A 57,671-nucleotide genomic window follows, 5' to 3' on the forward strand; every position below is an offset into this window, starting at 1 on the left:
CAGGGCTCCCTAGTAATAATCACCCAGAAAGAAGAATCTTTGAACGATATTCGTCGTCCGCTGCGGCGGCCACTATGCGCTGTTTGATTCGCCTTTTACTGTCATCATTCGTTTTGAGTAAATTCAGACAAAAACGTTTGATGATGGCCATGGATTCTGCGGCTGAATGATTCCTGTAGCGATCTTCATTGAGTGTTACATCTAATTGCCAGTGTAGGTTGTTCTCAATTTGCCAATGCCCTCGAATGGCACGGGCAGCTTTTTCCGCATTAAGCCCCAAAGACGATAGATACCATGAGCACTCTGTTGTTTCTTGATGATTAATAATTCGAGTACGTTCCACACGAATGAATGAGCGAGCATTATCCCAGCTATGACTTGATTCTACCCAGTGATTTAATAATACTTGCTGAATATTTCTTTTTTCAATTCTGCCATGGCCTTTGTCGATTTGTTCAAATGATGCCACCTCTCCTTCAGGAAACCCATCCCGCTGAAGCTTGTGAAAATAAGCTTGTATTTCAGTGTTTAACGACTTCTGATTATTTTTAATCTGAAGAATATAATCACCTTTTCGTGCCGCTACGGCTTTCGCTATTTCATGTTGACAACCCATTGCATCAAGGGTAACTGTGGCACCTTTAAGCTCTAGAAGATCGAGTATTTTAGGGATGGTGTTTATCTCATTCTTTTTTCCTTGTGACTTTAATGCCGCCAAGGTAATGCCATTGGATTGAGACCACGCACTGAGAATGTGTAGAGCATCGAAGTTCGAATTTCGGGTTCCCCGCATAGTTTTCCCGTCAATAGAAATAACATCTTCCGTAACTTCGCTAACGAAAGCTTCAAACCCTTTTATAAGTTCATTTGGCGATATCGACGCTAGGAAATGGCGCAATGTCTCAGTGCAGGGAATTCGTTGAAGGTCGGTATATTGTTGTAGCCAATTGAGTTTGCACTGGGCAAACTCAAGAATGTCATCAACACTATCGTAGCCACTGACAGCGGCAGAAAAAGTGATCAAAAGAAGGCTCGATAGGGAGTACTTTTGATTCTTTGTATCTCTGGGGTCGGTCACATGGAGGGTAATTTTGGATAAATTCACAGCTAATCACATTTTAGGGTATCAAGATGCTGAAAATTTAGTGCATTTGGTTATTTATTACTAGGGAGCCCTGTCGCTGCCCTGCCTTTTGACTACTTACATAGAGGTTACAGTCATCGGCATAGCGACAAAATGCATGACCACGCTTTTCCAATTCTTTATCAAACTCATCCAAGACCAGATTCGATAACAATGGCGAAAGAGGACCTCCCTGTGGGGTGCCTTTCTCTCGCGATTGAACCACTCCGTCTTGCAATAAGCCCACTTGCAGATAACGACGAATCAGTTTTAATACGCGTTTGTCTTTAATGTCTAACGACAAGCGATGCATCAAACGATCATGATTCACGGTATCAAAGTATTTCTCCAGATCCAGATCAACCACCCATGACTTGCCTTCTGCAACATACTGGCTCGATTGTTTCATCGCATCATGCGCACTTGCGTTTGTGCCTGAAGCCAAAACTACTGTCCGAGAATTGCGGATCATAAATCTTTGTCAGTATTTGCAACATCGCCTGTTGTATCCAGCGATCAAGAACTGTGGGAATGCCTAGCTGCCTTTCGCCTCCGCTACTCTTCGGGATTCTAACTCCGCGTATCAACGCGGGCCGGTAATCACCCTCTAACAGCTGGTTGCGAATCTGCTCGGCGTGTTGACCTTCGCGTAAATACGCTTCGGTTTCTTGGATGCTGAGTTTATCAACACCCGCTGAACCCTTATTACGTTTTACGTGTCTGAAGGCTTGGTTTAAATTTGACGGATCACAAATGTGCTCCATCAGATCGTGAATGCCAATCAAGACTCGTGCGTTATCAACGCCACTTATTTCTGCGTCTCTTCGTGTCATCTAGCTTAGGTTCCGCCTAAACCAAAGTGAACGGAGTGATGACTTTTTTTCATTCTTTGCCTGCCGCTTCGAAATAATTGAGTTATTAATCACTGCTTCTTGATTTAACCGGTTCAGGCCTTCTTTTGTTCTTCGCGAAAAAAAACAAAGTACTATGCCCTCGGCTGACTTCTTATTTGTCGTCGATATGTATCGCTACAAATCTAGTTTCTTTGAAACAACAAATAAGATCTCCCAGAGTAAGACACGATTCTTTCACACGGCGACGTTAGATCTACTGTTGTGCACTTCCGGTCGAGGATTTGGGGTATTTGTTTAATGCCAAGTTGTCCAAGTCACAACAGCCTAACTATCCAGTTTCTGTGCGTCATCGCCTTGCTTTGCCATTTGCTTCCTTCAGATTCCACCTCACGATGGACACCCTTGCATAGGCTAGCGGTTCGTTCTCGACTACGCCCGCAGAGGACTTTCACCTCCTAGAATCGCGCCATGTCCGGCGCACATATAAAAAAACCAGCACCCAAAAGGTACTGGCTTTTAATTTTAGACCACTAAAGCTTCGCTCACTTAAAAAGTAAAAGTGGTCCTAAAACTTCAAACTATCTGATCGATTAGAACGAGTATTGAGCTTGTAAGTAGAAAGTACGACCATAGGCATCATTGTAACGAGGATCCCAACCTACTTGGTGTCCAGCACCGCCATTACGTAAACTTAGAGGTGGCTCTTCATCAGCTAGGTTATTGATTCCGAATGTTAAATCCAACCCTAAATCAGCAAAGCTATACGAGGTTTGATAATCAAGCAGAGTGTAAGACGGAACTTCAAGCTGTGCATCTCCGCCACTACCAGAAGAGCCATCTGGTCTGATCAATGTAAGACTTGCAAGCGCATCGGTATAACCAGACTGGTAGGACATACCAACAACATGAGTGAAGTTTCCATGCTCAGCAGTAAAGCTCAAGCGCGCTTTATTACGGAAAACAACGTCATTATCATCTCCAAATCGACCCAAGCTGCTGCCGGTAAGAGAACTCTCAGACTCGATAAAATAAGTACCATTCAACCTAGATGTTAACTGTAACTCGCCAAAATCTTGCACATATTCAAACTGATAATCTACACCGCTCGCCTCTCGCTCACCAACGTTCACAGCTTGTTGGATGATCGCAAGCTCCTCTTCACCAGTTGCCAAATTTGTCCGGGATGTAAATAAGTGACGATATACATCAGGGTTGTTGAAGATTTGGGCCTGCGTTAAGTATTCCACCGTGTCTTCAAGTTCAAGTTTCCAATAATCTACAGTCATACTGAAATCAGCATTAGGCGTGTAAACAAAGCCCGCTGAAAACTGTTGTGATCTTTCTGGATCCAGATCCTCATTACCCTCTCTGAATACACCATATTGGGTTCTACCTGTAAGACAGTACTGAGCTAACTCATCTCCCGCCTCGAATGGGCACTCCCAACTTGCACTAGTTACACCAAAAGGTGTTCTTGGCGGCTCCCCAATTTGTAGCATTGAAGGAGCTTTAAACCCAGTACCAACAGAGGCGCGAAGAGAAAGGGTATCAGTAGCATCCCAGCGAGTGGTGACTTTGTAAGTATAATCACCCTCTGTATCATTAACCGTTCTACCATTATTTTCGTCTTTTACCGCGCCTAATACGTCATAACGTAACGACGCAGTTACTTCAACGTTATCCAAAACCGGCACAACAACCTCTGTAAATACACCATATTGCTCACGATTCAACTCATAAGGGGTATCTCTGTCTAAAAACAATAGTTCTTCATTTGCATTAGCTGAAGCTACTTCTCTCAGATAATTAGTAGATCGATAGTCCATTCCTACAGCAGCAAAAACTTCCCCGCCTGAGATCTCAAACATAGGCTTAGAGGCACGAGCATCAAAACCAATTTGGCTGACCTCAGTATTATCCCAATTACCACGATAAACTACATCAGAAAGAGCGGCTCTATCCTCATCGGAAAAATCTTCCTGACCGGCAAAAATATTCACGCCACCAGAGGAAACCAAGTCAACGAAAGATTCACGATACAACCAACCTGTAGGGTAGTTTTGTTCTTGATTACTTTCAGAGTAATTTAATGCAGCTTCATAATTCACATCATCAAAAGTACCTCTAACACCAGAAACCAATGACAAAGATTCTGTAATGTATTCAGTGGTACGATTCTCTGCAGGAAGGGCACGCCAGCGGCCATGTACTTGAGTTAAACCTGCCCTTTCTTCTTCTGTTAAATGAGGTAAAATTTCACTTACAACAACATCAGAATCAACAGGTAAAGGAACATACCCTGTTGGGTATGGTGCGATACGGGCAATCATTTCGTTTTTACCGTACGAAGCCGTTGCAAAAGCTGTCATCTCATCAGTTATTCGTAACTTCCCGCTTGCGAAGAAATTATCTCGCTCAGTTTCAGGAATAATTTCAATAGTACTGGTAAAATCGAATGCGCACTGAGTACCGAGCGGGAAAGTCTGCTCAGGACAAGAGCCATTTTCTGTGGCATATGGGTTAAAAATACGCTCTTGCTGCTCACCGTTAGCATCGTTATATCTAACACGAGCGTTACCTGGAATACTGTTTACCGAACCGCGAAAGAAATACAAATCCCCTTCTTCGTTGCTGCCCATAGGTACAATACCCGTACGAGCAAAATCACGATCGGTAGCGGCTAGCTGCTCTTGACTTTCATGACTGTAAGAAAATACGGCTGAGAAACCATCGGAATCAAAGTTGCCAAACCCCGTTGTAATACTCAAATTTTGTTTTTCACCACCCGACTCTTCTGGAGAATCCATACGAGCAACAATGGTTGTTTCATCAACTTCATCTTTCAAAATGAAGTTAAGGACACCTGCGATTGCATCAGAGCCGTAAAGAGCACTTGCTCCATCAGTTAGCACTTCAACTCGCTCAACAGCACTCAGTGGAATATTACTAATGTCGATACTACTACCCGAACCATAAGATGCTATTCGACGACCATTCATTAATGAAAGAGTATATTGACTACCAATACTTCTTAAATCAGCAGTTCGAACACCACCACCAGTACCACCAACAGAGTCGGAAGCGGTGACCATATTTTGCATTGCAGGCATATCTGCAACTAAATCGGCAGCATTAGTTACACCGGATTGCTTAATCTGCAATTCAGAAAATGTTTGTACTGGTAGCGCACCATCCAAGTCTTTACGCGGAATAGCAGAACCAGTTACGACTATCTCTTCAACCAATTGCTCTTTTTGCGCAAAAACAGTTGAACTCATCCCCAAAGATGCAGTCCCAAGAGTAGCGGCAACCGCTACCGCAATATGAGATTTTTTAAACATAATGACTCCTAATATGTGACTTCGCTCCACCAGTATGCTGGCGTGCAGATACCCCTAGAGGCATTTAAAAGCATTTTCTTGTCGCCTCTCTGCCTTTTTTAACGAAGCGATTCAATAAAACCTCAATAAGATTGTGAAAACTTTTTTTTAATTTCCAAAACCGCTCACAATAAAGACAAAAAGATCAAAGAAAGACCACCCAAATCGAAACTAACGTACAAATATCTTTGAAATCATTAGGCCAATCAAAGGGAGGAGGAGAGGAGTAACTTTAGGAAGGAATCAACAAAAAAGAGAAGGAATGGAATTAATCACCAACGGTAATCATCCAAGACACACCAAAACGATCCGTCACCAATCCAAATTTTTCTGCCCAAAATGTTTCGACAAAAGGCATTTGCACTTGGCCACCATCACTTAATCCATTAAATATACGTTCTGCTCGTAAATCGTCTTTTAGAGTGAGGGAAATTGAAATACCGGTAAAATGAAGGTCGCCATCACAAGCGCCATCAGACATCATTATGGTATTACCATCAACGCTGACCATGGCATGCATGATCTTGTTCTCTGCGCCAGGAGGATAAGCACTTTTGTCTGGGTTATCTCGAAAACGAACCAACAAGGAAACTCTAGCTCCCAACGTTTTACGATAGAAGTTGATCGCTTCTTCACAGTGCCCATTAAAAAACAGATATGATTCAATTCGCATTTGCATTACAACCCACTACTTCTTCCACATAGCCAACCACCAGAATTGGCGCCTTTTGATTATCACCCATAGGCTCGCTAGTGAATGAATACCATAAACTTTAAGGTTCGTTGCGTATAAAACCTATTCTTAACGTTAAAACATAGCAGCAACCTTCAAATTCGGCACATTGATCGCAGGTTAATGGCGTCAAAAGTCACATACAGAGTGATAAATCTAGCTCATCAATGATTTGATGTAGTAAGTGTGGAGACGCTTTTGTCTATTAGAGTTAGCGATGCTTATCCCTTAAGATAAGGGTGGAGGACGAAATTAAAGCTCATCGTCTTTGTATCGAATTGCACAAAAAGTCATAAACGTGATATGGGCCTATCGAATGTAATGGCCTCATAGTCCCAAGGCACACATCCTCTATATAGCCCGCTCATGCCTAGAGCTGTTATCCATATGAATGAAAAGAAAAAAATTTACGTCGCTTACACTGGTGGCACGATTGGAATGAAGCAGTCCAACCAGGGGTATCGCCCGATGGAAGGCTTTTTAACCGAAGCGATTAAGGAAAAGGCTGACCTCTTCCACCCAGAGATGCCGACGTTTGACATTTGTGAATACTCACCTCTACTGGACTCATCCAACATGGCACCCAGCGACTGGCGACGTATTGCACAGGATGTCCAAAGTCGCTACGAAGATTATGATGGTTTTGTCATTCTTCATGGCACAGACACCATGGCGTATACCGCTTCGGCACTATCGTTTTTATTCGAGAATTTATCAAAGCCCGTTATTGTCACAGGCTCTCAAATCCCCCTGTCAGCATTGAGGTCTGATGGACATACGAACTTGTTGAATGCTCTTTATATCGCCGCCCACCATCCTATCCCGGAGGTTGGACTCTTCTTTGACAATGTTCTGTACCGAGGAAATCGCAGCACCAAAGCCCACTCCGATGGGTTTTCGGCATTTCGATCTCCGAATTTTGATCCGCTCTTGGAAGCCGGGATTACCATCAAGAATTATTCAACTACTGATCACTCCTTAAAAGGGAGCCCTCCTCTATCCCTAAAAGTTGCCAATGTCACACCACAGAATGTAGCAGTGTTTACACTTTACCCCGGCATCAACCATGAAATCATCGAGCATACCCTGGCACAGCCGGTGAGAGCGCTGATTTTAAGAACCTATGGCGTGGGAAATGCACCAGAAACCCCAAGTTTATTGAAGACACTCCAGAAGGCTGATGAACAAGGCATTTTGATTGTGAATCTCAGCCAATGTTTTAAAGGCAGAGTCAATATGGATGGGTATGCAACTGGAAAGGCCTTAGCCGACATTGGGGTCGTGAGTGGCCAAGATATGACACTGGAAGCGACCTTGACCAAACTTCACTACTTATTGAGCCAGCCTCTCTCCCATGAAAAAAGAAAAATTCAAGTGTTAACCAATCTGAGAGGCGAGCTTAGCCCTTAAATTGGACACCTAAGATAGATTTGCATCGCCCAACATGGAAAACCCGCGAATACCCAGTGGGCAAACTAGAATGCTTTTTCATATCATTAACAAGATGATTAGCGCCCTATCTACTCACAATAAAGAAATACTGATATAACGCTAACTGAACCTTATTTAGGAGTAACATCCACCATGACGTTTAAATTATCCATAGTGCTCCCTATCGTCATGAGCGCGATCGTTGCCGGCTGCTCTGACTCCGAGCAACAACACCCCAAAGCCGAGTTTACCCAAAACCCCTATCCCAGCACTTACACTCCTCTCCCACGCCAAACCATACTCATAAAAAACGCCACAATCCTCACCGGCGTGGGAGATCGATTGGATAATACGGATTTGGTGATTGAGAATGGGAAGATCATACAAGTTGGCGCCAACTTAAATAAAGATAACGCTCAGGTCATTGATGCGACTGGCAAGTGGGTAACGCCAGGTATTATTGATGTTCACTCCCACTTAGGCGCCTATCCCAACCCTGCAGTAGAATCCCATGAAGATGGCAATGAAATGACCAGCCCAAACACCGCTGCTGTCTGGGTTGAACATTCTGTTTGGCCACAGGACCCAGGGTTTAACACAGCCCGCGCAGGCGGTATTACGACACTCCAGATTTTACCCGGCTCTGCCAATTTGTTTGGCGGGCGCAGTGTTACGCTGAAGAACATTCCGTCCACCACAGTACAGGGGATGAAACACCCCGAAGCCCCCTATGGATTAAAAATGGCTTGTGGCGAAAACCCCAAACGAGTCTACGGAGAACGCAAACAAGCACCTTCCACTCGCATGGGTAATATGGCCGGGTTCCGCGCCGCCTGGATCGATGCAGTCGAGTACAAATACAAATGGGATGTCTATGAAAGTGATTATAAGGCCGGCAAAAACCCCACCCCACCAGAACGAGACTTACAACTGGAGACTCTGAAGGGGGTATTAGACGGTGATATTCTGATTCACAACCACTGCTACAAAGCCGAAGAAATGGCCATGATGATCGATCTCGGTAAAGAATTTGGTTACCACGCGGGCACCTTTCATCATGGAATAGAAGCCTACAAAGTCGCTCAGTTACTGGCTGAAAACGGCAATTGCGCAGCCCTCTGGCCAGATTGGTGGGGCTTTAAAATGGAAGCCTACGATATGGTGCAAGAAAACGTCGCCATTGTGGACGCTCATGAAAACTCTTGCGCCATCGTGCACTCCGATTCGGAAGTGACTATTCAACGCTTGAATCAAGAAGCCGGCAAAGTCATGTATCGCGCCAACGAAAATGGCTTTGATATCAAACCCGAGCATGCCATACGCTGGATTACCACCAACGCCGCGAAATCACTGGGTATCGATCATCTCACAGGGTCACTCCAAACCGGCAAACAAGCCGATATCGTCATTTGGAACCAAAACCCATTCAGCGTCTATGCCCATGCAGAACAAGTCTTTATCGATGGCGCCAAAGTCTACGACCGCTTCGATGAAGCTTACCAAGCCATCAGTGACTTTATGTTAGGCCAGCAATAGGAGCCCCCATGACGATGAAACGATTCTTCTCTACTTGTCGTATTAAACGCATCGCCTCTTACTTCGCACTTGCCACTATTGGTACCGTTTGGGCAACCCACACACCGGCTGAAAGTATCGCGATCACCAACGCCACACTTTACACGGCCAACAATGAAGGCACCCTCGAAAATGCCACCCTCGTTTTTGAAGACGGCGTCATCACGTCGATTAACCCTGATACTGTCGTGGCCGATAGAACCATTGATGGCACAGGCAAGATCATTACCCCTGGGTTGATTGGCTCTCTCAACCAATTAGGTTTAGTGGAGGTTAGCGCCGTCGCCAGCAGTCGAGATGCCGGTGAAGAAAAATCCGATATTACGTTCAATCCGGGCCTTGCCTATAACCCCAGCTCTTCGGCAATACCTTATAATCGCAAAGGAGGTGTCACCCGTAGTGTTATTACCCCTTACCCAAGTGAAAGTAATCCTTTTGCCGGTTTGGCCACAACAGTCGACCTGACTGGTGAACTGGACGCCAAAGTAGACGAGCGTGCTGCGGTTATTGCCCATCTTGGCGCCCAAGATAAGGGCTCTCGTGCTGCCAAACTTCAACAAATACGCAATGCCCTGAAAGAACAACAACAGAAACTTGCAAAGGCTGCTGAAAAGAAGAAAAAGAACAAAGACAAAGGAGAGCCATCTGATAAAGAACAACTTCTAACCGCTCTACTGCAGAACAACAAACCGCTAGTCATAGAAGCTTATCGAGCCAGCGACTTGTTAGCATTAATCAAGCTGAAAAATGATTTCGGTTTAAATCTGATTATTGCCGGGGCAAATGACGCTGTTGTAGTAAAAGATGCTCTGGCTGCAGCACAAGTGCCGATTATCATGAGTGCAATGGATAACCTTCCAACGAATTTTGATGCCTTACATGCTTCATTGAGCAATGCGGCCGAATTAGAAAAAGCAGGAGTGACCGTGATACTCACTGTGGGAGGATACGACAGCGCTCACAATCTGTATCAACTCCGATTCGACGCTGGCAATGCGGTTGCCAATGGCATGAGCCGAGAGGGAGCCCTTAGGGCCATTACGGCGAATGTTGCAACCATATTCAATATCAATGCAGGAGAATTGGCCGTCGGAAAGCAAGCAGATTTGGTCATGTGGAGTGGCGACCCGTTTGAGCTTAGTTCACGAGTAGAGGCACTGTGGATCGACGGGTCCCCCTACGACACGGAGTCACGACACGATAAGTTACGCAACCGCTACACCACTTCTTCGAACATGCCTGAGGCTTACATCAAGTAATAGTCTTTAACTTCTCTTTAGTCTCCAGCCGAATTCGTCAAAAAATACCTCATTGTGCTGGAGACACATCTTATACTTTGACATCTAAATCATTTATGTATCTCCCCCTTTTTCTCATATTGAGAAATCTCATGGAACAACTTTCGAATTCATTGGTCTCTAGTTGAGGTATGACTAACATGATTCCTCAGAACCGCTGTTAAGAACAAAAAGTAAAAATAAAGAGGGGAGCGAGAGTAATAAGCACGGTTTATTTACTGTAATGGCACTTACAAATCGCCGTTTTAATAAACATGAAGAAAGAAAAGACGCAGTACCAGAAATTAAGTGCCACAGTTTACAGTAACCCTTGCAAACTAAGACTATAGTTTTAGATTAGGTGAGTCATTACACAAATAAATCAACTTGCAGAATAAGAATGGATTTTTAATAACGGTTTTAGTAACACTTTGCTTAGTGACAACGTTAAAGAAACCAGTTAAAGAAACCATAAAAATAGAATCCCTATCTTGACTCACTCATCGCCACTATTGACTGCAACAAAGAAACTACAAAGATTACTGTACAAAAAGTATAAACTTACAAAGAGTATCAATTTTCATTCGAACTCTTTAACAGAATGATGTCATTAAACACAAAAGTAAGTGAACACAACCTTAATAAAACATTGAGCATCATTAGCAATGCGACACATCGTTTCATTAAACGCTAATACCAACGTTTTATTTTTAAACATTGCGCATTTAAGTTTAGAGACTGTATTTCGGACAAAAAAATCAGACCGCAATGTTATAAAAAACGAAAAACAGACAACAAATAAAATACAAACACCATTAGTGAGCTTAACGTCAATAACGGTGAAAGACTCACTCACCACCGAGCTACCCATTAGGTTGTTACTATGTCACACATTGCCCCCAAAATATTGATCATTGACGATGATTCATCTTTCGCCACAACTCTTAAGAGCCAGCTACATGGAAGCGGTTGGGACTCCCAATGGATACAATATGAAGACGATGCTTTATCTCAATTGAAATCGATTGATGCTGATTTGGTTATTATTGGCACACATCAATCACAACGCGGCAACGCCGAAATTTGTCGCTCAATTCGAAAGGTATCGAGTGTCGGGATCATTATGATTACCAGAGTGACGGAAGAAATCGACTGGTTACTGAGTTTAGAAATTGGTGCTAACGACTTTCTTTGCGCCCCCTATACTCAATCTGATTTAAACGATCGTATGCAGCGTGTATTAAAGGAAATTTATACGCCACGAGCCGCAAAATCCGAACCTTATACGATTGACGAAAAAAGTGGCACCATTACGCTCTTTCGAAAAACCATCCCTACCACCTGGTCAGAGTTTCTCGTGCTGGCAACACTCTTAAAAAGCCCCGGTCATATTTTTTCAAAATCGCAGCTTGCAAGACAGTTGAGTAAAGATACCTCTACAAAGAGCGCTGAATCTACTATTGATAAACACATTGACAATTTACAAAAGTTAATAAAATCATTATTTAACGGACAAGACATCATTCAATCTATTTATGGAGTAGGCTATAAAGTGGTGGTCTAACTCACCGCTTTTCATTTTTTATTGACCTCATAATAAGCCTCCCTCTCCGCTACTCTGATCACGCCAACGTATTTTCACAAATACGAGTGTGGCATTCTTTTGGATACCCTCGATCTTTTTCGTTGTAAACTTTACCGTTAATATAAATACTACTTATGGGGTAAAATTCGAATTCAAAGCTCTCTTAACTCAACATTCTCTTAATAATGTATTAATAGTGTAAAATAATCACCCGACCTCCTCTTGGGCTTTTCTATTTATGATTGACGTCTCTTATCTGGCCGTATTGACCAGCTTTTTCCTCGCCTCAACACTGCTTGCACTCGCCCCCGGCCCAGACAATATTTTTGTTCTTACACAATCCATTTCTCAGGGACAAAGAGCCGGAATTCTCGTCACATTAGGGTTATGCTCAGGGTTAATTTTCCACACTGTATTAGTGGCAGTTGGGGTTGCTGCTATTTTTCAACAATCTGTGTTGGCCTTTTCTTTGTTAAGCCTAGCAGGCGCCGGATACCTTTTATTTTTGGCTTGGGGCAGCTGGAATAGCCAACCCTCTCCCATCTCTGTTAATAAGACCGAACAAAATCACCATACCCACTCCATTGCCGCCAATGACTTATCACCTTTCAAACTGTATCGGCGTGGCATTGTGATGAACATCACCAACCCCAAAGTAACTTTGTTTTTTTTGGCATTTTTGCCACAATTTGTGATTGCAGATAGAGGGCCTGTCGGGGTACAAGTTGTGGTGCTGGGCGGAGTTTTTATGTTGGCAACCTTGGGGGTATTTTCAATGATTGCTGTAATGGCAGGTGCCGTTGGGGAAAAACTTCAACAATCCACTCAAATACAAACAAACATTCAACGCACCGCATCTGTTGTCTTTATTTTGTTAGCAATTAAATTAGTATTCAGTGTGGTTGAGCGGGCCTTTTAACCTAAGGGCCTTTTAACCTAAAGCCCTATTGCATTTAGCCTAGTTTAAAGCACTCCCAAAACAGGATTACTTACAGCCATTCCCCTCTGCATTATTCACCAAAATGCGCAAAGAGGTCTTTAATTTGCCCCAAAATACCCGATTCACCGCCGATGGATTTGTAATAAGTCACCTCGTAAGTGGCCGGATCAATATAGCAATACACTTGCACATCACGCAGTTGATTTTTTCCTGCTCTCAACTTCGCATCCAAAAAAATTAAAAAAATCCCTCTTTTAGATTCAAAGCGTGTCGATAATTCATCCACCACGGGCTGTACTAAGGGTTGGCCTTCTCGCTCATGAGCAAAGTTTATACACGAATACTCTGCATCCAATTGATCAAAAGGAAGACGATCAAAATCCCGCTGAGTTAATGCTCCACTTTGTCGAGGACTTCCTGACGACGAAGATAACAGTAGGTAAGCAGTGACACCGCAACTGACCACGACTAACAACAGCATTAACATGATAATTATAGGATCAGAGAGTACTTTTGTATTTTTCACAAAAATCCTTCGAGTAGTAAAATAAGGATACGCGTCCACAGTAACGCCACAATACGAAGGCTCTATGACGTTTCTGAAACGACTCTATTATGATGGATGCATTTTAAAAACCGTCATAAAAAAAGCGCCTAGACGGCGCTTTTTTTATGACATAAAGAGTTAAAAGTTTTAAACTCTGTCATGGATACACATCCAGTATTTCAAGATGCTCCGTTGGCCCGTGATTGACGACGCGGGCGACCACGCCCAGAGCGCTCTCCACGTTCACCACCACCATTTCCACCGGAACGAGGGGGACGAGGTCGACTGGCTGGCATGGCATCTGGTGCAATTTTACGCAACTTTAAAGGGCGACCTCGAACAAAGACTTTTTGTAACGCCTGACTCAGCTCCTTCGGCATACCCGATGGCAGCTGAACGAAGCTACGGCTGTCTTCAATAACAATATTACCAATGTAATTACTAGGAAGATCCGCTTCATTAGCAATAGCCCCCACCAAATCACCAGGACGCGCGCCATGGCTACGCCCGACCTCTACTTGGTAACAATCCATTGGCACATTAGCACGCTCTGCTTCACGTTGTTTACGCGTTTTGCGCTCAATGCTCGGATCACGCTTCTTACCATCGCGCTTTTCACGACGATTAGCCTTGATAGGCTCATCTAATAGTTGATCTTTCTCAACAAACAATGGCTTATCAGACTGGGCCAAGTACGCCACCGCAGCCGCTACAGCTTCAGGAGACTCTCCCGTTTGCTCTAACACATCACCAATTAACTCTTTGAAAATCGACAAATCTTCATTGCTCAGCGCTTTAGTCACACTTTCACGGAACTGAGAGATACGACGAGTTGTTAACTCTTCAGAGGTGGGCAAACGAGTTTCGGTAATGGGTTGCCCTGTACTGCGTTCGATCGAGCGAAGCAAATGACGCTCACGAGGCGTTACCAACAAAATGGCTTTACCAGAACGTCCCGCACGACCGGTACGGCCAATACGATGCACATAAGCTTCGTTGTCGTAAGGAATATCGAAGTTAACTACGTGTGTCACTCGCGGCACATCAATACCACGGGCCGCCACATCGGTTGCAACAACAATATCAATTTTGCCGCTTTTCAATTGCTCAATCGTAATTTCGCGTTGCTTCTGATTAATGTCACCATTTAGAGCGGCACTGGCATAGCCTCTAGCTTCTAAGCGTTGCGCTAAATCTACGGTTGCGGTTTTGGTGCGCACAAACATAATCACACCATCGAAGTCTTCTACTTCGAGAATACGAGTTAATGCATCAATTTTACGGTTTGGCGAAACCAATACGTATTGCTGTTCAATACGCTCTACCGTTTTGGTTTTGGCCTCAATTTGAATACGCTCGGGGTTATCCAGATAGTTGGCGGTAATTTTTTTGATCGCTTGTGGCATGGTGGCACTGAATAGTGCAACCTGACGCTGCTTAGGCGTATGCTCTAAAATCCATTCCACATCATCGATGAAGCCCATTCGCAACATTTCATCCGCTTCATCCAGAACAACCGTATTCAAATTGTCCAGATTCAAGCTATTACGACGTAAGTGATCCATAACACGACCGGGCGTCCCTACTACCACATGCACACCACGCTTCAATTGGCGTAGCTGCGCTCGCATGTCTTGTCCACCGTAAATCGGTGCGATATGGAAACCTTTCACGCCTTTCGCGTAGGTCTGAAACGCTTCTGCCACTTGAATCGCCAACTCACGAGTAGGCGCCAAAATCAGTGCCTGTGGGGAATTCACACTTAAATCAATATTGGCAAGAATAGGAAGGGCAAAGGCCGCTGTTTTACCCGTACCGGTTTGCGCTAAACCTAGAAGGTCACGCTTCTGCAATAAAACCGGGATACTTTGTTGCTGGATAGGGGAAGGTTGCTCGTAACCAATGTCTTTGAGGGATTCACACAAAAACGTAGGCAAGCCAAGGGCTTCAAAGCCGCTAGCGGATTCGTTGGACATATATAGGTGCCTGTATAGATGAAGGGCCCTGACCAACGACAAATTCGTACGACGTCCTCTGTGAAACAATGCTTTCGCATTATTTCTCTGCATCTGTGCAGCGATTGGCTGGGGCCTGTTTAAAAGGGCCGCGATTATAGTCGAAGGCGGCGGTAAGCGAAACGACTTTTTTGTAATGGTTCTTTTTTCTAAACCATTTCTCCCTAAAAATGCCTTCCTAAAACAGCTTTTGAACCATTTCGAAAAAGGCTTAATAAATTGGTCATTGTCACAATAGTGGCGACATAGTGCCATTACACTGTTTCTGATTGAATGAGTTTTAACAATAGTCTCGAAACAAATTCACCCCCAACAGTAACTTCAATGATTATGGCAGAGACATCGCGATGGCGGCGCATTTAGAATCTCCTATTACCTGTATCGCCCATCGAGGTGGCCCCCGTACAGGCATTCTTCAAGAAAACTCATTGGAAGCCATCAAAGCCAGCTTAGCCATTGGTGTCGACGCCATTGAAATTGACGTTTGGCAAGTTCACGGTCAAGTACTCGTAACCCATGATCGGCGCCTTGGGCGTCTGTTACCGGGCTCAGGGCGGCTACTGGAACACTCTCCCGTTGAGTTGAAACACAAAGCGCAAGAGGCTGGCTTTCATATGCCAACCTTGGAGGAAGTATTAGACTTGGTTCAAGACCGAGCCTTGTTGAACATCGAACTAAAAGGCCCTCACAGTGCAGAGGCCGTCTCTCACTTACTGGCCAAAACCGCGAAAGAAAGACACTGGGGGCTGGATCATTACCTGGTTTCAAGCTTCGACCATCAACAATTGTTGACCATGAAGCAACATCTTCCACGGGTGAAGAGAGGCGTCTTAATCGAAGGTATTCCTTTAGATTATGCTGCCTGCTGCACCCCCTTAGAGGCATTTTGCCTAATTCCAAACATCAATTTTATCTCTCAATCCCTGATTGATGATGCCCACATGCGTGGATGCGAATGCTGGGTGTATACCGTCAACGAAATTGACGACATGTTGCACTTGGGTGCCATGGGAGTAGATGGAATATTTACCGATTTTCCGGAACGTTTACTGGCCCTCAATACCGAAACCCGCACGCTTACCGCCTAAAATTAAGCCAAGGTCGAAACAAGAGATTTTGATTCGGAAGCTTCATCTGCCTGCATTTCTAACGCTATTTCAACGGCCGTTGTCAGTTCATCTAACGCTTGATAATACGTTTTTTGTGATGCACCAATTGTCATCAAGGCGCTATTATTTTCTAAGCTTTGAATGGAAGGCGGGCTATCGACAGTCGCCTCTTCGACCGCAAACGTCATAATGCGCCTACCGAAGTGCTCTACCAAAGCCCTCTGCCATGCCATCGCTGAGTCACCGCGCAGAAATACGGTTACAGTCGGCTGCATGACTTCAGCGAGGCCATCCAATAAACTGCTGTGGCATTCAGGATGGCGCTGAATCATGGGCCATGCTGTGCTCACAATAGACTTCGAGATTTCACAGTAGTCAATGTCCGAGGTAAGCCAAGCTAATCTTGCGAATACCCGTGCCGCCACCCCGTTACCCGCAGGAGAAGCTCGATCATACCAAGATCGAGGACGACAGATTAAATGCTCGTGCCCTAGCGAACTGAAAAAGAATCCCCCCTGACCAGAGGCACTAAAGCGAGCCATCACGGCGGTTGCCAATGACATTAACCACCGATAATCCTTATCTCGCCAGCGGGTCTGTAACATTTCCAACAACGCTTCCATCGTGAAAAGGTAATCATCCAAGAAGCCCTCTACTTTGGCCTTGCCTTCCTGCCAAGTGGCATAAAGGCAATCATCACGCCAGAGGAAGTCCTGCAAAAAATCCAAACATCGAACAGCCGTCTCAATCATGCTCGGCTCTTGCAGCACACGCCCTGCGATGACAAGAGATCGAATCGCTTGAGCATTACTGCTAGTGACAATTTTCGCATCACGACTGGGTATCACTCGGGATTGTCTCACCTTAAGCAGTTTCATCAACCCGTTTCGATAATGGGTATTCACTTCCTTTTCTGATAGCTTTAAGGCATCGATGGCGTCTTTGGTGCGACGCACCACCTGTAAATGCCAACGACCAAAGAAATTCGGTCTCCCTTCCCATCGACACAAAATTTGCAGTACCGAAAATTCGATTTCACTCAGCACCTGCTTCAGTTCTTCGGTTTCCCAACAATAATATCCCCCTTCCCCCAAATCACTGTCGGCATCCATCGACCCCAAAAAGGCGCCCTGCTCAGTCAACATATCCATCATCATCCACCGAGCAATTCCCCTTGCTGTTTTAGCAAACAAAGGTGACGTTAAGCAGTGAGAGGCATCGGCGTACACCGCCAACAATAGTGCGTTATCACTGAGCATTTTTTCAAAATGCGGGATACTCCAAGTCGCATCAGTAGAGTAGCGAAAGAAACCACCGGCGAGCATGTCCCGAATGCCCCCTTTCGTCATAATGGTTAAAGTGCGGTGCAAGTGTTGCTTGGCGTCTCTTCCCAACGGAGAGTCTTCATAATGCGCCGATAATAAACGTTCGAGTTGAAACCCCAGTGCAAATTTGGGCGCGACACCAAACCCTCCGTTTATTGTATCCGCCTGCTTTAATAGGTTTTTTACGGCAAGTTGAATCGGCTCCATGGACAAGTTGGCCGTCTCACCTTTGGGCAATAATCCATCATCGATATGGGCGTAACCGTCTTTAACATGCTTCAGCATCTTACTTCGTTGCGCCTTTTCGTCCCGATAGAAACGAATAACCCGCTCAATAAGATCCACAAACCCAAGCTGAGCACTGTTAGATTCACGAGGGTAATAAGTGCCGGCAATAAAGGGATAATGAGTGTGAGGACAAAGAAAAAGAGTTAACGGCCAACCGCCGGGTCGACCACTGAGAAGCTGATGTCCTATTTGATATACATCATCGATATCCGGCCGCTCTTCTCGATCCACTTTAATACAAACAAAATGTTCATTTAGCAGTGAAGCAACAAAGTGGTCTGAAAAGGTTTCCTTAGCCATGGCATGACACCAATGGCTAGCGCTATAACCAATTGACAGAAAAATGGGTTTATCCAGTCGTGACGCCACCTCCAATACAACAGCAGACCACGCCTGCCAGCGAACGGGCTGATCTTTATGTTGTTGTAAATACGGGCTTGTTTCTATATCCAGTGCATTTCTTTCGAGCTGCATAGGCTACTTTCCTAATAATAACCACTAACGAATAACTACCAATTAATAACTACCAATTAATAACTACCAATAAGTACACTTTTGCAGTCACAAATATCATTCATCATAACGATCATCCGTCAAAACGACGTTGGAAGCGATGATAAAGAATGATTACTGAAACAAGATTATCGTGGCATCACGCCACAGGCATTCAAAATACCCTGCCATGCTTTGGTATGTGACTCAACAGAAACTTGGTAACGATTCCAAACACTCACCTCGGATTGCTCATCCCAGGTTTGGTGCCAATACATTTTCCAAGCAGGGTTCTCCATAACTTCTGGAGAGTCTTCATACACGGACAATAATTTGCGTAATGACAATTGCAACGCCTTCGCTTCTTGGTACACCAACGCAATGTAAGGTTGAATCTCCCCGATGTAGAATTTAAAAAACACCGTTTGCAATACTTTTACCTCCGGTGGCGGGGTACTCAGCCCATGCGCCCCTGCTCGGCAAAAAGGTTCTTGATGGGTACGCATCTCCAACATGCGGGTCAATACACTTAATTGATTTATTAATACATCCATCGCTCGCAATAATTGACCAGCGTATTTCACAGACCCAATTACCTGATACGCCAGTTCAACGTCTTGCTGAGGCAACCGCTCATGATCAAACCATCGCCGTTGCACACGAGCGAGCTCGGTAATGGCTTCGATCAGCTCACCGGCTTTTGCGGCGTTAGGTGGTAATGGCTCCACAGCGGTCGAAAATAGCGTTTGGAACTCCTGGCTGGCGTAGGCCGCATTCCACGCTACGAACCAACGCTCTTGCGTTTTTACCGACACCGCTTTTTGCAGTTCTACCTGCAAATCCGTCGCATCCGGGTTATTTAACAACTGACGTAGACATTGGCGCGCAAGCACCAAAAATTCTGCTTCATACAGCCACTGCTGGCTATCCGCCATCACCCGCCCCAAACCACTATTACGAGATCCAATTAGACGTTGTAAATCGCACTGAGACAGCCGTAAAAATTCAAGAATATCGATTGATAGTTCAGTAGTGACATGCTGCAATTCTCTTCGCTCAGGGTACAGCACCAGCGGTGTCGAATCCGGTTCTGGAAGACTGACCTCCAGCGCATTTCCCAGTCTATACCCATAGTTATCAACCATTCGCTCAGCATCACTCTTTCGCTCACAACCTGAGATAGAAAAAAGTAAGAACAATACTGATACAAACGTTGTTAAGAACCTTACTACTATCCTCATTACTACTACGGGCCTCATTACTGCCACGAGCCTCATTACTACGATAGCTGGTATTTTGGGGGAGAAGGCAACACAACTACGCACAAGTTTACCTTTTTCGGGGTGAAGGTTCGGGGTGAGAATGGAACAAATCAGGGGTAAGGGCGAAGAGGTGAAGGCGAAATTCGCTTCTCCATCACGGCAACCTCATGTTCACGAAGGCGATTCACACGAAGCGTACGCCATCCAAATTGCTCGTAATAACTTTCTTTGTCGGTGGTAAAAAGCCGGAGGCGTTCAAAGCAATGGCTTTGAGCCGCCAGCTCTAAGTGGCGAATTAATACTTGACCAAGCCCCAAGCCACGGTGCGGGCGATGAACATACAAATTACTCAACCAAGGGCTGAGTTCACCACTGGGCCTAGGGTAAGTTACCAAACTAATGGAACCCAACAGCACTGGCTGGCTGGGTCGATCCTCCATTGGAATACGACGGCGATTTAACGAACGATTTTCACAGGGGGTTAACGACGACTGCGCATAGGCCACAAAGGTTCGGGGTAAGTCCGTACCATTTAGATGTTGAACCAAGCGTCGTCTGCGCTCATTAAAATCCGCATCAGGGGAGACTTTGCACCACTCTTTGTGATGCCACATGGCTAATGTATCCAACCAGTGAGGGAATGCACTGAGGCATCCCACTCTCACATCCGATACATTAATGATGGGAGTTGTGGTTCTTGGTAAACAACTGGGCGCGAATTTCATCATTATTATTATCTTCCAGTCTGCAACACATAAGATCACAATAGGGCTCTACCCACCGTTTTACAATGACTCCCCAGCAATTTGCTTCGTTAGCCATTACCTTCGTGTGTCATTGCTGAGCCCGTTATGAATTCAGAACGTAATTTCTTCCCCATGAGCTTGCTTGTCTGCATGATAAGACGAACGTACTAAGGGGCCACAGGCAGCGTGGACAAAGCCTAACTCTTTTGCCACAGCCGTGTACTCATCAAACTCTTCAGGCGTAACGTAGCGCTTAACCGGCAAATGATCACGAGAAGGCTGCAAATACTGCCCTATGGTGAGCATATCGATATCGTGCTCGCGCATGTCATGGAGTACTTCGATAATTTGCTCTTTGGTTTCACCCAAGCCCACCATCAACCCCGATTTGGTTTTGATATCTGGACGACGAGCTTTGTATTCCTTCAATAATTTAAGAGACCATTTGTAGTTCGCACCAGGGCGTGCTTCGCGATATAAGCTGGGCACAGTTTCCAGATTATGATTGAAAACATCGGGAGCCTCTTGCGCCAAAATATCCAATGCAATTTCCATACGCCCACGAAAATCCGGCGTTAAGATTTCAACTTGAAGGTCCGGCGAGAAAGCTCTGGCTTCGCGAATACAATCCGCAAAGTGTTGGGCACCTCCGTCACGTAGGTCATCACGATCAACCGATGTAATCACGACGTAACGCAAGCGCATCTCGGCAATGGCTTCTGCCAAATGGCGAGGCTCTTTAGAGTCTAGGGGGTTAGGCTTTCCATGTCCCACATCGCAAAATGGGCAACGGCGGGTGCAGATATCGCCCATAATCATAAACGTCGCGGTTCCACCCGAGAAACACTCCCCCAAATTCGGGCAAGAGGCTTCCTCGCATACACTTGAGAGGCCATTTTTACGCAGAATTTTCTTAATACGCTCCACCTCGGGCGATAGAGGCATACGTACTCTGATCCAATCTGGCTTTTTCTCAAACCGATCCGTTGCAATAACCTTGACGGGAATACGCTCAACTTTGTCAGCATTGCGTAATTTTTCACCCTGCTTGTGGCGGGTGGTGCGTTTTACCGGGACAATTTCGGGTGAATCCATAATGAATGAATCTCTTAACGGGTGTTCAAATACGTTTGGCTCAAGTGCCTATTGCGCAAATCATCATTATTAAAATATGCGCCGTCTCATACACACTTGCGAGTGAAGCGAATACGCTGTCAATTACGTCTGCGTCTGGATTATCGATTCATGACATGCATCGGTAAACCCCAAACGCTCCATTAAAGTACGAATCAATGTGCTTTTGACTTGTTGAAAAGAACCTTCTGACTGCCAACTAGGCATGACATCTTGCACCTGTGACATTGGCATACCCGCATACCCACAGGGGTTGATACGAGAAAAGGGCGATAAATCCATAGCAACATTCAGGGCTAGCCCATGAAAGCTAGACCCTTTACGAACACGCAGCCCCAACGAGGCAATCTTATGCTCATGGTTGTTATGCTGAACATAGACTCCAGGTGCATCAGCCTTCGGGTACGCGGTTACCTCAATAGAACACAATGTCTCAACGATACTGGTTTCAATGGCGGTCACTAATTCACGTACCCCCATTTTCTTACGGCGAATATCAACCAAAGGGTAAATCACCAGCTGCCCAGGACCGTGATAGGTTACCTGCCCCCCTCGATCTACCTGCACAACAGGAATGTCTCCCGGCGCTAAAATATGCTCGGCTTTTCCAGCCTGGCCTTGGGTAAAGACCGGAGTATGCTCCACCACCCAGATTTCATCTTGGGTGTGCTGATCGCGAGCATCGGTAAATTCAAGCATACTTTTCCAAACAGGCTCGTAGGCTTGCTGGCCTAAATCCCGAATGACAACGGTATGGATGTCTACGCCCGAAACAGATGAAGTCAACGGCTGATTCACTTCTCTAAATCACCATTTTGACAATGGAGTGACGTTTCAGCTCCTCAAAGATAGTGCGAAGTTGAGGCTCACCAGTGGCTTCAATTTTGACGGTAATAGACTGGAAGGTTCCTTTACTGCTATCACGCACCGTCATGGCAGACGGGTCGAATCCTGGTGCATGACGCCCAAACACGTCGATGACCAGTAAGCGCAGTGGCTCCCCGGCATCACCCATGACTTTAATTGGGTAATCTGGGCATGGAAATTCTATTTTAGGGGGTTCGTTTTGGCTATCCACCACTTTACTGACCATGATTGCGTGCTCAAACTTTCGAGGTACATATTCTTATAAATTGTGGTCGATTATAACGGTATTGAGACGCCTCTTGATAGACCTGCCCAAATCCTTATAGAAAAATCCACTCTCTTTAATCAAACGCACATAAAAAACCCGGCGAGGCTACCGGGCTTTCATTGAATATTGATTCACAATAAGGATAAATGATTGAGCTCTATAATGATTGAACTCTATAAAGTTGAATTCACCGAGTTACCCATTGAATAGATTCATAAAAAACAGCAGAAGACTATCCCAGATTCGAGCAAAAAACCCCGCTTGCTCAATGGCTTTTTTCGCCACTAATGAACGCTCAAGTAGCTTTTCATCCTCTAAGGCAACCGTTAACACGCCCAACTCTTCATTGGTGGCAATCGGCGCTTTAATCACCTCTTCCATAGACACTTCCGCTTTTAAATTATCGGCCGCCCCTCGCGGAATCGTAAGGTGTATATCTTCTGGAACGCTAAGTTCGATAATATCGTCCTTTCCACCCCACACTTTGGATTCGGTTAACACGTCACCTGCCGAGTACAAACGATGAGTTTGATAGTAGCGAAAACCATAGGACAAGAGCTTCTGTGATTCGCTAGCACGGGCGCTCTCTGAGCGAGTGCCCATTACCACTGAAATTAAACGCATGTTGTCTCGCTTGGCAGAAGACACTAAACAATAGCCAGCCGCATCAGTGTGGCCTGTTTTAATACCATCCACACTGTCGTCGCGAAACAATAACTGATTTCGGTTGCGTTGTGTTTTCGGTTGTTCGCCAGGCGCACCGTAAGTAAATTGTTTCTCTGCATACAAAGCATAGTGACTAGGAAAGTCATTAATCAGCGCCTTCGCTAACAACGATAAATCCCATGCCGTTGTGAAATGCCCCTCTGCTGGCCAGCCAGTGGCATTTTTAAACTGTGTGTTGGACATGCCCAACAGTGACGCCTGTTGGTTCATAATGTCCACAAAACCGTCTTCACTACCCGCAATATATTCCGCCAGTGCCACCGAGGCATCATTGCCCGATTGAATGATCACCCCACGCAATAAATCTTTTACACTGACTTCTGTGCCTTCACGCACAAACATTCTGGAGCCACCCATTTTCCATGCACGAACACTGATGGGCACCAAATCGGTTTCATTGATATTTCCGCGCTCAATTTCAGACGACACAATGTAACTTGTCATCATTTTAGTCAGACTGGCTGGGGGCAGAGGCTCATTAGCATTATGCTCGACTAACACTTTTCCGGTTGTTGCATCAATTAAAAGATAACCGGTTGCTGCCAATTGTGGCGGGGCAGGAATAATGGTTTGTTGAGCATGAGTTGGTGTAACAAGCCCCATCGTTGGTAGAAGCACCCCAACAGAAAACGCGATCACCATAGTATTTGAGACAACCGCAGCGGATAATCTTTTTAATAGTTTTTTTAACATGGTATTAACTGATTCATGAGTTCGGATAAATATTCTTAAATGTCAGTATAGAAATTAAATGCACCTCAAAAACAGAGACATTTAAAAAGTAAATATTTCTGAAATTCGTACAGCACCATTCGTACTTTCTACGATTTCTACACCAACCGTTTAGAATGGTGAAAAATTGAGAACAAAGAGTGTAACAGGTATGCCACTGTGTCACAGCGTTAGACGTTATATTTCAAAACCACTCTTCTTATACAGGACTCATTTTACATAGAACACTATTTAAACAAGACACTATTTACACAAGACACCATTTGCACAGGGCACTCTTTTTACACAAAGCGCCCTGTTTTACATTCGCCTTTTAAACACCATTCGTGCAGATAAACATTATTCGTAGACGACGTAGGGCGTCGCCAATTTTTTGGTTTGCAATAAATCACGCAAGCTGAGCAAACGCCAATTATCGGCAATGGGGCCGATGCGTACACGAAATAGCGGTGTGGATGCATCTTGTGGCTTGATAGTAACCGGAAAATCCGTCACCGCCTGCACTTTTGTACGCAACGTTTCTGCAGCAGTGTGAGAGCTAAAAGCACCCACCTGTAAATAGGTGTTCTCAGGTAATTCATAGCCTGCAGAATTTACAGGGGTAGGGGCTCGCTGAATACTGGCATCGGGTGCATTTACATCCTGCGTGGAACGTGAAGTGTTTTGAGCGTATTGACCCTGCTGCGCTTGCCAGGCTACTGGGTCGATGGCCACCACCTCTACCCTAGCAGTGCCCTTATTCACAAACCCTAATTTTTTTGCCGCCGAATAAGTCACATCAATAATACGGCCTTTATGAAAAGGGCCTCGGTCATTAACTCGCACAATGACTTTACGGCCGTTATCTAAATTCGTCACTTCCACATAGCTCGGCAATGGCAACGATTTATGGGCTGCCGTCATGCCGTACATATTGTAAATTTCACCACTTGAGGTTTGGTGGCCATGGAATTTTCTACCGTACCAACTGGCAATACCCCGCTCACGGTAGCCTTTACTGCCTTCTAGTACGTAGTAAGTTTGTCCCAACACTTTATAGGGAGATTTATTTCCCGATAGGCTTTTAGGCTCGACTTTTGGAGTCGCATCTTCGATATGACGGACATCCATGGGCGCATCGGGATAGCTGTCATGTCTCTCACTGTAACGACCCGCATTAGGATTATCACGATGCTCATAATGAGAGTTCACACAAGCACTGAGTGCAACACTCAACCCAGCCATGATACCCAAACGTGTGATTCCAGTACGCATATGACAAAACTTCACGCAATAACGAACTATACCCATAGCATTCCCAAACACCGATTCCTCAGTCATCAATCTAGTGACACCATCACCCAATAACGATCCAACAAAGACCCAACAACGACCCAATAACTACTCGACAACTACTCAAAACTCTATCCGATCACTATGCAAACGCAACAATACTGCAACACTCTCACAAAGTAGACGCACAATATACGTACGTCTTACTTTATCAAAATTACCCTTGGTATTTTGTTTTTATAGATTGACTTAACTGATGTACCGCCATCGCGTACATCGTACTGCGGTTGTAACGTGTGATGACATAAAAGTTGTGGAGGCCGACCCAAAATTCGGCGCCTTTTTTACCATCGAGCTTGAATACCCGAGCAGGAAGCTCCCCCTCCAGTGTGGCTAATGGGGCATAACCGGCTTGTGTAATTTCGCCAATAGTGCGTTCCGGTTTGAGGCCATCGTCTAACAGACTCGTATCATGCGATTTATTGACTTTGACACGCTCTGTGACCAACTCCCCGGTCTTCCATCCATGTCGCGTAAAATAATTGGCTACACTGCCAATGGCATCGACGGGGTTATCCCAAATATCAATGGCGTTGTCGCCATCAAAATCAGCAGCATACGCACGGTAACTTGAGGGCATAAATTGCCCATACCCCATAGCCCCAGCATAAGAACCCAACAGATCCAAAGGCTGGCGCGTTTGTTCACGGCTGAGCAGCAAAAACTCTTTTAATTCTTTTCGAAAAAACGGCGCACGAGGAGGATAATCAAACGCCAGTGTCGACAACGCATCCATGACTCGATATCGGCCTTTGTTACCACCGTAACGCGTTTCAACGCCAATAATGGCCACAATAATTTCAGCAGGAACACCGTAGGTTTTTTCCGCCCTGGCTAGCACCGACTCATGCTTTTTCCAAAACTCGACGCCTTTATCGATGCGGGATTGAGTCAGAAAAATATCTTGGTATTCACTCCATGGTTTTACCTTTTCTGCCGGGCGCGACATGGCATCGAGAATCGATTGTTTACGCTTCACCTGTGAAAACCACTGACCGAGTTGATCTTGTTCAAATTGGTGCTCAGTCACCATTTCCTTGATGAACGCTTCGACTTGTTCATTATTGTCATAGTCACCGGCGAAGGCCACGCCTCCCATACAAGACATCAAAAAAATGGAACACAGTTTTTTTCTCAGAGAAGGTAACGCTGGCACGTTACGACGGAACATTTCGCTCATACGAGCAGATTTTTGCGTTAAGAAGCACGCTTTTATCACAGTCACTCCTAATCAATTTATACTTGGCACGGTTATTATTAAAAGAATAAAGCAAAGTTTAGCGTCGGCTATTTGAACGCAAGGTAAATGCATGGTGATTTTTCAATCACTTATTAACACTGTAACGATTTAACTTAATACGCTATTCATAGCAGACACACAGAACGGTTAAAGGTTTAAATTAATCCGTTTACGCTCAGTGCTAACGGCCATCAATAAACCAAACCCCACCATCAATGTGAGTAGTGAAGTGCCCCCATGGCTTACAAACGGTAAAGGTACACCAACCACCGGCAACAAACCGGCAACCATGCCAATATTGACGAAAATAAAAACAAATAAGGTAAAAGTAATACTGCCAGCCAATAACCGGCTAAAGGTTTGCTGTGAAGAGACGGCAATCAGTAGCCCTCGCCCCAAGATCAATACATACAACCCTATTAACGCCAATACCCCCACCAAACCAAACTCTTCAGCAAGCACAGCAATAATAAAATCCGTATGACTTTCCGGTAGAAAGTCCAATTGTGATTGTGTCCCGTTCAACCAACCTTTTCCGTGGACCCCACCAGAACCAATAGCCGTTTTCGACTGAATGATATTCCACCCGGAGCCTAATTTATCGGCCTCCGGATCTAGCAATGTCAAAATTCTTGTACGCTGATATTCATGCAATCCAAATCGCCACATCGGCCAAGCGCTGGCCAAGACGATACCCAAAGCACCAAAAATATAACGCCAACCTAGGCCGGCCAAAAACAAGACAATTAATCCTGACATGGCAATCAATAATGACGTGCCCAAATCCGGCTGACGCATAATTAAAATGGTGGGAACAAACACCAATACCAAGGTGACCACAATATGTTTAAACCGGGGAGGAATCGCACGTCGACACAAATATGCAGCAATCATAATCGGGGTTGCTACTTTCATGATTTCTGAAGGCTGAAATCGAAACCCGCCTAACGACAACCAACGCTGCGCGCCTTTGGCTCCGACCCCAAAAAATAAGACGCACACCAACAACACCACGCCCCCAATGTAAAACCACCATGCCCATCGTTCGAGAAACTGGAGATTTACCTGAGCGACGATAAACATCCCCACGTAGCCCAAACCAAAAAAGACCATTTGACGCTTCACATAATGGGTATCCGTACCGCTGGCACTGTAAAGCACCACCAAGCCAAAGCCGGTTAACAGCATTAGCAACATAAGTAATGTTGGGTCGATGTGAAGACGTCGCCAAAGGTTCGTCGGTCGACGAAAATCAGCGTCCGGCATACGCCGTAAAAAATCGCCGGCAGTCATTGAGCCAATAATCTCGATAAAGAAGAATGGGAAGCTTGAAGGGGCTCAGTCGATTCTAGCTCGGCTTGTTGCGCGACTTGCTGCTCACGGCGCCTTTCTTGTTCGAAGTAGCTGTCCAGTACACGTCTGGCCACTGGGGCCGCAACCGATGACCCAGCTTCGCCATTTTCAACAATAACCGATACGGCAATTTGAGGGTCTTCTACTGGCGCAAAGGCCACAAACAACGCATGGTCACGCTGACGTTCTTTCAAGGCTTCACTGTCGTATTTTTCTCCTTGAGCGATGCCAACCACCTGTGCCGTTCCCGTTTTTCCAGCAATCGTGTAATCCAAATCTTTATTGATTCTCTTGGCGGTGCCTCGTGGATGATGCACCACACTTTTCATCGCGGAAAAAATGTAGTCCCAATGAATACTGCTCACGTCTAACTGACTCATGACTTCCGGCGACCCTTCAATCTCACCATGGCGACTCACCACCTTAGGCTTAATTAACACCCCCCGATTAGCCAACGTGGCGGTCATCACCGCTAGCTGCAATGGTGTCGCCAACGTAGCCCCTTGGCCAATACCCACATTTAAACTATCACCCGGAAACCAAGGTAACCCCCGGTGGTTTCGTTTCCACTCTCTGGATGGCCAATTGCCTTTACGTTCGCTGGGCACATCAATATCGGTGTACTGTCCCAATCCAAAATGGCTACCAAATTCGTGCATAACATCAATACCCATTCGATAAGCAAGGTCATAAAAATAGGTATCACACGATTCACGAATGGCTGCATTTAAATCTACATGACCATGGCCAGTACGCTTCCAATCTCGGTAACGACGATCGTCACCATCCAGCTGATAGAAACCAATATCAAAAATTTTATAGCGGGAGTCCACAACACGGGTATGCAAGCCAGCAAGACCGTTGACAGGCTTAACGGTAGAGCCCGGTGGATACTCGCCCTGAATGGCCCGATTAAACAAAGGTAAATCCAAAGACTCCGTTAGCGCTTTGTAGTCCTTGTAGCTGATACCCGTCACAAATAAATTCGGGTCATAGCTGGGAGCACTGACCATCGCCAACACCCCGCCGGTTTTGACATCAACAGCCACAATCGCGCCACGACGACCATTGAGCGCTTCAATGCCCGCTTTTTGAATGGCGCTATCCAGATGTAACTGAAGGTTTTCCCCTGGAATAGGGTCCGTTTGCTCCAATACACGCAATACACGGCCCCGAGCGTTGGTTTCTACGTTTTGATAACCCACTTTTCCCAGTAACAACGCTTCGTATTGCCGCTCCAAACCAATCTTACCGATGGTATAGGTGCCGCTGTAACGCTGATAGGTTTCTTCATCGAACGACGACAACTCCCGCTCATTGATTCGACCAACATAGCCAACCGTATGGGTGTGCAAATCACCTAGGGGGTAATGGCGAACTAATTGTGCTTCAACCTCAACACCATCAAGGCGATACTCATTGACGGCCAAACGTGCAATCTCATCTTCCTTTAGTCGATATCGTAAAGGCACTGCCTCAAAAGGTCGGCGGCGCTGCTTTAATCGATCTTTGAATTTCTCCACATCCGCATCCGTAATTGCCACCAAATCACTCAATACAGACAAGGTCTCATCCAACTTTTTCACACGTTCTTTAACAAGGCTTAATGTATAACTAGGGCGGTTATCTGCTAATAAAACACCATTACGGTCATAGATAAGCCCACGAGTGGGAGGCAAAGGTTGCACGTGTACACGATTGCGATCAGATTGGGTAACGTAGTCTTGGTAATGAACAATTTGAAGGTTATAAAAACGTGCAATGAGAATGGATAATAAGCCCATCATAAAAACGCCAACCACCACCAAGCGATGACGAAAAATACGAGCTTCTTTGTAATGATCTTTTAATCGTTGGTGTTCAGCCATGATGGGCCTATTCGTCTGTAACTCAGTGACTTAGGTCACCAACTTAAACCGTTTTTCAACATTGCGTAAAAGGATACTCCTGTCTTCAAAGAGTGCAAGATAAGTCACACGATATTTACAGAAATAACGGAAAATTCACCAATAAACCTTAAGATTCTCCACAAAAAAGAATTGCATCAATGCTATGGAACACTTTGAGGACAGATTGGCCAAAAGTTCATTTTTCAGGAGTGATATCCCAAAATAAAATAGAAACAGCAATAATGATTACTCAACCTACCTCATCTAACGATACGGTAAACATCGGTTGAATATTCACTTATGGTATGGGTGATTATTTAAAATTGTGGTAGCCCGATAAATTTGCTCAATTAATAAAATACGTACTAAAGGGTGAGGTAACGTCAGTGGCGACAAAGACCAACGCGCATTGGATAACGACAAGCAAGAAGCATGTAATCCATTCGGGCCACCAATTAGCAAACTGATATTACGACCGTCCATTTTCCACTGCCCTAATTGTTCAGCAAGCACTTCCGTTGACCAGGGTTTTCCTTTCACCTCTAGAGTCACCACCCAATCATTCGTCGGAATAGCCGCTCGAATTTTCTCTGCCTCTTGCTGCATGGCCTTTTCGGGAGAAGTGTTTTTCCCTCGCGCACCCAAGGGGATTTCAACCATCTCGACTTTGATCTCTCGAGGGAGACGCTTTGCATACTCCATATAGCCCATTTCTACCCACTGAGGCATTTTGGTGCCTACCGCAATAATGCTGATTTTCATGAAAACATTGATACCCAATATACGGTTTGAGACAAAACATTCGAAACACAAGCATCATCATGAATCGATGAACCATGAGACCGAAATTAAAATTAAAAGAATCTATTATCTGGACAATAAGAGAATGAAAAGAAGAGAAAGAAGTAAACCGAAATGTCACTTCACAAAGAAGTCCATCGGCTTACCGCTATTTTCAGGGTTTACATTTTTCAGAGCTTACATTGGTGTTCAAAATCGACACCGGAGCAAAACCCTACGCCTCTAATAGAGAGCCTATATATGTAGAAAACCTATATAATATGTAAAGAACCTACATCTGTGCGACCTCAGGTAAGTAGTCTACGCATCCTCTGTAGGCTTTTGGCGACCTTCCGGCTCCATCGACCACAATCGCTCAAGGTCGTAAAAGTCTCGTGTATTTGGCAACATAACATGTAAAACCAAATCACCAAAATCCACCAAAACCCATTCTCCCGTCTCTTCCCCCTCTACGCTGAGGGGTGCCATACCTGCGGTTTTGGCTTCTTGAGCAACATTTTGAGCGAGGGATTTTACATGGCGGTTAGAGGTACCACTGGCAATCACCAGGGTATCCATAACATCGGTGAGTTCTGAGACATCCATCTTGACCACATCCTTGGCTTTAAGGTCGTCCAATGCATTCATTACAATATCAATTATTTGAGTCATTCAATCTCTCTGTTAAACAATCTTTTTTCTGAGTAACACTTCTTTTCTGAGTAACACCTCTGTGCACCCATTTACCGTAAAGTTTAGGTGTTTTCACCGGTTAAATCAGTAGGCAATTCATGTTTGTTCGGGTTTTTACCGATAAAGCTGATTCTGCTGAATATATTGTCGAACCACATCAGGAACAAGATATTGCACAGAAGATCCCGTCTGTAAGGCTTCTCGAATCTGTGTTGCAGAAATCGGTAACGGAGTTTGTTGAACAATAAGCACACCACCACAAGGGCATGACTGCATTTCCTGCTGCGTCATTTGCTTATTCAAGAGCGACGATAAATCTGTATTCAGGTGAGAGGTAAGGCCATACCCTGGACGAGTCATCACAACAAGATGCGTGTATTGAAGAAATTCTTCCGAACGATACCAAGAGGGGAAATGAATAAAAGAATCCATTCCCATCGCCAACATTAAGGGGGTTGCCGCACCCACTTCTTGCCGCACTTCAATAACGGTATCAATGGAGTAGGAAGGGCCATCCCGATCCAATTCACGCAAATCTGTCGATAACCCATCACATTCAGACACTGCCAACGTCAGCATCTCGGCGCGTTGCTGTGACGTTCGCAAAGGTAAACCCCGATGAGGGGGTTGATGACAAGGCACTAATCGAACTTCATTTACACCCAAAGCTTGCCTAAGCTCCAACGCCATCCGCAGGTGGCCCACATGAATCGGGTCAAAGGTTCCGCCAAATAACGCGACAGCCAAGGGCTTTGCATCCATTAACGCACTATCCAATGATGGAGTATTTGACCCCACCATTGAGTCTTCAGTAGAGCTCCCTAAAGTTTGAATGTCTTCACCACTCATCACACGCGAATATGGCCATCGCCGAGTACTATCCATTTCTGCGAGGTTAACCCTTCCAGCCCCACCGGCCCTCTGGCGTGAATTTTATCGGTGGAAATACCAATCTCCGCCCCTAAACCGTACTCAAAGCCATCCGCAAATCGAGTGGACGCATTGACCATGACCGAACTTGAATCCACCGCCGTTAAGAATCGTCGGGCACGGGTATAATCTTCCGTAATAATCGATTCGGTATGCTGAGAGCTGTAAGTTTCAATGTGCGACATCGCCGCTTCCATATCGGCCACAACACGGATGGACAATATCGGAGCCAAATATTCCGTGCCCCAGTCTTCCTCTGTGGCCGGTACACATTGGATAATCGATTGCGTCGCGTCACACCCTCTTAACTCAACACCCTTTTCGCCATAAGCATGCGCTAACTTCGGCAGTATCTCACCGGCCACGGAGGCATGAACCAGTAAGGTTTCCATAGCATTGCACACGCCATAACGGTGCGTTTTGGCATTCACCGCAATCTCAAAGGCCTTATCCATATCGGCTTTATCATCGATATACACATGACAGATACCATCCAAATGCTTAATCACCGCCACCTTGGCATCATTACTGATGCGCTCAATAAGCCCTTTGCCACCACGGGGGACAATGACATCGACGTATTCAGGCATGGCAATTAAACGCCCCACCGCCTCTCGATCCGTTGTCTCGATGACTTGTACGCAGGCCTCCGGTAAATTCGCCGCTTTCAATCCAACGTTAATGCACTGCGCAATGGCTTGATTAGAATGAATGGCCTCGCTACCACCACGTAAAATACACGCATTACCAGACTTTAAGCATAAACTGGCTGCATCCACCGTCACATTCGGGCGTGACTCATAAATAATGCCTATCACACCCAAAGGCACGCGCATTTTTCCAACCTGAATACCACTGGGGCGATACTTAAGATCCGTAATTTCCCCACATGGATCTGGCAACGCCGCTACTTGCTGCAACCCTTCAATCATACCGTCGATACGACTAGGGGTAAGCTCTAGCCGATCCAACAGTGCCGAATCCAGGCCACTGCTTTTTCCCTTTGCCATGTCTTCGGCATTTGCGCGCGTTAAATCTTCACGAGACTCATTAATGGCATCTGCCGTTGCCAACAAGGCCGCATTTTTGGTTCCCGCGTCGGCCGTACCGATGACCCGAGACGCTGTACGTGCCTGTTGGCCAACGGAATTCATATATTCGATGATTGACATAATTGAACCTCAAAAATGTGCATAACAACCTAAATCAAGGACAGCCAGTATAGCCAGCGTCGTATTTTTCACCAACACGGCCCGCTGAGTCATACCGCTCGTCTTATCGCCACTTAATAACCAATAGCTATTTAATAACTACTTATTACTACTTGTAACTACTTATAACTACCTATCCAATACTTGATATGGTTAACCTTATAACTGACATAGTGCTTTATAACTGTGTACTTTATACCTGTTTTTCATAACTTAAATTCAACATTCGTCACTCCCCTCGTCACACTCACCATAAAAATTCACGATAATTTTTTCATGGAAATTCAGGTGCCATACGGATTGATTTCAGCCACGATTCAGTCTCTCAACACTAAGATACAAAACATACGAAACACTCGCTGAACCACGGAATAGTGATTGTAGAAGGCAATTTTTAACCGCCAGCCAGGCATAAAACAATCGTTAGCATCCCAATAACGGCGATAAGCTAGGAAAATAATCTATGATCATCCATAAAAGCGGTAATAAGTCTTCGCAGAGGCCAGCGATAATGGGTATAAACACCATTGCTAAGTTAAGCCTTGCACTTGCAGTAATGACGTTCTCGTTGAGTGTTTCGACAAATGTTTTCGCAGGCCATCATCACCATGGTTCAAACCATAGTTATAGCCAGAACTACAGTCATAACTACGGCCACAACTACAGCCGCCAACATCATGGTCATACTCGCTGGGCAAAAGTGGTGAAAGCCAAGCCCATTTACGAATACACCTCTTACCGGGTTCCGGTTGAATCTTGTCACATTGAAACCGTAAGACGTGAACACCGTAACAACACCGCACCAGTATTAGGTGCGATTATCGGAGGCGCGCTCGGCAATGCAGTAGGCCACAATCATAGCAATAAAAAGGTCGGCACTGTCGCAGGCGCCGTACTTGGCGCTGCCGTCGGAGCGGAATTCGGCAAACGTAAACGCCACACCACCTACGAAGATGTTGAATACTGCGAAACAAATTATCGTAAGGAAACTCGGCGCGAAATCGTTGGGTATGATGTAACCTATCGAATGCACGGTAAGACTTACTATACCACCACAGATGAACACCCCGGCCGTCGAATTCGCGTTGCCGTTGATGTTCGTCCGGTGTATTGATGAACCACAATCCATTAATGAATTGACAGTATGATGAAATTCCTGCAACCCGTTTTAAGCACTGCACCCGTGCCATACGCATCACGCCTGATGTCGTTAGTGACTGGGGCATTAGTGAAAGGAGCCCTACTGGTTGGAGCCTTGGTTGCGGAGCCCACTATGGCTCAACACCATTCTGTCAATAGTGGTCATATGATGGCCGTCTCGGCTACCCCCCGCCAAAGTAGCATTAGCGCCTCCAAAGCGGCACAAATCGCACGCAAACATACTGGAGGGAAAGTATTAAAAATCTCGCCTTCAGGCGGGGGCCAGCGCGTCAAAGTTCTTCTCCCCTCAGGAAAAGTCACCTATGTGTTTGTCAACGCCAAGGGTGAAGTACAATAATATTCAAGCACCCCACGTCTGGGATTTAAGGTTTTAAAAAAGCACCACTTCAAAAAGGAATACACCCTGTGCGTATACTCGTTGTCGAAGATGAACAACAACTCAGAGAACAACTGGTGAGTTACCTCAGCACCATAGGTTATGTCATTGATGCGGCCCCTGATGGCCGAGAAGGATTATACCTCGGTCAAGAATACCCCTACGACCTCGCCGTGATTGATATCGGCCTTCCCCACATCAACGGCATTGACTTAATCAAACAGTTACGTCAAGAAGGCAAAAAATTCCCGGTGCTGATTCTTACGGCGCGCGGTAACTGGCAAGACAAAGTCGAAGGTTTAGAGGCTGGTGCCGACGACTATTTGGTTAAACCCTTTCATAATGAAGAACTTCGTGCACGAGTAAACGCTCTTATTCGTCGGGCTGCGGGTCATGCCAGCCCACAGATTAACTTTGGCCCACTCCTTCTGGACACCGCCGCAAAAACCGTACGCCGCAACAACCAGTTATTGGAGCTCACCAGCTACGAGTACAATACATTCGAGTATTTAGCTCAGCACGCAGGTAAGGTGGTATCCAAAACCGAATTGACTGAACACCTCTACGATCAAGATTTTGATCGCGACAGTAATACCATTGAGGTGTTTGTGGGCCGACTGCGCAAAAAGATTGATCCCGAAGGGGATTTAAAACCCATAAGCACCATCCGTGGACAGGGATATCGTTTCAATTTAGACCCTCAGTAAGCAAGGACGTCTTAACACGAGGTTAAAGCTGTGCGCACAAGGTTAAAACAGTGGCGACAAAACGTCGGCTCTCAGTACTTTATAACTGAGTGGCGCTTGGGCATACCCAATAGCCTGAATGGCCGACTTCTCTTAGCATCCGTTTGTTTGTTGCCAGTTTTTGTGGCCGTCAGTGGCACGGCTTTAGACAGAGCCTTTGTTGAAAGCCAAGAAAGCGCTGCTGAAGAGCGACTCCGCACTCATATCTATTTACTACTGGGCGCTGCCGAAGTGTTCGGCAGCGACTTGTGGTTACCAGACGAACTCCAAGAGCCCCGCTTCAACCAGCCTTCCTCCGGCCTTTATGCTCAAATTAGCGACCGAAACCACAGGGTACAATGGCAATCCAATTCTGCGGTTTCTGAAGAACTCCCGGCGCCATTGGATATTCGATTGGTTGCGGGGCGCGAAATTTTCACCGAAGTCGACGTGGCAGGAAAGCCCGCCCATAGCCTCAGTTTTGACGTAAGTTGGGACTCAGAAACCGGTGAAGAACGCACCTATCGATTTCAAGTCATCAATGACCAATCTGCTCTTTTAGCCGAAAGAAAGAGCTACCGTGGTCAACTTTGGCGCTGGCTTAGTACCCTCACCATTATTCTGATCGTCTTACAATGGCTGATCCAACGCTGGGGGTTAAACCCTTTAGGCAAGCTCGCAACAGACTTAAAAAGCATGGAGCAAGGAAAATCGTTGAAGCTCAACGATGATTACCCGGACGAAATCCAACCCGTTACCAAAAATCTCAACCGTGTACTCGAAGTCGAACGCGCTCAACGGGATCGATACCGAAACACCTTAGCCGATCTCGCCCACAGCTTAAAAACCCCTTTGGCGGTAATGCGAGGCAACCTCGAAAGCCAGCAAGAACATCGTATCGATTCCGATAATACCGATTTCCAAATCATGGACGACCAATTACAGCGCATGGACGAAATCATTCGCCATCAATTGCAACGAGCTGTCGCGCAACATGCCGGCGGGCTTCCAGGTAAAGGGATACCATTGTTGAAAGTGACAGAGCGTATTGCCAATGCCCTCACCAAAGTCTACCAACACAAATCCGTTGCCATTCACCTCAACATTGATGACACCCTTGAATTTAACGGCGACGAGGGGGATTTGATGGAGTTGCTCGGCAACATCATGGAAAACGCTTGCAAATATGGCGATGGCAAGGTGAATGTCAGTGCGTCTCGAGATGAGCTATTAACAATTTTAGTGGAAGACAACGGCCCCGGCGTTCCCCTCGACCGACGCAAAACCGTCCTCACTCGCGGTGCTCGCGCTGATACTGCCACAACAGGCCAAGGCATTGGCTTGGCCGTTGCTGTAGACATTCTCAGCAGCTACAACGGAGGCTTAACCATTAACAAATCCGAGCACCTTGGAGGGGCAGAATTTAAAATTGAAGTGCCCTAAGTACAAGGGCTTAGTACGAGGGCTTAGTACGAGGGCTTAGTACGAGGGCTTAGAACTAAGCCATAACACTAGGGAACTGCATGAACGGAACGCTCTTGCTCCAATAAGTGAAAACACTCTTCCGCAAATCCAGCCCCCACTTCCGCATAATAGTTAAAGGCAACATCTGCACCCAATTCCACCAACTCCTTACGCTCATCTTCATATCGGGCTACAGCGGCGATTTTCCCACCAAAATGCGCTTGCTGTAATTGATAGAGAATGTTTTTCATTTCATTCACAGATGGAATCGCCAGCATGATCAATGTCACGTTACTCAGGTCTAAGTGCTCCCAAAAGTCGATATCATCGGCATCACCCAAAACCACTTGATAGCCCGCTTTTCGCTGCCGAATTACCCGCTCTTGATCAGCCTCAACCCCCCAGACACTCCGATCAAGCTGGTGCTCTAACGCACGATATGCACCACTGCCAACGCGCCCCATTCCAACAATTAAAACAGCCGCATCGCCGGGCTGCTCGTAAGCGCTTCTCTGTTTGGCTTTGGTACGCTCAAAGCGACATACCCAATGCTTATAGCGCGCATAAAAGGCATGAGCATTGTTGTAAAGGAGCGTACTAATCACAAAGGAAAGTGCCACAGCGATAGCAATAATGACCAAGTCTTCCTGAGGTAGCCATTCTTTTGCCACACTGATAGAAGCCACAATTAACCCAAACTCGCTGAAGTTACTCAAAGCTAGGCTGGTTAAAAATGCCGTTCGAGCACGCAATTGAAATGCACTGAACACCGCAAAAAATAGGATAAATTTTATCGGCAGCAAGACCACCAGCAGCAAGGCATAGCCCAGTAACTCCAATGACGGCAGTGCCGTAAACCCTATAGACAGAAAAAAACCAATCAAAAATAAATCTTTAAAGCTCATTAATGCTTTGTAAATCTCATTGGCTTTAGGCAGCCCCGCAACGAACATACCACAAACAAGCGCGCCCAAATCCCCCTTGAGTTTCACCAATTCAAATAGTTCTGCCCCACCCAGCGCAAGAAAAAAACCAACTAACACCAGTAACTCGCCATGGCCTGATCGATTCAAAAGCTGTGAAATAGCAGGACGTGCGAACCAAACTAAAGGAAGCAGCAAACTCCACAAACTTGGTGTTTTTCCAGCGGCCAGGACTAAAAAAATGACAGCAACAATATCTTGAATCACTAAGATGCCAATGGCTAAATCGCCATGCCGAGTTTTTAACTCAGCGTTGTCTTCCAATATTTTCATCACACACACGGTACTGGAAAAACTGAGCGCAAACGCAAAGAGCGCAATAGATTGCCAAGATAAATCTGAAAACTGTGACAATAAAAAAATCAACCCAGCGCCCACAATCAATACACACCACAAGCATGTATGAGAGAGGCTTGAACCCCATACCTCTGGCCTTGCTAAGTCTTTTAAATTCAACTTCAGGCCAATCGTAAACAGCATTAAGGTGATGCCTAAATCGGCCAAAGACTGCAGACCCACAAAAGGCTGCACTCCAACGGCATTCAATCCAAAGCCTGCACAGAGATATCCTACCAACGGAGGAAACCCCCATTGGCGAACAAAAAAACCACAGACAAACGCCACACCTATCCAGATAAAGTCCATAACACCCCAAGCTCACAAGCCGACGATTATTCAATATAAGAAATTATTAACCGAACTTCTGACTGTCTCAAAATTTTCGATGCTTCTCTCTGATCACGATCAAACCTCTCACCTCAGTTCATTAAAACTCATCGATTGTTAAAGTCAGGCATAAAAAAAGCGCCAACTGGCGCTTTTTAGAGTCACACTCATCAATGTTCGTTATCGAGTAACGCTATCCAATACCTTGTTTTGTTGCACGTCAGCCTGACCGCTACTGTTTTCTAAAGTAGGTTGTGGGAAAGGCTTCAGCAAAATGATTAAGCGCGGCAGTAAAGTTAATGCCCCTAAAATAGCAGCCAACATGGCAAGTCCAGTTAACAAACCAAAATAAATAGACGGGATAAACTTCGATAACGCCAAAACGGAGAAACCCAGTGTGATAATCACAGAGGTGTAATACATCGCTCGCCCGATGGAGTCATGAGATTTATGCATGGCGGCCAAGTAGTCACCACTTTGAGCGTACTCACGACGGAATCGATGAATATAGTGAATGGTATCGTCCACACCAATACCGACTGTAATGGCAGCGATGGTAATGGTCATCATATCCAGTGAAATGCCTATAAGCCCCATCACCCCGAGCACGACACAGGCCGCTAAGATGTTCGGAATAATACCGATAATAGCCAACAATACGGAACGGAAGAGCAACATGAACATAATCATGATGGCAATAAATACGGCGCCCAACGTCAGGATTTGAGACCGAAACAAACTCTCAAGCATGTTGTTATACAACAACAACCCACCCGTAAAGTGGACCTGCTCATCACTGAACTTCAATTCATTGGTCATATGAGCACGGATTTTTTGAATCAACTCTAACCGCTTTAATTCATCCGATGTCTCACGAACACGCAATACCACACGAGCTTGATTAAACTCTGGGCTCCAATAGGGGTTAATCAAAAAGCGATTAATATCTTCTGGTAAGCTTTGGCGCATTACCGCAAGTTCGAAATCGTTGATCGAACCGCCGTTAATATCCCGCGCCACTTTGTATGCAGTGGCCAAAGAATCCACCCGCCCCACTTCCGGTAAACTACGCAAATAATCGTGCAATGACTCCAACTGGCTTAAGCCTGCAGAGGTAAACCAATAGGTATCTCTAGGCTTACCCTCTTCATAATGCTCCGAGAAAGGGTCGTCTTCTGCGAATGGATCTTCTTCTGCGAGGGGCTCTGGCGCCTCAAAAGGGTCAGGGCTATCGAAAGGGTCCGCTTCTGCAAATGGATCTTCTTCATCACTCACAAAGGCATCGTTGGCCGCAAGCTGAGAAGTGGTTTTTTCGGCATCCAAAATAATATCGAGCGGAATCGTGCCCCCCAAGTTTTGGTCAATCACTTTCATTCCTTGGTGGATTTCTGTCTCCGATCGAAAGTAATCAATGAAACGATTGTCCACTTGTAACTTGGATATACCCAGCGCACTCACGACCGCCGCCACCAAGCTCAAAACCAATACAAGGCCACCAAAACGCTCGGTAAAGCGCGAGAAAATCAGGGTGAACGCACCAGATCGATCACCTTTATCTTTAGAATCCCCTTTCGGTAGCAACATTAACCCGGCAGGCAGTACGACAAAAACGAGAGCAAAACTGACACACAATCCAATCGTCATCATCCAGCCAAAATCAATGACCGGTCGAATACCACTAACCACCAAAGACATGAAAGCAACGATCGTCGTCAAAGAGGTGTACAAACACGGCTTAAACATGAAACTCGCCGTGGCCATCACCAATTCTTCTTTAGACCAATCCGGGTTTTCAGCATGGTATTCGCGATAGCGCACCACCAAGTGAATCGTAATGGCAAGGGTCACAATCAAAAGTAAGGCGACAAAGTTTGTGGAAATGACGGTCAATCGCCAGTCCAACCAACTCAACAACCCAAGCATAATGGTGACGGATAACACCGAAATAGACAGCGGCAATACGACAAATCGGACTTGGCGGAAAATGACAGCCAACAGCGCAATGATAAAGAGAACGATAGCCGTGCCAAAAATCGCGAGGTCACTGCGAATATAACTGATCATGTCGGCCGTAATCATTGTCACACCGCCAACGAAAATTTCTGCTTCCCCTTTGTAAGCGGAGATGACTTCGCGAACCTTATTGACACGTTCATGGGCACGGGCATCAGCTTTAGTACGATATTCAAGGTACTCAGCACTGATACGCTCAAGCTGTTGTGACTCATCCTCTGAGAGCGCCCCTTCTTGCTGACGCTTATATCGTAACGCATCACGAGCTCTAACAAGCTCAATAGCGTGGTTATCCACCGCAAGAGACAGGGCAATGGCCGTGGTCTTGCCGTCTGGGCCTAGCAATAAATCTTGATAAATTGGGCTCTCGAAAAACTCTTTTTTCGCCGCAAGAAGATCAACATCACTGTTCTCTATTGTGCGAATTCCCTGCCGAATCTGACCTAAACTCTGCTGTGGGCTGTAGAGCAGTGGTACGTCTAGAATACTGGCAGCATTAGAAACGCCCTCTATCGTTTTCAATGCGTCACGCAAACTCGCCAATTTCTTGAGCGCAGGCTCAGAAAAGAGATCACCCTTAGGGGAGTATGTAACGACCAACAAATCTCCAGATTGATATCGCTGACTGATCTTTCGTGCAAAATCCAAATCACGATCGGCTTCGAGGGTGAGCGCATCTGCCGAAGCATCCAATTTGAAATTTGGCAATCCAATTGCCATACCTACCGTGATTAGTACTACCAAACCCAACGCCATTGCTGGTCGATGAATAACTAACGCACGATAAGCGCGTAAAAAAGCCTCTACCATAACTTTCTTTCTTCCTATTTTTTCCTAAATTTACTCTCTGACTGACCTTTCAGTTGACTGGGCGGCATATTGACAGGTTTACTGCCATTTAAGCTATAACCCACCTTACCTAAGCAACTCTGTAAATATGGCTAGCCGTAAATATGACTAGCCGTAAATATGACTAGATAGGGCATTGCCCATTCGGAGGTATGTCTTTCTTTTCTCGATCAATATGCCCTAAGTCCCGTTCTGGCTCGATATGATCCCTCACTCGCTGCTTCAACACTTTCGCATCCGGAAAACCACCATCCTTTTTACGCTCCCACACACAGATCTCGTCCACAAGAATTTCAAAATGCCCGCCTGCACTTGGGCAAAGTGCAACTTCTTGCACGTCATCAGCGAAAGTGGTTAAGAGCTCTTGGGCCAACCAAGCAGACCTTAGGAGCCAATTACACTGGGTACAATAATGAATTTTTACGATGGTTTTACCCGCCATGGACTGCTCCAGAACTAAAAGCGATGCCGTACGATGTAAGCACGATGCCATTTCGACCTCAAAATGAGCCTGAGTTCATTTTGAAAATCTCAAGAAGTCACTGGCCAAAGCACCAAAATTGAACAGTTATGCATAAAATGGCACGAGAGAGTAGCACAATACCGAGGCTTAAACACTTATCAGACCACCAAGTCAAGGAGGAATTCAGCACCAAAGCAACAAAAGTTGTGACAAATGAACCAAAATAACAACAAAAAAGGTGATACATCTATTTCCCCCACTTATGAAAGGGCCGTGATCACACCAGTATTAATAAGCATTTGCGCCAATAAAATTAACAACAGTAAAAGTAATATTTTTTGACGTTCTTTTTGTCTGGGCGATTGCAGACACTTCTCCTGTTTAACGGGTTCAGAGGAAAGGGCCTGTAATTTAACCCCCACCTCTGTCATGGTTGGCCGTTGCTTCGGGTCGCTGTACAACATTTGCTGAATCAGGTGACGAACATTCTTGGGTAGCGAGTTAAACCGGCGCCCCATCTGTAAAGATTGATCACGCCAGCGAGGAAATTCTCCTACCAACAATCGGTAAAGCAGAACGCCCAGACCAAAGACATCCCGAGCTTTGGTCATTTTCTCTTCGCCAAGCCCATATTCCGCTGGAGGAAAGGGTCGTTCAAAACCAAAGTCAGTTAACTTTGCTGAGAGAGACTGGGCAAGACCACCGGTTTCCACGTCTCTTGCACCTGTGCTAAATACCACATTGGTCGCACACACATTGCCATGGACAACCCCACTACGATGGGCATATAACAAACCAGCACAAAGCTGTCTCATTAACAATACCGTCTCATCTAAGGTCCATAACTGCCCCCAATAATGAGTAAGGTTTCCTCCGGAGCAGTAAGCAAAGCATGTCCAAATACTGTCTGATCGCTGCTTGACCAATACCGGCGGAAGAATCGCGCTATGAGCCATTCCCATTAGCTTTTTTTGCTGCTTAAACACGAACTCTGAGTCGCGCTCTTTTGTGATCCACCGTTTAATAACCACTAATGGCTTCACCCCCAACAACGCAAAATCAGAATTCACCTGATCAATTTTTATCCTTAAATACTCTCCCTTCGCCTGTGGATCAGCAATCGCCATTGACGACATTTCCCCTGTATGGATGACATCCAAAATGGGCATTTTTAGAAACATAAGCATCTTGGCCGTACTCGCCCAAGGGGTTTGAGGTAAAAAAGTACCACGAGCCACTACCCAAAATGTTTGCAATAACACAGAAGCCGACCTTGGACGATCATTCTGATGAGGACTCAACGATGCAGAAATCACTCGGTTCAATAACGGAGGAATTCGGGATAACCTGTCGGATAAGGCCACCTCGGCGTTCTCCATTGAGACCATAGGAGTGTGTCCGGTTAAAAATCGATACACCAATGCCGCCACAGAAAACACATCGCCTTCTACGCTTTTTTCTTGGAGGGCGCGGCACTCAGGCGCAAGAAAGTAAGCCTCTTTCTCTGTAATAAACAAAGCGTCACGGTTACTCAAGCCCATTAATTCCAACTGACCGTCATCATTGACCATGATCATCTTTGGCAATAAAAAGCCATGCGCCAAACCTGCATGGTGAGTAACCATTAAGGCTTTACATAATTGAATCGCCAGATAAAGTGCTTGTGTATTACTCGGTTTATCGAATAATAATGTCTGTAATGTTTTCGCTGGACGGTAGTCATTCACCCAATACACGTGGCCAGAGTCCAAACGACCCTGTTCAATGTTGACTGCTATATTGTGGTGGGTAGGAGGCTGGTGAATATTAACGGGATGGTCAGCAAGGCGATTTCTATCCGGTGACTGATTAGTAGACCAAGGTAAGGCGCGAGTAATAACAATGCGACGGGAACGCGACTGAGCCAAGTCATTGGCACGCCATATAGACGTATTGTCATCTTCGAAAATCGCTGTTTGCAGTTGATAACCAGGAAGGTCGATGTCGATTACCATACAATTTGCCAACACATTTGTATAACGCCACTCATGGCAATTTCTTTCACCGACTTTGGCTTGCAACGCCAGTTGTGTAAACTCCTCCAACTTTTTATCAATCTGTTATCCATAAGGGCCTGTCACATTCACCTATGTCACTATTGAAACTACAAATGAAGGATAGACCGAGCCAATCATTTTGGCTGGGTGCAACTGTCAATCGATTGGGCTCAAACGATGGCAACGAAATTGTTATTCAACACGACAGTATTAAAGCAACTCATGTAGCGTTTGAAATCGATGAACAAGGCCACTGCAGTGTTAAAAATATAGAAGGCAATTGCAAAGTTAACGAGTTGCCCGTCATCACTCGCAAAACTCTAATGGTGGGTGATTTATTGCATATCGGCAGCTTTTTATTTGAGCTACAAGAAGGGCGTGAAAATAATTGGTCACTGGTGGCCGACAGCAGCTGGCTACAAGGCAAACGTTTTTATATAAAAGAAGGAAAACAGGTGATTGGCCGCAGTAAGGAAGCCGATATCGTTTTACCTGGTACGCATTTATCTCGTCGTCATGCTGAAATTGTCTTAAATAAAGACGGCATGATGGTCACCGATTTAGGCTCGGCCAACGGCACCTTTGTCAATGAAAAACGCATTACTCGCTCTACGGTTAAAGACGGCGATCGCTTACGTTTTGACATTTACACCTTTACGGTAGACGGCCCCATTAAAGACGGAGAGCAAACACAAATCCGTCGACATCCGCCGCTTACTCCTGTAACCGACCAAAACATCATGCGCGGCCCACGCAAGCCCACTTCACCAGGAAACCGAATTGAACCCGAACCACCTAAGGAAAGCCCTTGGTTCAACTGGATAACTGCCGCAATCTTTATTGGGTGTATGGGTTTTTTAAGTTATTTATTGTACTTATTCGTTGGTAATTAATTTTTATTAACGGTCTTCTTCACCCCAGCGAGGCATTAGCCTTTGATCAACACCAAGCTGATCTAGCACCCTTGCGACAATAAAATCCACCAAATCCTCAATGGACTTAGGCTGGTGATAAAAGCCTGGGCTCGCCGGAATAATAACGGCTCCCATTTGCGTCAACTTAAGCATATTTTCCAGGTGCACTTGAGAATACGGCGCCTCACGAGGAACTAAAATTAATTGCCGGCGCTCTTTTAACGCCACATCCCCCGCTCGCTCAATCAAGTTATTACTGGCACCACTGGCCAGCGATGACAAAGTACCACCACTGGCCGGGCACACCACCATGGATCGGGGAGCGCTTGAACCAGATGCCACCGGTGAAAACCAATCATCACGACCATAAAGCACCAGCTCCCCATCTTCCGTATTGAGGGCTTCACGCAGATACTCTCGGCGTGCTTCTAATCCTTCAGCTTCATTGGGCAACCGATAAGGTGTTTCCGTTTCAATCACCACTTCTGCGGCACGAGAAATCAATAAAGACACCGAACACTGAGCAGCCAATAAACACTGCAATAAGCGCAATCCATATTGCGCTCCCGATGCCCCTGACCATGCCAAGGTGATCGCTTTTGCTGTCGCCATAAACGCTTACATTACTCTCATTTAAAAATGTTTAAACCATTTAGCTTGTGCTGTTTCTTAGTCTGTACTCGTCTTATTAGTCTGTACCGGTCTTAGTCAGCACCCTGTTTTAATTTGTACCCCTTAAAAAAACGGGTTTTATTCCATTGCTGCCTCTCCAACGCCCATCATTGCCCCATCTGAATACGCAATCGCTCGATAAGTTGCTCATGCAATCCACCAAAGCCACCATTACTCATGATGACGATATGAGTATCCGGCGTTGCCAATCGCACAATGTCTTCTTGTAGCGTATTCAAATCAGAATACAATTTAGCTGGAACAGCACTGTGATGAACAACTGAGTGCATATCCCAATCCACACCGGGTGGTTGATACCAAAAAGCCATGTCTGCCTGCATACACACTTTGGGTAACACCGCCTTATGCACCCCCATACGCATCGTGTTCGAACGAGGCTCAATGACAACTAAGATTTTTTCGGTGCCAACGTGAGCACGTAGGCCTGCTAATGTCATTTCAATCGCGGTAGGGTGATGGGCAAAGTCGTCGTAAACCGTGACACCATTTATGCAAGCTCGCTTCTCCATACGACGCTTAACCCCTTCAAATTCACACAATGCCTGACACGCATCTTCAGGTCGCACACCAACCGTTCTGGCCGCCGCAATCGCCGCCAAAGCGTTTTGCCTATTGTGATCACCGGTCATCGACCAACGCACCACCCCCTGAGATTGTCCTTGAAAAAAGACCTCAAATTGCGATCCATCATTCGAGGAAGAATTTGTTTCTGAACAATAAGCCGCCGACCATTCTTCACCCAACACCACCTGCTCACTCCAACAGCCTCGCTCAATAACCGAATGAATAGCCGGTTCTTGTGGATAAATCACATAACCATTTTCAGGAACGGTACGCAAAAGATGATGGAATTGAGTTTGAATGGCTTCAAGATCAGGAAAAATATCAGCGTGATCAAATTCAAGATTATTAATGACGACAGTACGTGGACGATAGTGAACAAATTTAGAACGCTTATCAAAAAACGCGCTGTCGTACTCATCGGCTTCCACTACAAAAAAAACACTATCGCCTAAACTCGCCGATGCAGGTAAATTCTTAGGCACGCCTCCAATTAAATATCCAGGCTTCATGCCTGCGTGAGTGAGAATCCAAGTCAACATACTGCTTGTGGTGGTTTTTCCATGGGTACCGGCAATCGCTAATACCCATTTCCCTTGCAGCACATGATCGCATAACCATTGCGGCCCAGAGGTATAGGCAATACCTTTAGCCAGAACCGCTTCAACAGCGGTATTGCCACGGCTCATGGCATTACCAATAATCACTAAATCAGGCTCATCCGAAAATTGCTCGGCATCATATCCTTCATAAATATCAATACCGGCAGCTTCAAGCTGCGTACTCATTGGTGGGTAAACATTCGCGTCACTGCCTGTCACACGGTGCCCTTGCGCTTTCGCCAATTGCGCTAAGCTTCCCATAAACGTGCCACAAATTCCTAAAACATGAATGTGCATAGGCATCTCATCTCATTCTCATCCACAACAATTATCGTATGTCATAAAAAACCGTTAATCGAGCTTAACATAAGCGCATACGAACCTTTACAAAGCATACGAGGATTTGTAAAAGACGTTGTCATTTATGAATGACACAATAAAAATAATTATCACCATCATGAATTCTCACCACCATGACTACCCCAACGAGGACTCGGCATGAAAACACTCGGGCAATTTTTAATCTCTCACGACGAAGAAAAAGATTTAGTGCTACTTTTAGAGCGAATTATGTTGTCTTGCAAAGAAATTGCCGTGCAATTACGTGAAGGAGCCTTAGCAGGAGTGTTGGGTTCAACTGATATCACCAACGTGCAAGGCGAGACACAAAAAAAGTTAGACATCATCGCCAATGAAGTTTTAAAGCGTAACTTATTAGACTTGGAGATGGTGGCAGGTATTGCATCCGAAGAGGAAGACTTACCCGTTGCTGGCAATCATAAAGGCCGCTATTTAGTCGTGTTTGACCCTTTAGATGGCTCTTCCAATATTGATGTGAATGTTTCCGTCGGCACTATTTTTTCCATTCTCGAAGTGCAATCAAATCAAGATTGCAGTCATCCCGACGCTTATTTACAACGCGGTCGACAACAAGTCGCAGCGGGTTACGTACTCTACGGCCCCTCAGCCACGCTATGCCTGACCACCGGTGATGGCGTCCACCAATTCACGTTGTCTGATACCGGCGACTTTTTGCTGTGTCAGGAGCACATGCAGATTCCCACTTCAACCCAAGAATTTGCCATTAACATGTCTAACCAACGATTCTGGGAACCGGAAACTCAACACTATGTGGGGGATTTATTAAAAGGGGCCGACGGATCACGTGAGAAAAACTTCAATATGCGCTGGATCGCCTCAATGGTCGCTGACGTCCATCGTGTACTCACCAGAGGGGGAATATTCATGTACCCCTGGGATAACCGAGACCCCAATAAGCCGGGTAAATTGCGCTTAATGTACGAGGGAAACCCAATGAGTTTCTTAGTTGAGCAGGCCGGTGGGCTCTCTACTACCTGTTACGGAGATATACTTGATATAGAGCCGAAACACATTCACCAACGCGTATCGGTCGCACTTGGCTCTAAAGAGGAAATCAACACACTGATGGAATATCACGCCAGTGCTCGTGACAATACAGCGGCAAAATTAAACACTTAATAAAAAAAGATAATCTAGTAACGCTGAACATGCATCTCTAAACATGCATTCCAGATAATGGAATCGCTGAGCAGTTAACTCTTTTTTTAAGAGTGCTTTTTTGTATACACTTTTGCCTTATCTGTTACTGCTCAGTGCGCCCAGCAACCGCCTTAGAAGGAAACACATCTGATACATCACCTGTAGCATCTTCGGGAAGAGATGAAGAACAATTAGGTGAAGAAGTGGAGGCAGAATTTAATACAGGCGATGATGAGCCAGTTAGCCCAATCGCCTCTTCTTTTTTACAAAATACGCGGTATAAAGACACAATTAATTCTCGAGTGGTGTCATCTGATAAGCTGTAATAAATACGCTGTGCCTCTCGACGAGTCGTGACAATATTTTCTTCTCTAAGTTTTGCCAAATGTTGAGACAACGCAGACTGACTCAACCCCGCTATTGCTTCCAGCTCACCTGCGGTTTGCTCTTCTTTCGCCAAATTACACAACACCAATAACCGACTGCGATGCGCAAGCAACTTTAACAACCGCTCTGCCTCTACGGCGACTTGCTGCATATTTTGTAGATCCATATCACACCATTTACCCGACGGAATCTGTCTACCATCACCCTCTCAACTCAAGCGCCCACTCCTCAATGCATCCTAAATACGGTGGAAATGCACTAACAAGAGGCGATTTTCTTAACCTCAGTCTAAGCTTAGCGAACATTTAAAAAGTCGCTTGGCAATTTCTAACGATTCACCCGTGTTTCACAGGAACCTTTCAAAAAGTCATCGAATACCTCTGTAGCGGGCACATCATCGTGTAAAGTCAGCGATATTGCACCAACACCCCTTGATTATTTATAAGAACAACCCATTTCTGGTGAATGGGTAATTAAGGCAATCAAGCCCCCCACTACTTACATACAACACAACCTAAATGGATACTGCTATGAGCTTTGAGAAAGTACCTGCCGGTAAAAACGTACCTGATGAAGTTAACGTCGTCATCGAAATCCCTATGAATGGCGACCCCATCAAATACGAAATCGATAAAGACAGCGACGCCATCTTTGTCGATCGTATGCTCGGCACTGCCATGCATTACCCATGCAATTACGGATATGTTCCCAACACCTTATGTGGTGACGGAGATCCAGCGGATGTCTTAGTTGTCATGCCATTACCACTGCTGACCGGTTCAGTGATTCGCTGTCGCCCAGTTGGGGTCTTGAAAATGACCGACGAATCCGGTGAAGACGCTAAAGTGATTGCCGTACCTGTGGATAAAGTCACCCCGCTGTACAAAGACGTACAAACCGTGACTGATTTGCCAGAATTGCTGTTGAATCAAATCACCCACTTCTTTGAACACTACAAAGATTTAGAAAAAGGAAAGTGGGTAAAAGTGGACGGCTGGGAAGGCGTCGAAGCCGCGAAGAAAGAAATCAGCGATTCAGTTGAGCGTTACGAAAACAGCTAATCGTGCCTGCCACTCATCATTCTTAATCAGAGGCGCTGTCGTGAAAAATACAGGGCCGTGATGAAGACAAACTTAGGTGGCAACGGGGCTTGTACTGTACAAGCCCTCATTACTTACCATCGCTATCCATTCGGGCTCGCCAATGAAATACCGCTAATGTCTGGGTTCAACGGGGCTGGCTTGTCCACTTTCTCGCCCATATCACTGCCAACAGGCGCCAAGTCCATATCACTAATATCCACTTGAACATCCGGTATCTCTTCAGACAAGGTTTCAAGATCCTCGCCCACAGGCGCTACATCGAGACGGCTGATGTCCACCACTACGGCTTCAGGTCGCTCAATCTCACCCTCTTGAATCAAATTCCCCTGCTGAGCCGAAACCGATAAGTGAGAGATATCCACAGCGACTTCCTGAGCCTCCCCTGAGCGGTGCTGGCTCTCCACCAAATCTGCCCCCACCGGCGCTAAGGTCCACGCGGTTGCCGCTTCCCGAGCGCGAGCGGCTCGTTCACGATTTCCAACCGGCTTTGGTGAAGAACGAGGGGCATTTTTGGACGACTCCACCACCGCAACGATGGCACCTGCTTTCTGAATTGCGGCTTTGTATTTTTCCGCCGTTGCCTGGTTCAACCCTTTTTTAAGCGTGACAGAGCCACCCGCAAACAACTGTTCTACTTTTTGGGCATCTATTTTGAACAGCATACCCAACTTTTGTTTTACCTCCGCCAGTGGCTGACCAATGACAATATCACCACGAAAGACTAGGTCGTAAGTAAGATCCGACATGTTGTATCCCGAACGTAATGGAATCGAGCAAGTTTATTGATACTGCCGTGTGCCTGCAGGCTCAGATGAGTTACTTGCCACCCCATCGAGTAAATTATGTAAGAAAAATCGACAATGGCGCTTTCATTCTCTTACTCAGTGTAGGCAATAACGCACAACAGCTGGCACCAGGGGCGTCTAGTTTTGTTATACCGGAATTCGGAATAATACGCACCGGAATTGGCGTGCTGTTACACTCTCCAATTCTGCCTAACAAATGATAAATATTCATTCACCGCAACAGGAAGTTGCTCACTATGAAAAGCGACGGAAAACTCGCACGGTCTTTAGGAACTCTCGACAGAAAAATTCTCATCAAAACTTTAGAGGAAGAAATTCAACAACTACAAAAAAAAATCGAAGCACTGGAAAACGAAAATACAAAGACACTTATCGCCGACCGGGGTGGATTACAATGCGCCTTAGCAAAACGTCACCGCATTTTCAGCGCATTGCATTCTCCGCCACTAAAAGGCCATTAATGTCATTCAAATGCGAACTGCTTGAGTGGTGATGACATGCTTGTAAACTAACATCGTCACCACACTCGTCGTCACCACACTTTCGTATTTCATCAGCATTAACGCCCGATAACCACAAGGAAGTTAATCCTTCTGCTCGGTTAAAGGCACTGATCCATAGTCTTGGCGGGGTCTGCGCCGGTGTGACTCACCTTAGCCGTGCGCACCACCTTGGCCGGCACCCCTGCAACAGTGGCGTATGCCGGTACACTTTCCAACACAACACTGCCTGCCGCAAGCTTGGCGCACATACCAATGTCAATATTACCTAATACTTTCACACCCGCGCTCACCAATACCCCTCTGCGAACCGTCGGATGACGCTTAGTATGTGCCGCCCCAGAGCCACCCAAGGTGGTAGCATGAAGGAAAGACACCTCATCTTCTACCACTGCGGTTTCACCAATCACGACCCCAGTAGCATGATCAATCATAATACCCGCCCCGATAGTAGCCGCCGGGTGAATATCCACATTGAAAATTTCTGAAATGCGCGAATGCAACAAAAACGCTAATGGTTTACGACCTTCTCGCCAAAGCTGATGAGCAATGCGGTACCCCTGAAGGGCATGAAACCCTTTAAAATTCAAAAAGGGCATAATAAATTGATCACACGCCGCATCTCTGTCATACCACGCTTTAATATCGCGCAGCATCTGGCGCTCGATACCTGCGTTCTGATTCATCGCCTCAAGAATCACATCCCTCAAAAGAGCGGCTGGCGCATCTGAACTGCCCAGCAAGGATGATAAATAAAAGCTAATGGCCTCTTTAAAGCCCTCATGATGAAGCACAGCACCATGATAAAAGCTCGCCAAATAAGGTTCGTTATCCACAGCGGCCAACGCCTCTTCACGTATTGTCAACCAAATAGCAGAAAGGTCTTCTAACGCTTCGGAGGCTTTTTCAGGGATATCTGTGGATGTCAGCGACATAATTAATTCACTTTCTTGTTAGTCCAAACCCCACCTCAAAAGCTTGTGCCTTTGTTTTTAAAATACGATGTGAGATTCAATGCATGGAGTAGTTGATGGCAACGAAAGAACAAATCAACCTTTTCTCTTTATATCTTGTCCAACTTATATCTTGTCCAACATGTCACTTTTCTACGGTGTCACTTTTCTACGCCTCATCTTTGCAACACATAACCTCACCATCTGACTTCCTCTCAAGCGGCATCATTTACTCATTTTTTGTTCATTCACTCTTTTTACTCGCCAAAGGCAAGTGAACAAAACGCGCGAAGATTTGGTCTAAATTTTCAATAATGACGCTTTTCAGCTCAATATCCTGCTCCAAAAGCCACCCCTTAAACTTATGATTGCTCCGTGCCTGTTCGTCCCACGCACGCTCAAATACACGAGCAACCGGCTTGTAACTTAAATGCCAAGGTTCACAAGCAACGCCAAAGTTGTCTTTATTGTTATTCACATTCATAAAGGGGCGAAAAAAACCGTCTTCTGCCTGTGCGGATAACCACTCATCCAGCCAGAGGTAAAACTCCCCCATAACACCACTAGGTTGAGTTTCTTCGTAAGTTAACTGCAAGGTATACCCTTTGGGTAATACGTTCGGCGCATAAATATCCACGTCTGTACCCCAATGGTGACGTGACGTCCCTGGGAGCGCACTCCAACGTAGAATCGCTTCAACCCAAGACCATTCGGGTAACTCCGGGCACGACATCGGTACTTCATTTTGATCCAAAACCGGCCTCTCCCCCCGTGCTTTCTTGTTCCAAATGTGCAATTGACGCTTGGCACTACGAAAACCGCTAGCCACACGAATCTCAAAACCTTGCTCTTTTCCAGCTTTAAAGAGTGCCTGTAATGGCTGCTCTAAAGACGAGTTGAGCAACACATTTTCCTGACAAAAAGAAATAGGTGACAAATGCACCTCCGTCGCACCAAACAGCATGTCGGGAGTCACGTTAATTTTCGCTTTATTCATAAAAACCAATGGATAACCTTACTTTTGACATAGCGCACAGCGTTTTTCTGGTCTACTTTTTAAGCAGCAGTGTAGCGTGGCAATCACTTTGCGCAGTATTGCAGAGCGATGTACTATAGTTTTTTGATATAAAATCACGATCTATATTCATTGAAAATAATAAATGGTAACGAGGCCGGTTCACATGAACCCAACACAAAGTGATTTGATTCATTTAAAAAATATTGGTGCTGCGTCTGTTAACATCCTACACGCGGTGGGAGTGCATAATGTTGATGACCTTAAGACGCTCGGGCCAGTAGAGACATACATGCGCATCAAAAATCGCGGGATTAGTGTTTCTAAAGTCATGCTGTATGCACTTCAGGGTGCGCTTGATGATGTTCATTGGAATGACTTAACACCGGACGTAAAAACCCAATTGGTCGAAGAAACGAGAAAAGATCGTGCCGACGCGTAAAGTGTAGAAACCTTAGAGGCTTCACTTTTTAAGAGCGACACATACCATCTCGTAGCGCATTCGTATGACTCAGATAGGGAATTCTCTAGGAATTCCCTCCTGTGTTGTTGATCTTAACGATATCACCCTACAGTTGGTTATCACCCTAAGGTTGTCTCATTCCGACTTGATGAGTTGAAGCCTATGATTCTGAGGTCTTCCAACTTTTATTATTTTCATCCCCATTGTTTTCATCCTTAGTGTTTTCTTACTTACAGTTTTCATACCCAGCCACTATCACCTGAATAGCGCTCCCTATGATGAAAAAAGGGCGCTATCCCTCAACTCTTTCTTCGTCTTGGCTTACTTTGGTACTCATCTAAAAATTAATACAAAAAATATTCAACTTTCTCTTTACATGATAATGAGATTTGTTATCATTCTCATATCGGTTGTCATCAACCGGTACGAGAAGCGCCCAATTGCTACGGACTCTTCTCCTTATCAGGCTAATCACGGTTGTTGCCACCTCTACCCGGGGGTGGCCTTTTTACCTCCAATTTTTCCCCCAACGTAACTTTTCGTATCCATACATTACCCCCGCTCAACAATTCACTTTATACCCAGCAATGCCCTTTCTGCCATGGCTGAATATTTTCTCTAACAGTGTCTTTGAAATTCTGAACATTGAATTTTTTTCAGTCACACTTATCTATTAACCAGTAAGTTTGCCAATACTCCACTGCAACAAAGCTTGAATAGAGATTGGCATAGGCGATACCTCTTTACCCTATCAACAAACTGCTCAATGAGGTTTTATGGACAGATACTTTTTTCAGCACTCACCTGTTCAATTTAATAACAGGGGTTACCCGTCATTGTGGATGCTTCTGGCATTATTTGTATTCACGCCCTTTGCCCAAGCAATTACAGAAGATGAACAAAATAACATTGACGTCTTTAAATCCGTCAGTCCTGCCGTAGTGTTTGTCACCAACAACACCTTGGTAAGGGACCCCTACTCTTTTGGCTTGAGTACTCAACCTCAAGGGGCAGGAACGGGCTTTGTGTGGAATAAAAAAGGCTATATCGTCACCAATTTTCACGTAGTCGATGGCGCCCGTCGATTAACCATTACCTTAGCCGACCAAAGCCACTGGGATGCCCAAGTCATCGGCCTCGCTCCAGAGAAAGACATTGCCGTCCTCAAGATTGACGCACCCAGAAGACTGCTCACCCCCATTGATATTGGGGATTCCGCTGACTTACAAGTGGGAAGAAAAGTGCTCGCCATTGGCAATCCTTTTGGCTTAGATACCACTCTTACCGTCGGTGTCGTCAGCGCCTTAGGGCGAGAGATTCAAGCCCCCAACCAACGTACGATTCGAAATGTCATTCAAACCGACGCCGCCATTAACCCTGGAAATTCCGGTGGCCCGTTACTCAATTCGGACGGTGAATTAATCGGCGTAAACGCCGCGATTTACAGCCCCAGCGGCGCTAGTGCGGGCATCGGCTTTGCTATCCCAGTCAACACCGTGAAAAAAATTGTTCCTGAATTGATTGAGCATGGCCGACTCGTCAGACCGATTCTCGGAGTGGAGCTCGCTCCCAGCCATTGGGCTCGCCAAAGTAATGTAAAAGGCGTACCCATACTTCGTGTCTCCCCAAGAGGACCTGCAGACAAAGCAGGACTGCAAGGAATTCAGCGAAATCGCTGGGGCACAGTGGTGCTTGGCGATATTATTATCGGTGTCGATAACAATCCCATTCGCAATTACGATGATCTGTTAAGCGTATTAGAATCACATCAACCCGGCGATGACATCGTGCTCCAGGTGATTCGCAACGGAGAAGGAATTGAAAAAGAGCTAACGTTAGCGGCGCCGTAAATGCGCCGCCCTTGCAGCACCCATATACAATGACAAACCACCCATAGAAACCTTCCAACGCAGGCAGGAGAGGACAAAACCCCAATGGTCTCCATCAATCTCGGCTCAATCAAACTCAACGATAATGAAAGCAGAGGGTTCTCGACAAAGGAGTACTCTCTGTTCGTCATCCAAAAGCAAGGTGAGCTGTACGTTTATCGCAACAGCTGTCCCCACCTCGGCGTGGAACTCAACTGGGTGGAAAACCAATTTCTAGACCCAGACTGTGAACTTATTGTATGCAGTACCCACAATGCACTGTTTCTTGTCGAAAGTGGTTTATGTGTTGCCGGCCCCTGTAATGGAGCCAGTTTAGACGCCATTGCCCATGAAATCGTCAATGACGAGCTTATCGTGCACCTTCCCGACTGACGCCATCTCAAGATGCTGCCAAACGCACCGGTAAGTCACGTTCAATAAAGATCTCTTTTGCACTGATGTTCGCGCTGTAAGCCAGTACTTCTACCCCTGCTTTCACCGCTTCCCTGAGGGTTTCACCATATTGCTGATCAATATGATCCGCCGGTGCTACCTGTTCGATACCAGTATGTTGAACACAAAACATTAATACCGCTCGATGCCCAGACTCCACCATGGACATTAATTCACGTAGATGCTTTGTGCCTCGTTGACTCACAGAATCTGGAAAAAAACCTTGCCCCTCATTCTCCATTAGCGTGACATTTTTCACTTCAACGTAACAGTCTCTAGTATCAGACACATGATGACTTAATAACCAATCAATGCGGCTTTTTTCCTGTCCGTAGCGTACCTCTGCTCGACACTCTTGGTAGCCGCTTAACTCTTTGATGGTGCCATTTTGAATAGCGCTGCCGATCAATTCGTTCGCCCGGCCGGTATTGATTCCCGCCAAATGCCCGCTGGGTGTCGTGGCAATCTCCCAGGTGTGGGCATATTTTCTTTTAGGATTATTGGAGTGAGAAAACCAACAAGATTGCCCCACTTCCAAGCAATTTTTCATTGACCCGGTGTTTGGGCAATGAATGGTTATTTCTGTGCCATCGGGCAGGGCAACATCCGCTAAAAAGCGCTTATAGCGGCGTAAAAGCTGACCATGCTGTAAAGGTGGATTAAACTTCATTTTATCGCGATTGCTATTAAGCATCCTCCAATCAGGTAAAAAACAGGCTCGTTTTTGCAGCAATATTCATTTCCGCCAATAAATTATAACGTCATCATACTGTAAAAAATCGCTAGCGTGCCTGTTGGGATTCTGGTAGCTTCCCAGCTCTTAAAAAAAGCGGGCCTTGAAATTAAGGGCTTTGGCCCAATGTCTCGGTTCTATTTGGGAAAAAAGTGAGGCGAATAATCATGCCAAATTCATCGAGTGCCCAAAGTTTCTCTCTGCACGGCTTTGAGCCTTATAAAGAGAAAAAAGGCGAAGAGTACATGAATGCTGAGCAGCAAGAGCATTTCCGCAAGTTATTGCTAGCGTGGAAATCTGAGCTGATGGAAGAAGTTGATCGCACCATGTCTCATCTGAAAGATGAGGCTGCAAATTTTCCAGATCCAGCAGATCGCGCCAGCCAAGAGGAAGAATTCAGTCTAGAATTACGAACTCGTGACCGTGAGCGCAAATTGATCAAAAAAATCGACAGCACGCTAGAGTTGATTGATGCTGAGGATTACGGCTACTGCGAAACCTGTGGTGTTGAAATCGGTATTCGTCG

Annotated in this window: 51 protein-coding genes (1 of these 51 running past the window's edge); 18 read left to right on the top strand and 33 right to left on the bottom strand. The window is 45.6% G+C overall.

What is annotated here, in order from left to right; all coding sequences use genetic code 11:
* Positions 1–19: 19 nt before the first annotated feature.
* The 5 genes from LU351_RS07935 to LU351_RS07955 form a co-directional block, all read right to left on the bottom strand.
* Positions 20–1,105 carry an ISAs1 family transposase gene (locus LU351_RS07935; protein ID WP_232593533.1) on the bottom strand — a complete coding sequence of 362 codons (1,086 nt, stop codon included), beginning with the start codon at positions 1,103–1,105 and terminating at the stop codon, positions 20–22.
* A gap of 37 nt (positions 1,106–1,142) precedes the next feature.
* Positions 1,143–1,532 (bottom strand): reverse transcriptase domain-containing protein, encoded by a 390-nt coding sequence (locus LU351_RS07940; RefSeq protein WP_232593534.1) that lies wholly within the window; start codon positions 1,530–1,532, stop codon positions 1,143–1,145.
* A gap of 4 nt (positions 1,533–1,536) precedes the next feature.
* Positions 1,537–1,956, bottom strand: a complete 420-nt coding sequence (locus LU351_RS07945; RefSeq protein ID WP_232593535.1) for a reverse transcriptase domain-containing protein — start codon at positions 1,954–1,956, stop codon at positions 1,537–1,539.
* Positions 1,957–2,567: 611 nt separating this feature from the next.
* A complete protein-coding gene (locus tag LU351_RS07950) occupies positions 2,568–5,318 on the bottom strand; it encodes a TonB-dependent receptor plug domain-containing protein (RefSeq protein ID WP_232593536.1) in 2,751 nt (916 codons plus the stop codon).
* A 307-nt stretch (positions 5,319–5,625) separates the two neighbouring features.
* Positions 5,626–6,030, bottom strand: a complete 405-nt coding sequence (locus tag LU351_RS07955; RefSeq protein ID WP_232593537.1) for a VOC family protein — start codon at positions 6,028–6,030, stop codon at positions 5,626–5,628.
* A 447-nt stretch (positions 6,031–6,477) separates the two neighbouring features.
* Between LU351_RS07955 and ansA the strand changes: the two genes are divergently transcribed.
* From ansA to LU351_RS07980, 5 genes are all read left to right on the top strand, one after another.
* Positions 6,478–7,500, top strand: a complete 1,023-nt coding sequence (gene ansA, locus LU351_RS07960; RefSeq protein WP_232593538.1) for an asparaginase — start codon at positions 6,478–6,480, stop codon at positions 7,498–7,500.
* A 174-nt stretch (positions 7,501–7,674) separates the two neighbouring features.
* Positions 7,675–9,057: an amidohydrolase gene (locus LU351_RS07965; protein ID WP_232593539.1), complete on the top strand. Its 1,383-nt coding sequence runs from the start codon at positions 7,675–7,677 to the stop codon at positions 9,055–9,057.
* An 8-nt stretch (positions 9,058–9,065) separates the two neighbouring features.
* Entirely contained in the window at positions 9,066–10,355 is a 1,290-nt protein-coding gene (locus tag LU351_RS07970; RefSeq protein ID WP_232593540.1) for an amidohydrolase family protein, read from the top strand.
* 901 nt (positions 10,356–11,256) lie between these two features.
* The gene (locus LU351_RS07975; RefSeq protein WP_232593541.1) at positions 11,257–11,937 is read left to right on the top strand and encodes a winged helix-turn-helix domain-containing protein; all 681 of its coding nucleotides are present in this window, start codon (positions 11,257–11,259) and stop codon (positions 11,935–11,937) included.
* Positions 11,938–12,196: 259 nt separating this feature from the next.
* Positions 12,197–12,877, top strand: coding sequence for a LysE family translocator (locus LU351_RS07980; RefSeq protein WP_232593542.1), 681 nt, complete (start codon positions 12,197–12,199; stop codon positions 12,875–12,877).
* A gap of 91 nt (positions 12,878–12,968) precedes the next feature.
* On the opposite strand, the gene LU351_RS07985 is transcribed toward LU351_RS07980, so the two are convergent.
* Both LU351_RS07985 and LU351_RS07990 read right to left on the bottom strand, forming a co-directional pair.
* The gene (locus tag LU351_RS07985) at positions 12,969–13,424 is read right to left on the bottom strand and encodes a hypothetical protein (RefSeq protein ID WP_232593543.1); all 456 of its coding nucleotides are present in this window, start codon (positions 13,422–13,424) and stop codon (positions 12,969–12,971) included.
* A 200-nt stretch (positions 13,425–13,624) separates the two neighbouring features.
* Entirely contained in the window at positions 13,625–15,421 is a 1,797-nt protein-coding gene (locus LU351_RS07990) for a DEAD/DEAH box helicase (protein WP_232593544.1), read from the bottom strand.
* A gap of 386 nt (positions 15,422–15,807) precedes the next feature.
* Here LU351_RS07990 and LU351_RS07995 point away from each other — a divergent pair, with 386 nt between their 5' ends.
* The gene (locus LU351_RS07995) at positions 15,808–16,548 is read left to right on the top strand and encodes a glycerophosphodiester phosphodiesterase (protein ID WP_232593545.1); all 741 of its coding nucleotides are present in this window, start codon (positions 15,808–15,810) and stop codon (positions 16,546–16,548) included.
* A gap of 2 nt (positions 16,549–16,550) precedes the next feature.
* Here LU351_RS07995 and LU351_RS08000 read toward each other — a convergent pair whose 3' ends face one another.
* The 15 genes from LU351_RS08000 to LU351_RS08070 form a co-directional block, all read right to left on the bottom strand.
* Positions 16,551–18,656, bottom strand: a complete 2,106-nt coding sequence (locus LU351_RS08000; protein ID WP_232593546.1) for a thioredoxin domain-containing protein — start codon at positions 18,654–18,656, stop codon at positions 16,551–16,553.
* Between the two features lie 167 nt (positions 18,657–18,823).
* Positions 18,824–19,819 (bottom strand): DUF3080 family protein, encoded by a 996-nt coding sequence (locus LU351_RS08005; RefSeq protein WP_232593547.1) that lies wholly within the window; start codon positions 19,817–19,819, stop codon positions 18,824–18,826.
* 227 nt (positions 19,820–20,046) lie between these two features.
* Positions 20,047–20,664 (bottom strand): GNAT family N-acetyltransferase, encoded by a 618-nt coding sequence (locus LU351_RS08010; RefSeq protein WP_232593548.1) that lies wholly within the window; start codon positions 20,662–20,664, stop codon positions 20,047–20,049.
* A gap of 129 nt (positions 20,665–20,793) precedes the next feature.
* Positions 20,794–21,777 carry a lipoyl synthase gene (gene lipA, locus LU351_RS08015; RefSeq protein ID WP_232593549.1) on the bottom strand — a complete coding sequence of 328 codons (984 nt, stop codon included), beginning with the start codon at positions 21,775–21,777 and terminating at the stop codon, positions 20,794–20,796.
* A gap of 123 nt (positions 21,778–21,900) precedes the next feature.
* Positions 21,901–22,614 (bottom strand): lipoyl(octanoyl) transferase LipB, encoded by a 714-nt coding sequence (lipB, locus tag LU351_RS08020; protein ID WP_284285353.1) that lies wholly within the window; start codon positions 22,612–22,614, stop codon positions 21,901–21,903.
* A 4-nt stretch (positions 22,615–22,618) separates the two neighbouring features.
* Entirely contained in the window at positions 22,619–22,909 is a 291-nt protein-coding gene (locus LU351_RS08025) for an HP0495 family protein (protein WP_232593550.1), read from the bottom strand.
* Between the two features lie 237 nt (positions 22,910–23,146).
* A complete protein-coding gene (locus tag LU351_RS08030; RefSeq protein ID WP_232593639.1) occupies positions 23,147–24,280 on the bottom strand; it encodes a D-alanyl-D-alanine carboxypeptidase family protein in 1,134 nt (377 codons plus the stop codon).
* A 468-nt stretch (positions 24,281–24,748) separates the two neighbouring features.
* Positions 24,749–25,699, bottom strand: a complete 951-nt coding sequence (locus LU351_RS08035) for a septal ring lytic transglycosylase RlpA family protein (RefSeq protein WP_269783367.1) — start codon at positions 25,697–25,699, stop codon at positions 24,749–24,751.
* A gap of 199 nt (positions 25,700–25,898) precedes the next feature.
* The gene (mltB, locus tag LU351_RS08040) at positions 25,899–26,960 is read right to left on the bottom strand and encodes a lytic murein transglycosylase B (RefSeq protein WP_232593551.1); all 1,062 of its coding nucleotides are present in this window, start codon (positions 26,958–26,960) and stop codon (positions 25,899–25,901) included.
* A 168-nt stretch (positions 26,961–27,128) separates the two neighbouring features.
* Positions 27,129–28,274 carry a rod shape-determining protein RodA gene (gene rodA, locus LU351_RS08045; protein ID WP_232593552.1) on the bottom strand — a complete coding sequence of 382 codons (1,146 nt, stop codon included), beginning with the start codon at positions 28,272–28,274 and terminating at the stop codon, positions 27,129–27,131.
* On the bottom strand, positions 28,271–30,202 hold the full coding sequence (gene mrdA, locus LU351_RS08050; RefSeq protein ID WP_232593553.1) for a penicillin-binding protein 2: 1,932 nt from the start codon (positions 30,200–30,202) through the stop codon (positions 28,271–28,273). Before mrdA ends, rodA begins: the two co-directional genes overlap by 4 nt.
* 315 nt (positions 30,203–30,517) lie before the next feature.
* Entirely contained in the window at positions 30,518–30,985 is a 468-nt protein-coding gene (gene rlmH / locus LU351_RS08055; protein ID WP_232593554.1) for a 23S rRNA (pseudouridine(1915)-N(3))-methyltransferase RlmH, read from the bottom strand.
* Between the two features lie 339 nt (positions 30,986–31,324).
* Positions 31,325–31,675, bottom strand: a complete 351-nt coding sequence (gene rsfS, locus LU351_RS08060) for a ribosome silencing factor (RefSeq protein WP_232593555.1) — start codon at positions 31,673–31,675, stop codon at positions 31,325–31,327.
* A gap of 135 nt (positions 31,676–31,810) precedes the next feature.
* Positions 31,811–32,581, bottom strand: coding sequence for a nicotinate-nucleotide adenylyltransferase (gene nadD, locus LU351_RS08065; RefSeq protein ID WP_232593556.1), 771 nt, complete (start codon positions 32,579–32,581; stop codon positions 31,811–31,813).
* Entirely contained in the window at positions 32,545–33,798 is a 1,254-nt protein-coding gene (locus tag LU351_RS08070; protein ID WP_232593557.1) for a glutamate-5-semialdehyde dehydrogenase, read from the bottom strand. Before LU351_RS08070 ends, nadD begins: the two co-directional genes overlap by 37 nt.
* 502 nt (positions 33,799–34,300) lie before the next feature.
* On the opposite strand from LU351_RS08070, the gene LU351_RS08075 reads away from it, so the two are divergent.
* From LU351_RS08075 to LU351_RS20890, 4 genes are all read left to right on the top strand, one after another.
* Complete coding sequence (locus LU351_RS08075) at positions 34,301–34,951, top strand: glycine zipper 2TM domain-containing protein (protein ID WP_232593558.1); 651 nt, start codon at positions 34,301–34,303, stop codon at positions 34,949–34,951.
* 30 nt (positions 34,952–34,981) lie between these two features.
* Positions 34,982–35,335, top strand: a complete 354-nt coding sequence (locus LU351_RS08080) for a PepSY domain-containing protein (RefSeq protein WP_232593559.1) — start codon at positions 34,982–34,984, stop codon at positions 35,333–35,335.
* Positions 35,336–35,403: 68 nt separating this feature from the next.
* Positions 35,404–36,081 (top strand): response regulator transcription factor, encoded by a 678-nt coding sequence (locus LU351_RS08085; protein WP_232593560.1) that lies wholly within the window; start codon positions 35,404–35,406, stop codon positions 36,079–36,081.
* A gap of 30 nt (positions 36,082–36,111) precedes the next feature.
* Positions 36,112–37,542 (top strand): ATP-binding protein, encoded by a 1,431-nt coding sequence (locus tag LU351_RS20890; RefSeq protein ID WP_232593561.1) that lies wholly within the window; start codon positions 36,112–36,114, stop codon positions 37,540–37,542.
* A 68-nt stretch (positions 37,543–37,610) separates the two neighbouring features.
* Here LU351_RS20890 and LU351_RS08095 read toward each other — a convergent pair whose 3' ends face one another.
* From LU351_RS08095 to LU351_RS08110, 4 genes are all read right to left on the bottom strand, one after another.
* Complete coding sequence (locus LU351_RS08095; RefSeq protein ID WP_232593562.1) at positions 37,611–39,191, bottom strand: cation:proton antiporter family protein; 1,581 nt, start codon at positions 39,189–39,191, stop codon at positions 37,611–37,613.
* Between the two features lie 201 nt (positions 39,192–39,392).
* Entirely contained in the window at positions 39,393–42,035 is a 2,643-nt protein-coding gene (locus tag LU351_RS08100) for an efflux RND transporter permease subunit (protein WP_232593563.1), read from the bottom strand.
* Between the two features lie 163 nt (positions 42,036–42,198).
* Positions 42,199–42,567 carry an Rdx family protein gene (locus LU351_RS08105; protein WP_232593564.1) on the bottom strand — a complete coding sequence of 123 codons (369 nt, stop codon included), beginning with the start codon at positions 42,565–42,567 and terminating at the stop codon, positions 42,199–42,201.
* A 230-nt stretch (positions 42,568–42,797) separates the two neighbouring features.
* Positions 42,798–44,621, bottom strand: coding sequence for a protein kinase domain-containing protein (locus LU351_RS08110; RefSeq protein WP_232593565.1), 1,824 nt, complete (start codon positions 44,619–44,621; stop codon positions 42,798–42,800).
* Positions 44,622–44,686: 65 nt separating this feature from the next.
* On the opposite strand from LU351_RS08110, the gene LU351_RS08115 reads away from it, so the two are divergent.
* Positions 44,687–45,466, top strand: coding sequence for an FHA domain-containing protein (locus tag LU351_RS08115; RefSeq protein ID WP_232593566.1), 780 nt, complete (start codon positions 44,687–44,689; stop codon positions 45,464–45,466).
* Positions 45,467–45,472: 6 nt separating this feature from the next.
* On the opposite strand, the gene LU351_RS08120 is transcribed toward LU351_RS08115, so the two are convergent.
* Together LU351_RS08120 and mpl are read right to left on the bottom strand one after the other, a co-directional pair.
* Positions 45,473–46,099, bottom strand: coding sequence for a flavin prenyltransferase UbiX (locus tag LU351_RS08120; protein ID WP_232593567.1), 627 nt, complete (start codon positions 46,097–46,099; stop codon positions 45,473–45,475).
* A 167-nt stretch (positions 46,100–46,266) separates the two neighbouring features.
* Positions 46,267–47,640, bottom strand: coding sequence for a UDP-N-acetylmuramate:L-alanyl-gamma-D-glutamyl-meso-diaminopimelate ligase (mpl, locus tag LU351_RS08125; RefSeq protein WP_232593568.1), 1,374 nt, complete (start codon positions 47,638–47,640; stop codon positions 46,267–46,269).
* A gap of 201 nt (positions 47,641–47,841) precedes the next feature.
* Between mpl and LU351_RS08130 the strand changes: the two genes are divergently transcribed.
* A complete protein-coding gene (locus LU351_RS08130; protein ID WP_232593569.1) occupies positions 47,842–48,843 on the top strand; it encodes a class 1 fructose-bisphosphatase in 1,002 nt (333 codons plus the stop codon).
* 124 nt (positions 48,844–48,967) lie between these two features.
* Here LU351_RS08130 and LU351_RS08135 read toward each other — a convergent pair whose 3' ends face one another.
* Positions 48,968–49,417, bottom strand: coding sequence for an ArsR/SmtB family transcription factor (locus LU351_RS08135; protein ID WP_232593570.1), 450 nt, complete (start codon positions 49,415–49,417; stop codon positions 48,968–48,970).
* Between the two features lie 364 nt (positions 49,418–49,781).
* Here LU351_RS08135 and ppa point away from each other — a divergent pair, with 364 nt between their 5' ends.
* On the top strand, positions 49,782–50,312 hold the full coding sequence (ppa, locus tag LU351_RS08140) for an inorganic diphosphatase (protein WP_232593571.1): 531 nt from the start codon (positions 49,782–49,784) through the stop codon (positions 50,310–50,312).
* Positions 50,313–50,434: 122 nt separating this feature from the next.
* On the opposite strand, the gene LU351_RS08145 is transcribed toward ppa, so the two are convergent.
* Positions 50,435–51,100, bottom strand: a complete 666-nt coding sequence (locus LU351_RS08145; RefSeq protein ID WP_232593572.1) for a hypothetical protein — start codon at positions 51,098–51,100, stop codon at positions 50,435–50,437.
* 296 nt (positions 51,101–51,396) lie between these two features.
* On the opposite strand from LU351_RS08145, the gene LU351_RS08150 reads away from it, so the two are divergent.
* Positions 51,397–51,621: a hypothetical protein gene (locus LU351_RS08150; RefSeq protein ID WP_232593573.1), complete on the top strand. Its 225-nt coding sequence runs from the start codon at positions 51,397–51,399 to the stop codon at positions 51,619–51,621.
* A 140-nt stretch (positions 51,622–51,761) separates the two neighbouring features.
* On the opposite strand, the gene epsC is transcribed toward LU351_RS08150, so the two are convergent.
* A complete protein-coding gene (epsC, locus tag LU351_RS08155; RefSeq protein WP_232593574.1) occupies positions 51,762–52,595 on the bottom strand; it encodes a serine O-acetyltransferase EpsC in 834 nt (277 codons plus the stop codon).
* Between the two features lie 262 nt (positions 52,596–52,857).
* Positions 52,858–53,610: a M15 family metallopeptidase gene (locus LU351_RS08160; protein WP_232593575.1), complete on the bottom strand. Its 753-nt coding sequence runs from the start codon at positions 53,608–53,610 to the stop codon at positions 52,858–52,860.
* 184 nt (positions 53,611–53,794) lie between these two features.
* Between LU351_RS08160 and LU351_RS08165 the strand changes: the two genes are divergently transcribed.
* From LU351_RS08165 to LU351_RS08175, 3 genes are all read left to right on the top strand, one after another.
* Positions 53,795–54,070, top strand: coding sequence for a TfoX/Sxy family protein (locus tag LU351_RS08165; protein WP_232593576.1), 276 nt, complete (start codon positions 53,795–53,797; stop codon positions 54,068–54,070).
* Between the two features lie 797 nt (positions 54,071–54,867).
* Positions 54,868–55,941 carry a S1C family serine protease gene (locus tag LU351_RS08170; RefSeq protein WP_332840144.1) on the top strand — a complete coding sequence of 358 codons (1,074 nt, stop codon included), beginning with the start codon at positions 54,868–54,870 and terminating at the stop codon, positions 55,939–55,941.
* Positions 55,942–56,025: 84 nt separating this feature from the next.
* Positions 56,026–56,352, top strand: a complete 327-nt coding sequence (locus LU351_RS08175) for a Rieske (2Fe-2S) protein (RefSeq protein ID WP_232593577.1) — start codon at positions 56,026–56,028, stop codon at positions 56,350–56,352.
* A 7-nt stretch (positions 56,353–56,359) separates the two neighbouring features.
* Here the strand turns inward: LU351_RS08175 and sfsA are convergent, their stop codons facing one another.
* Complete coding sequence (gene sfsA, locus LU351_RS08180) at positions 56,360–57,082, bottom strand: DNA/RNA nuclease SfsA (protein WP_232593578.1); 723 nt, start codon at positions 57,080–57,082, stop codon at positions 56,360–56,362.
* Between the two features lie 230 nt (positions 57,083–57,312).
* On the opposite strand from sfsA, the gene dksA reads away from it, so the two are divergent.
* Positions 57,313–57,671, top strand: the 5' portion of a protein-coding gene (gene dksA, locus LU351_RS08185; RefSeq protein WP_232593579.1) for an RNA polymerase-binding protein DksA. It continues 82 nt past the right edge of the window; 359 of the gene's 441 nt are visible here — the first part of the coding sequence; its start codon is at positions 57,313–57,315; the stop codon falls past the right edge of the window.

Source organism: Marinibactrum halimedae, from assembly GCF_021234875.1.
Classification (GTDB): domain Bacteria; phylum Pseudomonadota; class Gammaproteobacteria; order Pseudomonadales; family Cellvibrionaceae; genus Marinibactrum; species Marinibactrum halimedae.

Coding starts and splice junctions, on each gene's coding strand:
- LU351_RS07965 (WP_232593539.1), top strand. CDS start 7,675: ATGACGTTTAAATTATCCATAGTGCTCCCTATCGTCATGAGCGCGATC.
- LU351_RS08170 (WP_332840144.1), top strand. CDS start 54,868: ATGGACAGATACTTTTTTCAGCACTCACCTGTTCAATTTAATAACAGG.
- LU351_RS08005 (WP_232593547.1), bottom strand. CDS start 19,819: ATGGTTGATAACTATGGGTATAGACTGGGAAATGCGCTGGAGGTCAGT.
- LU351_RS07955 (WP_232593537.1), bottom strand. CDS start 6,030: ATGCGAATTGAATCATATCTGTTTTTTAATGGGCACTGTGAAGAAGCG.
- LU351_RS08120 (WP_232593567.1), bottom strand. CDS start 46,099: ATGGCGACAGCAAAAGCGATCACCTTGGCATGGTCAGGGGCATCGGGA.
- LU351_RS08000 (WP_232593546.1), bottom strand. CDS start 18,656: ATGCAGCTCGAAAGAAATGCACTGGATATAGAAACAAGCCCGTATTTA.
- LU351_RS08150 (WP_232593573.1), top strand. CDS start 51,397: ATGAAAAGCGACGGAAAACTCGCACGGTCTTTAGGAACTCTCGACAGA.
- LU351_RS08100 (WP_232593563.1), bottom strand. CDS start 42,035: ATGGTAGAGGCTTTTTTACGCGCTTATCGTGCGTTAGTTATTCATCGA.
- LU351_RS07940 (WP_232593534.1), bottom strand. CDS start 1,532: ATGAAACAATCGAGCCAGTATGTTGCAGAAGGCAAGTCATGGGTGGTT.
- LU351_RS08105 (WP_232593564.1), bottom strand. CDS start 42,567: ATGGCATCGTGCTTACATCGTACGGCATCGCTTTTAGTTCTGGAGCAG.
- LU351_RS07950 (WP_232593536.1), bottom strand. CDS start 5,318: ATGTTTAAAAAATCTCATATTGCGGTAGCGGTTGCCGCTACTCTTGGG.
- LU351_RS08080 (WP_232593559.1), top strand. CDS start 34,982: ATGATGAAATTCCTGCAACCCGTTTTAAGCACTGCACCCGTGCCATAC.
- LU351_RS08035 (WP_269783367.1), bottom strand. CDS start 25,699: ATGGGTATAGTTCGTTATTGCGTGAAGTTTTGTCATATGCGTACTGGA.
- LU351_RS07945 (WP_232593535.1), bottom strand. CDS start 1,956: ATGACACGAAGAGACGCAGAAATAAGTGGCGTTGATAACGCACGAGTC.
- nadD (WP_232593556.1), bottom strand. CDS start 32,581: ATGGATAGTACTCGGCGATGGCCATATTCGCGTGTGATGAGTGGTGAA.
- ansA (WP_232593538.1), top strand. CDS start 6,478: ATGAATGAAAAGAAAAAAATTTACGTCGCTTACACTGGTGGCACGATT.
- LU351_RS08175 (WP_232593577.1), top strand. CDS start 56,026: ATGGTCTCCATCAATCTCGGCTCAATCAAACTCAACGATAATGAAAGC.
- LU351_RS08075 (WP_232593558.1), top strand. CDS start 34,301: ATGATCATCCATAAAAGCGGTAATAAGTCTTCGCAGAGGCCAGCGATA.
- LU351_RS08115 (WP_232593566.1), top strand. CDS start 44,687: ATGAAGGATAGACCGAGCCAATCATTTTGGCTGGGTGCAACTGTCAAT.
- LU351_RS08145 (WP_232593572.1), bottom strand. CDS start 51,100: ATGTCGGATCTTACTTACGACCTAGTCTTTCGTGGTGATATTGTCATT.
- rodA (WP_232593552.1), bottom strand. CDS start 28,274: ATGACTGCCGGCGATTTTTTACGGCGTATGCCGGACGCTGATTTTCGT.
- mrdA (WP_232593553.1), bottom strand. CDS start 30,202: ATGGCTGAACACCAACGATTAAAAGATCATTACAAAGAAGCTCGTATT.
- ppa (WP_232593571.1), top strand. CDS start 49,782: ATGAGCTTTGAGAAAGTACCTGCCGGTAAAAACGTACCTGATGAAGTT.
- mpl (WP_232593568.1), bottom strand. CDS start 47,640: ATGCACATTCATGTTTTAGGAATTTGTGGCACGTTTATGGGAAGCTTA.
- LU351_RS08025 (WP_232593550.1), bottom strand. CDS start 22,909: ATGGTCAGTAAAGTGGTGGATAGCCAAAACGAACCCCCTAAAATAGAA.
- LU351_RS07975 (WP_232593541.1), top strand. CDS start 11,257: ATGTCACACATTGCCCCCAAAATATTGATCATTGACGATGATTCATCT.
- LU351_RS08095 (WP_232593562.1), bottom strand. CDS start 39,191: ATGGACTTTATCTGGATAGGTGTGGCGTTTGTCTGTGGTTTTTTTGTT.
- LU351_RS08010 (WP_232593548.1), bottom strand. CDS start 20,664: ATGATGAAATTCGCGCCCAGTTGTTTACCAAGAACCACAACTCCCATC.
- lipA (WP_232593549.1), bottom strand. CDS start 21,777: ATGGATTCACCCGAAATTGTCCCGGTAAAACGCACCACCCGCCACAAG.
- LU351_RS08070 (WP_232593557.1), bottom strand. CDS start 33,798: ATGTCAATCATCGAATATATGAATTCCGTTGGCCAACAGGCACGTACA.
- sfsA (WP_232593578.1), bottom strand. CDS start 57,082: ATGAAGTTTAATCCACCTTTACAGCATGGTCAGCTTTTACGCCGCTAT.
- rlmH (WP_232593554.1), bottom strand. CDS start 30,985: ATGAAAATCAGCATTATTGCGGTAGGCACCAAAATGCCTCAGTGGGTA.
- epsC (WP_232593574.1), bottom strand. CDS start 52,595: ATGTCGCTGACATCCACAGATATCCCTGAAAAAGCCTCCGAAGCGTTA.
- LU351_RS07995 (WP_232593545.1), top strand. CDS start 15,808: ATGGCGGCGCATTTAGAATCTCCTATTACCTGTATCGCCCATCGAGGT.
- LU351_RS08160 (WP_232593575.1), bottom strand. CDS start 53,610: ATGAATAAAGCGAAAATTAACGTGACTCCCGACATGCTGTTTGGTGCG.
- LU351_RS07970 (WP_232593540.1), top strand. CDS start 9,066: ATGACGATGAAACGATTCTTCTCTACTTGTCGTATTAAACGCATCGCC.
- LU351_RS08030 (WP_232593639.1), bottom strand. CDS start 24,280: ATGGGGCTTGTTACACCAACTCATGCTCAACAAACCATTATTCCTGCC.
- LU351_RS08135 (WP_232593570.1), bottom strand. CDS start 49,417: ATGGATCTACAAAATATGCAGCAAGTCGCCGTAGAGGCAGAGCGGTTG.
- LU351_RS08130 (WP_232593569.1), top strand. CDS start 47,842: ATGAAAACACTCGGGCAATTTTTAATCTCTCACGACGAAGAAAAAGAT.
- rsfS (WP_232593555.1), bottom strand. CDS start 31,675: ATGACTCAAATAATTGATATTGTAATGAATGCATTGGACGACCTTAAA.
- LU351_RS07990 (WP_232593544.1), bottom strand. CDS start 15,421: ATGTCCAACGAATCCGCTAGCGGCTTTGAAGCCCTTGGCTTGCCTACG.
- LU351_RS08165 (WP_232593576.1), top strand. CDS start 53,795: ATGAACCCAACACAAAGTGATTTGATTCATTTAAAAAATATTGGTGCT.
- LU351_RS07980 (WP_232593542.1), top strand. CDS start 12,197: ATGATTGACGTCTCTTATCTGGCCGTATTGACCAGCTTTTTCCTCGCC.